Genomic DNA, 56,638 nt, shown 5'->3' with positions numbered 1-56,638 from the left:
CCGCGCCAGCTGTCGGGCGGCCAGCGCCAGCGGGTTGCCATGGGCCGCGCCATCGTGCGCGATCCGCAGGTATTCCTGTTCGATGAGCCCCTGTCCAACCTCGACGCCAAGCTGCGGGTGCAGATGCGGCTGGAAATCCGCAAGCTGCAGCAGCGGCTGGGGGTGACCTCGATCTATGTGACCCACGATCAGGTCGAGGCGATGACCTTGGGCGACCGGCTGATGGTGCTGAACGGCGGCTATGTGGAGCAGTTCGGCACCCCGATCGAGCTGTATGACCGCCCGGCCTCGGTGTTTGTGGCGGGCTTCATCGGCAGCCCGGCGATGAACTTCTTCCCGGCGGAACTCAGCGGCGGCCAGGCCGCCCTTCCCGGCGGCGGCGTGCTGCCGGTGGCCTCCGCCCATTCCGGCACCGCCACCCTTGGCCTGCGTCCCGAACACCTGATGGAAGATGCCTCAGGCCCCATCGCCATCGAGGTGGAGCTGCTGGAGCAGCTCGGCGCCAACACCCTGATCCACGGCCGCCTGCCAGGCACGGAGCACGCCATCACCGCCAGCGTGCCGGGCCACGCAAATGACGGCACCGGCAGCATCCGCCGCTTTGCGGTGGCGCCGGAGCTGACCCATCTGTTCGATGCCGCCACCGGCAAACGGCTGGAGGGCTGATGCAGTACCCCCAGATCCCCGCCTTCGCCGCCGAACCCGGCGTGATCCGCCTGATCGGCCACCGCGGCGCCCGCGGCGTGCTGCCGGAAAACACCATGGAAGGCTTTGAGTTTGCCCTGACCGCCGGGGTGGAGCTGTTGGAGCTGGACGTGACCGCCACCCGAGACGGGGTGGCGGTGATCACCCACAACCATCGTCTGACCCCGTCGATGGTGCGCGATGCCAGCGGGAACTGGCTGCACGGCACGCCGCCCAAGGTCTCCGCGCTGACCTATGCCGAGCTGCAGGCCTATGACGCGGGCGGGCTGGACGGCCGCAGCGCCTATGGCCGGCGGTTTCCGGACCAGGCGTTCCTGACAGGCGTGCGCATTCCCCGCCTGGCGGACCTGCTGGCGCTGCTGCAGCGGCCTGAACACCAGAACGTGCACCTGCTGCTGGAGATCAAGTCCGACCCGGAGCTGCTGGAGGACACTGGCGCGCGCCAGGCTCTGGTGGAGGCGGTGGTGGCAGAGGTGCGCAATGCCGCAATGCAGCCGCGCACGGTGTTGCACAGTTTCGATTGGGACCTGCTCGCCGACTGCCAGCGGCTTGCGCCTGAGATGCCCGCCTCTTTCCTGACCCAGTTGCCGGACAATGCCGATGAGGTGGGCGAGGACTCCTCCAAGGCGGTGAACCCGGTGGCAGGCTGCCGCGCCCTGGACCTGCCGGACCGCGTTGCCGCCGCCAAAGGCCAGTTCTGGTGCCCCTACTTCCTGGATATCACGCCAGAGTCGCTGGCCCGCGCCCGCGCGCTGAGGCTGGTAACGGTGGTCTGGACGGTGAATGAGCCGGAGGACATCGAACGGATGATCGCCCTTGGTGTCGATGCCATCTGCACCGACTATCCCGGGCGGGTGCAGCGGCAGCTGCTGCTGCACGGGCTGCACTGGCACACCGCCTGAAACGGGGGGCCGTTTTCCGGCACGGAAAACGGCCATGAAAAATCGGATTTTTCATGGCTGAAATCCGCGCCGGATTTCAGCCTTCTCTCAATCAGCCCAGGATGCCGGGCAGGTTCAGCCCGTGCTCGCGCGCGCAGTCCTTGGCAATGTCATAACCCGCATCCGCATGGCGCATGACGCCCGTTGCCGGGTCGTTCCACAGCACGCGGCCGATCCGGCGCTCTGCGTCCTCGCTGCCGTCGCAGCAGATCACCACGCCGGAATGCTGCGAGAAGCCCATGCCGACGCCGCCGCCGTGGTGCAGCGACACCCAGGTCGCGCCGGAGGCGGTGTTCAAGAGCGCATTCAGCAGCGGCCAGTCGGACACCGCGTCGGAGCCGTCCAGCATCGCCTCGGTCTCGCGGTTCGGAGACGCCACGGAACCGGAGTCCAGATGGTCGCGGCCGATGACCACCGGCGCCTTCAGCTCGCCGTTGCGGACCATTTCGTTGAACGCGAGGCCCGCCTTGTGGCGGTCGCCGAGGCCGATCCAGCAGATCCGCGCGGGCAGGCCCTGGAAGGCAATCCGCTCCTCCGCCATGTCCAGCCAGCGGTGCAGGTGCTCATTCTCGGGGAACAGCTCCTTCATCTTGGCGTCGGTCTTCTTGATATCCTCCGGATCGCCCGACAGCGCCGCCCAGCGGAACGGGCCGATGCCGCGGCAGAAAAGCGGGCGGATGTAGGCGGGCACGAAGCCGGGGAAGTCAAAGGCATTCTGCAGCCCCTCTTCCAGCGCCATCTGGCGGATGTTGTTGCCGTAATCGACGGTGGGGATGCCCATCGCGTGGAAGTCGCACATCGCCTTCACCTGCACGCGCATGCTGGCGCGGGCGGCCACTTCCACCGCTTTAGGCTCTGATACCCGGCGCTCCTTCCACTCGCCCATGGTCCAGCCCAGCGGCAGATAGCCGTTCACCGGATCATGCGCCGAGGTCTGGTCGGTCACGATATCAGGGCGGATGCCGCCCGCCTTGGCGCGCTCCACCAGTTCGGGGAAGATCTCTGCAGCGTTGCCCAGCAGGCCCACGGATTTCGCCTCGCCCGCCGCGGTCCAGCGCTCGATCATCTCCAGCGCTTCGTCCAAGGTTTCGGCCTTCTCGTCCAGGTATTTGGTGCGCAGGCGGAAGTCGATGCTGTCGGGGTTGCACTCCACCGCCAGGCAGCAGGCACCGGCAAATACGGCTGCCAGCGGCTGGGCGCCGCCCATGCCGCCAAGGCCGCCGGTCAGGATCCACTTGCCCTTCAGATCGCCGCCGTAATGCTGGCGGCCGGCCTCGGCAAAGGTCTCGTAAGTGCCCTGCACAATGCCTTGCGTGCCGATATAGATCCAGGAACCGGCCGTCATCTGGCCGTACATCATCAGGCCCTTCTTATCGAGCTCGTTGAAGTGGTCCCAATTGGCCCAATGCGGCACCAGGTTGGAGTTGGCGATCAGCACCCGCGGCGCATCCTTGTGGGTCTGGAACACGCCAACCGGCTTGCCCGACTGCACCATCAGGGTCTGGTCTTCCTCAAGGTTTTTCAGGGTCTCGACGATCAGGTCGAAATCCTTCCAGGTGCGCGCGGCGCGGCCGATGCCGCCGTAGACCACCAGCTCATGCGGGTTTTCCGCCACGTCCGGGTGCAGGTTGTTCATCATCATCCGCAGCGGCGCCTCGGTCATCCAGGACTTGGCGTTGAGTTCCGGGCCGGTCGGCGGGAAGATGTCGCGGGTGTTCTTGCGGGGATCGCTCATGCGGGCCTCCAGGTCTGAAGATCGGTGAGAATACGGGTGAGATGGGCGCGCAGGGCTTCCGCGCGCTCCGGCAGATAGGTCCAGGGCGGGCTTTCCTGGCAGTAGGTGGCCTGCGCCAGCTCCATCTGGATGGCGTGCAGGCCGTCCGCGGGGCGGCCATAGTGGCGGGTGGTCCAGCCGCCCTTGAAACGCCCGTTGAGGGTGGAGGTATAGCCCTCCGCCGCCTCGCAATGGGCCACGGTCAGCGCCTCGATGGCCGGATCGCAGGTTTCGCCCATGTTGGTGCCGACGTTGAAATCCGGCAGGCGGCCTTCGAACAGGAACGGAATGTCGCCGCGGATCGAGTGGCAGTCATAGAGAATGGCAAAGCCGTGGATCGCCTTCACCCGCTCCAGCTCCGCCGCCAGTGCAGCGTGATAGGGCGCGTGATAGGCGTCGCGGCGGCGGGTGATTTCCGCCTCATCCGGCTCTTGCCCCTCCTGCCAGATCGGCAGCCCGTCAAAATCCGTGAGCGGCACCAGAGTGGTGGTGTTTTGCCCCGGATAGAGACTGATTCCCGCCGGATCGCGGTTCACGTCGATCACATAGCGATGGATCGGTGTGCGGACGGTTGTGACCTCCTCCACCAGCCCGGAATACAGGTCGTGGATATGCCAGTCGGTATCGGCGAGCGCCCGGCCGGTCTCGTTCAGGCACTCCCAAATCTCCGTCGGCACATCGGTGCCGGTGTGGGGCAGCCCCAGCACCAGCGGCGAGTTGCCTTGGGTCACTTCGATCATGCTTTGACCTCCACGCCCGCAGCAGCAGCCACGCGGCCCGCGCGGACCATGGCGCTGGCGGCTTCAATGTCGGGCGCCAGGTAGCGGTCCTCCGCCAGCGAGGGGATTTCCTCGCGCAGCATCGCCAGCACGTCCTGCAAGCGGGCCGAGGTCTTGAGCGGCGCACGCGCCTCCACCCCTTGCGCGGCGCAGAGCATTTCGACGCCCAGGATCACCGAGAGGTTGGCGTTCATCTTGGTGAGCCGCAGCGCGCCGTGGGCGGCCATCGACACGTGGTCCTCCTGGTTTGCCGACGTTGGGGTTGAGTCGGTGACGCAAGGATTCGCCAAATGCTTGTTTTCGCTCATCAGCGCCGCGGTGGTCACCTCGGCAATCATGAAGCCGGAGTTCAGCCCCGGATCGGGGGTCAGGAACGGCGGCAGGTCGTGGCTCAGGGTCGGGTCCACCATCAGCGCCACGCGGCGCTGCGCGATGGCGCCGATTTCGGCCACTGCCAACGCGATCTGATCGGCGGCAAAGCCCACATATTCGGCGTGGAAGTTGCCGCCCGAGACGATGCGCCCTTCGTTCACCAGCACCAGCGGGTTGTCGGTGACGGCGTTGGCCTCGATCTCCAGCGTCTTGGCGGCCATCCGCAGCACGTCCAGCGCCGCGCCCACCACCTGCGGCTGGCAGCGGATGCAATAGGGATCCTGCACGCGGGTGTCGCCCTCGCGGTGGCTCTCGCGGATTTCGGACCCGTCCATGATGTCCCGCATCTGCTGCGCGACGTCGATCTGGCCGGCATGGCCGCGCAGGGTGTGGATGTCGGCGATCAGCGGCGCGGTGGAGCCCATGATCGCGTCGGTGCTCAGCGAGGCAATCGCCATCGAGGCTTCTGCCATGCGCCAAGCGTCAAACAGGCCTGCCAAAGCGCAGGCGGTGGAGAACTGGGTGCCGTTGATCAGCCCCAACCCTTCCTTGGGACCCAGCACAATAGGCTCTAACCCGGCCTTTTTGAGGGCTTCGGCGCTGGACATGCGGGCGCCTTCGAAGGTGGCCTCCCCTGCCCCGATCATCGCCGCCGCCATATGCGCCAGCGGCGCCAGGTCGCCAGAGGCGCCGACCGAGCCCTGCGACGGGATCACCGGCACCACGCCGCGCGCCAGCATCTGCTCGATCTGCTCGATCACCAGCCAGCGCACGCCAGAGGCGCCGCGGCCCATCGACAGCAGTTTCAGCGTCATCATCAGCCGGGTTTTGTCCTCCGGCAGCGCCTCCCCTACCCCGCAGCAATGGCTGAGGATCAGGTTGCGCTGCAGGGTGGCGGTGTCGGCGGGCGCGATCTTGGTCGAGGCCAGCTTGCCGAAACCGGTGTTGATGCCATAGACGGCTTCCTCGCCCGCCGCAGCCTCCGCCACCATCCGGGCCGCGGCCTCCACCGGTTCGCGGGCAGAGGCATCCAGCTTGGCCGGGGTCAGGTTGCGGTAGATATCTTCCAGCGTGGCCAGCGTCACCGTGCCGGGGATCATCTCGATCATCGTTTTCCCTCATAGATACGGGTATAAAGCGGGTTGAAGCCGATGCGGTAGGCCAGTTCGCCGGGCGTCTCCACGTCCCAGACCGCCAGATCGGCGCGCATACCGGCGGAAATGGTTCCACGGTCCGTCAGCCCCAGCGCGCGGGCCGCGTTGCGGGTGACGCCTGCCAGCGCCTCCTCCGGCGTCATCCGGAACAGGGTGCAGCCCATGTTCATCGTCAGCAGCAGCGAGGTCAGCGGCGAGGAACCCGGGTTGCAATCGGTCGCCAGCGCCATCGGCACGCCGTGGACGCGGAAATGCTCGATCGGCGGCATCTGCGTTTCGCGGATGGTATAGAAGGCACCGGGCAGGATCACCGCGACGGAACCGGAGGCGGCCATCGCCCGGGCGTCGTCCTCGGTGGCGTATTCCACATGATCGACTGACAACGCGCCGTACTGCGCGGCCAGCGCTGTGCCGCCCTGGTGGCTCAGCTGCTCGGCGTGCAGCTTGACCGGCAGGCCCAGTTCCTTGGCAACCTTGAACACGCGCTCGATCTGCGCAGGCGCAAAGGCGATGTTCTCGCAGAAGCCGTCCACCGCATCCACCAGCCCCTCGGCATGGGCGGCGCGCAGCGTGGGGATGCAGACCTCGCCGATGTAGGCATCATCGCGGCCCTTGTATTCGCCGGGCGTGGCATGGGCGCCTAGGAAGGTGGTCTTGACTGTCACCGGGCGCAGTTCGCCCAAGCGGCGGGCGGCGCGCAGCATGTTCAGCTCGGTTGCCAGGTCCAGCCCGTAGCCGGATTTCACCTCCACCACGGTGGCGCCCTCGGCGATCAGCGCATCGAGCCGCGGCAGCGCGCCCTGAACCAGATCCTCCAGCGACGCCTCGCGGGTGGCCGAGACGGTGGAAACGATGCCGCCCCCTGCCCGCGCCACCTCTTCATAGGACGCGCCATTGAGGCGCATCTCAAATTCCATCGCCCGGTTGCCGCCAAAGACGATATGGGTGTGGCAGTCGATCAGTCCCGGCGTCACCAGCCGCCCGTCGAGATCAACATGCTTCCATGGAAAATTGTCAGCTGACAATTTTTCCCGCGGCCCGGCCCAGACGATCCTGCCGTCCGAAACCGCAGCGGCCCCGTCCTCAATCAGCCCATAAGGCGTGTCTGCACTGGCCATCGTGGCCAGACGGGCGCCTGTCAGAACATAGTTCCCTGTCACGGAATCCCCCCGAGTCGCTTGATTGCCGGTTTGGCAATAAGCTACTCAATTAGGATATTATGTCTAGTCATAAAATGAAGGCGGCGCGCCCTGCCCGGCAGCGGTATTCGGCCTCTTATTGCGGATACCGCGGGTGCAGATCGTCGATGATGATCGGATGCGCGTGCGGTGCGGCGCCCTTCAGATGCGGATGGTCGGCTGGCAAGTCCGGATGGCTGTGCGCAACCGGGGATGCGCTGTCCCGGGGCCACAGGCGCTGCGCGGCAATCAGCCCCGCCATGGCCAAGAGCGCCAGCGCCAGCATCGCCGCGCCCCCGCCCCAGGCGGCCATCAGCCAGGCCGACAGCGGATAGAACAGCAGCCAGCAGGCGTGCGACAGGGTGAACTGCGCGGCAAAGATCGCGGGCCGGTCCGCCGCATGGGCCGAGCGCGCCAGCAACCGCCCGGACGGCGTCAGCACCGCGGAGTAACCCGCGCCGATCACCGCCCAGCCGGTTGCCAGCCGTACAAAGGTGAGCGGCTGGGCAAAGGCGGCCAGCGCCAGGCAAGCCATGGCGGCAATACCCAGCCCTGCCCCGGCCAGCATCACGGTCCGGTCCGGAACCCGCTCCAGCACCCGCGGCAGCAGCATCGCCGACAGCATCGAGCCGCCGCCAAACGCCGCCAGTGCCAAAGCCACCGCGCTTTCGGGCAGCGCCATGCCTGCGCGCACCAGCACCACCGTATTCACGATCACCATAGAGCCGATGGCGGAGACAACCCAATTCAGCGCCAGAAGCCCGCGCAGTCGCGGTGTCTTCAGGTAGTTTCGGATGCCGCGGGTGGTGCGCTCCCAGACCGGACGCGGCGCCTTGGGCGCGGGCGACGGCAGGGCGATGGACATCAGCAGCAAGGCAGATCCGGCGAACCCCGCCGCGGTGCCCCAGAACAGGGTGCCGGAGCTCACCAGCAGCAGCAGCGCCGCGGCCAGCATCGGGCTCGCCAGGCTCTCCAGCTCAAACGCCAGCCGCGACAGCGACAGCGCCCTTGTGTAGTCTTTCTCATCGGTCAGCACATCGGGGATCGAGGCCTGAAATGCAGGGGTGAACCCGGCGGAGGCGGACTGCAACACAAAGATCAGCACATAGACCTGCCAGACCTCGGACACGAACGGCAGACAAACTGCGACCGCCATCCGCACCAGGTCCAGGGCAATCAGCATCCGCCGCCGGTTCACCTGCTCCGCCCAGGCGGCGGCGATGGGGGCCACGGTGACATAAGCCACCATCTTGATCGTCAGTGCGGTGCCCAGCACCAGCCCGGCGCGCTCGCCCGCCAGATCGAAAGCCAGAAGACCCAGCGCCACGGTGGCCAGCCCGGTGCCGGTGAGCGCCACGATCTGAGCCAGGAACAAATGCCGGTAGGTGCGGTTTCGCAGGATGGAGAGCATGGATGGCGGGATCCTTGGGCTGGGAACGTTGCCGCCACTGTGGCCGTCCGAATGTGCCAAAGGCAATCGCCCTGATCACCTGGACGCGGCGGCGGGGGTGAAAATTGTCAGCTGACAATTTCCGTTTTCCCGGACCAGCGCAAGCGGACAAAAGCGGCGCCTGCTTCAGCCGGTATTGCGGTCCGCAGATGGAGGCTTGATCCGCTGGGAAACCGAACCGGTGGAAAAATTGTCAGCTGACAATTTTTCCACCGGCGAGCTCAGACAGGTTTCAACCAGGGTGCAGGGCAGGGACTCCGCAGACACCGGACGGCCACTCCAGGCCTGCTGCCCAACCGCAAACCCGCCTTCGGCAAAAAGTTGTCAGCTGACAACTTGCCTCGCCCCCGCATTCTGAAGCAGCGCATTCAGCATCGGTGCGGTGGAGAACTGACCGGCCCGCGCCTTTTGCGCCAGCCGCCGCAGATAGGCGCCGGGGCTGCGGATGGTGCTCAGCTTCTCCAGAATGCACATCACCGCGGTTGCCGCATCCTTGCGGCCCATGGCGGCGCGTGCATCGCTGAGAACGGGCATCTCGATCCCCATCATCGGCGACAGCTTCTCAGCAATCCGGTCGGCATCCTGCCAGCTGCGCAATCCGCCCGGGTAGTAGCTTTGCACTTCCGGGCAGGCGCGCAGGACGGTGGTTAGTTCATTGGCTTTCTCAGCTGTTCCATCGTCAGCGTCTGAATGCTGGGCCTGAGGGCAGGGCGCTTCGGCCTGCGGCTCTTCAGAGTCAGAATCTTTTTTTAGTGAATACTGTATGTGCCGCTCATTCCGGCTGCCGCTGGCGCTCAAAACGCGTGCTGGCAGCGTGGTCTCTTCGGGTTCCTCGCGGGGCGCACGGCTGGCAATTTCACCGCGCAGGGCCTCTGCCATCCGGGTCAGCTCCGCCTCACAGGGTTTGCGGCGCAGCAGTTTGCGGGCGGCTTCCAGCAGCGCCTCTGCTGCGGTGTCCGCCAGGTCCTGCAACTCCTGCCGCAGCACCGCGACCTTGTCGCGCAGCACCGCCAGATGCTCGGCGCGGGCCTTGGCCTCCAGCGCGGCGTCAAAGATTTGTCCGGCATGGCGGGCGAGGGGGGAAAGGTCGAAACCAAAGGCCAGCTGGCAATCGCCGCCGGCGCGGCGGGCGTAGCGTTTGCCGTTGGGGCTGTTCTTGCGGCTGACAATCCCGATCCGGGTGAGCTTGGCCAGGTGGCGGCGCAGGGTGCTTTCGGGCATCCCGTTGAGCCGCTCCATCAGCTTGCGGTTGGAGGGAAACACAATAGCGCTGTCCGGCTCGGCGCTGATCGCGCGTTCCGGCAGAAAGGTCAGCAAGGCCTTCAGCACCCCGAGGGTGCGGTGGCTCAGTTCAAATTCCGCAGCGGCATGGGTGAGCGCAGCCAGAAGGTCCCACTTGTCGTGAGTCCCCGCCAGCTGGCCGCACTGATCCATCCGCCCAAATGCGATTTGGGACGCATGTTCCATCTTTTTTTCACGAAAGACAAAAAATACCCGCCCCCATGCGGCGCATGGAGTTGACACTGATGAGTCTGAGAGGCTATTCCAAAGGTGCTAAATCTGAGAACGGCCTTCTGGGATGTAATGTCCTGGGGGGCTTTTCTTTTGCCTGCTACGTGCCTCCTGTCCTTTTTTGTTTCTGCTCTTGCTCAGTCTTCCGGCTGCTCAGGCTGGTCTTGCTGCCAGCGGCCGTGAAGCTCGGTCATGATCTCTTCTGCATTGGCGTCGAACCAGCTGTCAAAGCCGGGCGCATCCTTGGCGGAGATCGTGAGGGTGATGCCCTTGGCGGTGGTCTTGATGCCCGCCACCGCAGCGCCGTTGCTGCCCTGCAGGGCGCGCGACTTGGCCGGGGCAGGGGCCGGCTTTGGCTCCTGGGGGGCGTCCTGGGCGTGTTTCAGAACGGCCTCGAACCGCCCGTCGGAATCATAGGTCGTAAAGTCGGGCCGGTTCGTCCTGGTGATCGCACGGGACCGTGCCGCAGGATCGCCGAACAGCTTGACCAGCTGCATCCAGCGGTCGCGGCCAATGCCCGGCGCCGATCCGATCACCCGCAGGAAGGGCAGGTCGAAGGCCGTGCCGACCTTGAGCATCCGCGACACCATCGGCAGGTCGATCGACAGAGCCGCCGCAATTGTCTGCCGTCCATAGCCATCGGCCTGCAGCTGTGCCGCAAAGGCGGCCTTTTCGATAAAGCTGAGGTCCTGGCGCGAGGTGTTCTCCTGGCCTTGGGCCATCACCAGCGCGTGGTCGTCCAGCTGCCGCACCATCGCCTTGACCGGCAGTCCCAATTCCCGCAGCGCCTTGAGACGGCGGCGGCCATAGACGATTTCGAACCGCCCCTGCGTCTTGGGATGCGGGCGCAGCAGCACCGGAACCTGCTGGCCGTAGGTCTGCAGGCTGTCCTTCAGCTGGTTGAAGGCCGCCCCGTCCATGCCCAGGCGGTCCTCGTACCCTGCGTCGTCGATCAGCGCGGTGTCGATTTCCTGCACCGCGCTTTCCTGCAGCTTGCTGAGCGAGGATTGCAGCGCCCCGACCGCGCCGCGCGGCATCATCTTGGGTTTCGGCCCCGGAGCGGCTGCTGCGGGGCTGCTGAGTGCGGTGCTGAGAATGCCTTTGCGTGCCATCAACGCCTCCATGCCTGTTGAAGGAGCGACTCTATTTCATCGTTCACTTGATTGAGTGAATCCACCGCACGGTCATAGGTTGACCTGTGAAACTGGGATCTTTCGACTTCATAGACCGTCTGCTGGGTGAGGCCCGCGTCGGAAATCGCGGTAGATTTCAGCATCGGCGCCACCATAACTTCCTCACCGAACAATTGCCGCATGAATGCAACCACCTGTTGCTGCGGGCCGTCGTTTGGCTCGTACCGGTTGATCAGGAACCGCAGGAAATCAAATTCCAGCGTTGCCCCCGCGTTAAAGACTACATCGAGGAGTTCCGCGCTCATCTGCAGGAACTGCGACATCGAGGCGATGTCCAGCATGTTCGGCACCACGGTGATGATCACGCCGGTGGAGGCGCAGAGCGCCGACATGGTCAGATAGCCCAGCTGCGGCGGGCAGTCGAAGATAATCACGTCGTAATCCTTCTCGACCTCCTCCAATGCCGCGGCCATGCGCGAGAAAAACGCGGGCTGCACGTTGTTGATCAGCGCCTGCGGGGTCTCATGCTCGAATTCCTGCAGGATCAGCCCGCCCGGCGCCAGGTCCAGGCCGGTGAAATAGGTCTCTTGGATGATCTGGCGCAGGGGCAGGGGGTCGTCATAGCGGATTGCGTCATAAATCGTCCCTGTTTCGAGGAAATCGACCTCGGGACGGTAGCCGAAAAGCGTCGTCAAGGACGCCTGCGGGTCGATATCCACCGCCAGCACCCGGTAGCCCTTGAGCGCCAGCCGCTGTGCGGTGTGAATGGACGAGGTGGTTTTGCCCGATCCGCCCTTGAAGTTCAGGAAGGACAGCACCTGCACCTTGTCGCCCTCGCGGCGGCCGCGCAGGTAGGTGCCCGGCGTCTTGGCCGAGGCATCCAGGATCTTGCGCATTTCCAGCAGATCAGCGGCGGAATAATGGCGCCGCCCGCCCGGTGTGGTGTGCACCTCGGGGAATTTGCCCTCAAAATGCAGCTTGCGCAGGAAACTGGGGGAAATGCCCAGCATCTCCGCCGCTTCGCCGGCGCTGAACAGCCTCAGTTCTTTCCTTGCATCCGGCGCAAAACTGGCCAGCATGTGGCTTTCGAGGGCCGCACTGAGGTTTTCCGCGTTCTCGCGGATTCGCTGATTGATGTGGAGTGCTACTGCCAACTGCTGCCCTCTCGATAGTAACGCTGTTTTGCGTCAGCGCTTTATTTATCGTTTCTATACGCAATGCGAACAGCGTTTTGCAATAGATTCCTTCATTTACAGGTTGCAGACGGGTTTTCCGGATTTCTGCCGGATTGCGAAACCTGCGGCAAGTGTTTAGCTAAGACGCTGAAATTTAACGGTAAATACCTTCAGTGGCTGGGCGGGGCAGGGGAGGGGCAAAATTCCTGCCGCACTGTGCATGATCCGCAAGGGGTGCCGTCAGGCGAGTCGCCCCGGCCGGGAAATTCCTGCACTGAAAGCAAAAACAGGCTCTAATCAGGGTCTAAACAGGCGGTGCTGGACCTCGCGCACCGGAACCGGATGCGGTCCCCGGGCGGTATCCTTCCCGTCCAAGGCGGATCCTTCAGCTGGAATGTCGGTTTTTGCAACCGCATTTCGGAATCCTGCAGGTGAAACCGGATTCATTTGGGGAAACTGCCGGTCAAAGGAGACCCCTGCCATGACTGAGCAAGCCACTGCCCCCCGCGCCCGCTCCGGCGGCCGCAACGCCCGCCGCGCCCTGCGCACCGCACCGAAATTCGACATGCTGCCGGGCCTGACCCGCAACATCCCCCTGTGCGAGGTGATGGACGGCGCCCAGGTCGAAATGATCGACAACGCCTCGATGAACATCCTGGAAAACGTCGGCGTCCAGTTCCGCGACCCCATTGCGCTTGAGGACTGGAAGAAAGCCGGCGCCAAGGTCGAGGGCGAGCTGGTCTATCTGGACCGCGGCCTGGTGCGGGAGCTGATCAAGACCATCCCCAGCGATTTCACCTACCATGCGCGCGACCCAAAGAAGAACGTGCGCCTGGGCGGCAAGCATTCGATCTTTGTGCCGATGACCGGTGCGCCGTTCCTGCGCGACCTGGACGATGTGCGCCGCAACCCGATGCTGGAAGACCTGGCGATGTTCCACAAGCTGGCGCATATGATGCCGGCCCTGCATTCCTCGGCCCACCATATCGTCGAACCTTATGATCACCCGATCAGCCAGCGCCACCTGCGCATCACCTATTCGTCGATGAAATACTCCGACAAGACGTTCATGGGCATGACCACCAGCCCCAAGAACGCCGAAGACGTGATGGACATGTGCGCGATCCTGTTCGGGGAGGAGTTCCTGGAGGATCACCCGGTCACCACCGGCAACTGCAACGGCAACTCGCCGCTGGTCTGGGATGAGACCATGCTGGGTGCGATGCGCGCCTTCTGCAAACGCAAGCAGCCGGTGCTGTGCTCGCCCTTCGTTCTGGGCGGCGCCAACACCCCGGCTTCGGTCCCGGCCACCGTGGCGCAGCTGAACGCCGAGGCGCTGAGCGCGCTGGCCTACACCCAGGTGATCCGCAAGGGCGCGCCGGCGATCTATGGCCACTACCTGTCGACCGTCTCGATGAAATCCGGCGCGCCGATGGCCGGCACGCCCGAAATCTCGCTGATGAACTTCATGATCGGCCAGATGGCGCGCTACTACGATGTGCCGTGGCGGACCTCCAACACCCTGGGCGGCGCCAAGACGTTTGACGCGCAGGCTGGCTACGAATCCGCGACCACCCTGTCGGCAGTGATCCACGCCGGCGCCAACTACATCTGGCACTCCGCGGGCTGGAACGAGGCCGGGATGCATTGCTCGGTCGCCAAGTTCATCGTCGATGCGGAGCAATGCGCGATGGCTTACCGGATGGCGGAAGGCCCGAAATGGCACGACTTCGACCAGGCCATTGCGGCAGTTCCCGATGTCGGTCCCGGCGGCCACTACCTGGGCCACCCGCACACCCAGGAGAACTTCCAGGAAGCCTTCTTCATGCCGGAGCTGTTCGACAACAACTCGATCGAGCAATGGCAGGCTGAAGGCAGCGTCGAGATCACCGAACGCGCCCTGAAACGCGCCAAAAAGCTGCTGGCGGAGTACGAAGAGCCCAAGCTGGACGAGGCGAAGAACGAGGAACTGCTCGATTACATCGCCCGGCGCGAGCGCGAAATTCCCGCGGCGGATGAGCTGAATCAGAGCTACTGATCTCTCCTCCCCGACTGGCCCGCTCTGTACAGAGCGGGCCTTTTTTCCAACAGGGCACAGAACATGAAAATCGCGGAAATCCATATCTATCAGCATGATCTGCCGGTGAAGAACGGCCCCTATACCATGGCCAATGCCGAGGTCTGGGCGCTGGACACGACGCTGGTGAAACTGGTGGCCGACAACGGCCAGACGGGCTGGGGCGAGACCTGCCCGGTGGGTCCGACCTACGCCGAATCCCACGCCGCCGGCGCCCGCGCGGCGCTGATTGCGATGGCGGAGGGGCTGATCGGGGCCGAGGTGGCACCGGTGACCCTGCACCGGCGGATGGACGGGCTGCTGAACGGCCACAACTACGCCAAGGCCGCCATCGACATCGCGGCGCATGATCTGCTGGGCAAGCATCTGGGCGTCAGTGTCTCAACCCTCTTGGGCGGTGCGGCGACGGACCGGGTGCCGTCCTACTATGCCACCGGCGTCGGCGCGCCGGACGACATCGCCCGGCTGGCCGCCGAGAAGCTGGCGGAGGGCTATCCGCGCTTGCAGGTCAAGGTCGGCGGCCGCCCGGTGGAGCTGGACATCGAGACCATCCGCAAGGTGTGGGAGAAGATCGGCGGCTCCGGCATGCGGCTGGCGGTCGATGGCAACCGCGGCTGGACCACGCGGGACGCGCTGCGCGTGAGCCGCGAATGCCCGGAGATCCCCTTCATCATGGAACAGCCCTGCAACACGCTGGAAGACCTGCAGAAAATCCGCCCGCAGATCAGCCATGGCCTCTATATGGATGAAAACAGCACCAGCCTGAACACGGTGATCACCGCGGCCGGCACCGGGCTGGTCGATGGCTTTGGCATGAAGGTCACCCGCATTGGCGGCCTGCATCCGATGCGGGCCTTCCGCGACATCTGCGAGGCCCGCAACCTGCCGCACACCTGCGACGACAGCTGGGGCGGCGACATCATCGCCGCCGCCTGCACCCATATCGGCGCCACCGTGAAACCGGGCCTGCTGGAGGGCGTCTGGCTGGCCGCGCCGTATATCGAAGGCAATTACGACGCGGAGAACGGCATCCGCATCGAGGGCGGCCACATCAGCGTGCCGCAGGGGCCGGGTTTGGGCGTCACGCCCGATGAGAGCCTGTTCGGCGCTCCGGTGGCCTCGTTTTAAGGGAGAGATAACAACATGGAATTTCGGGGAAAATGCGCACTGGTCACCGGCGCGGCGGGCGGCATCGGTGCCGCCATTGTCCAGCGCCTGCGGGCGGCGGGCGCCAAGGTGGCTGTTGCCGACCGCGACACCAGCGCTATCGAGGCCGAGGCGCATTTGCCGGGTGATCTCTTGGAGCCGGATTACGCCAATGCGCTGCCGCAGGCGGCACAGCTGGCGCTTGGCGGCCTGGACATCGTCATCAACAACGCAGGCGTCATCACCCGCGGCCCGGTGACGGAAACCTCGGACGCCGACTGGCACCTGTCGATGGGGGTGAATGTCGAGGCGCCGTTCCGCATCTGCCGCGCCGCGATCCCGATCATGGCGCGCAACGGCGGCGGTGCCATCGTCAACACCTCGTCCTGCTGGGGCGGCAGGAACCCGGGGCCGAACCACGCGCTTTACTGCATGACCAAGGCGGCGATTGCCTCGCTGACGCAATGCATGGGGATGGACCACGCGCATCAGGGCATCCGCATCAACGCGGTCTGCCCGAATGAGGTGAACACCCCGATGCTGCGCACCGGGTTCGAAAAGCGCGGCTTTGACCCGGACAGCGCGGTGGCGGAACTGGGCAAAACCGTGCCGCTGGGCCGGATTGCCGAGCCGGAGGACATTGCCGATGTGGTGATGTTCCTGGCCTCTGACGCCTCCCGCTACATGTGCGGCGCACTGGTGGAGGTGAACGGCGGGAAACCGGTGTCATGAGCCGGTTTGACGGCAAGGTTGCGCTCGTCACCGGCGGGCGCAGCGGCATCGGCCAGGCCATCGCCCGGCGTCTGCGCGACGAGGGCGCCCGCGTCTTCACCGCACAGCGCGGTGCGGATACGGAGTTTGAGGCAATTGCCGCCGATTTCACCGACCCGGCCAGCCCGGCCCAGGTGGTGGCGGAGGCAGTCAGCAGGGCAGGGGGCCTTGATGTGCTGGTCAACAACGCCGGCATGATGCAGGAAGCGCGCGTCGAGGAGATGAGCCTCGCCGACTGGCAGCGCAACCTGACGGTCAACCTGACCGCGCCCTTCCTGATGATCCAGGCGGCGCTGTCCCATCTGCGCAAGACCAAGGGCTGCATCGTCAACACCGGCTCCATCGAGGGGCTGGGCAGCAACCCCGGCCACGCCGCCTATTGCGCCTCCAAGGCGGGGCTGCACGGGCTCACCCGCGCGGTGGCGGTGGATCACGGGGCAGAGGGCATCCGCTGCAACGCGGTGGCGCCGGGCTGGATCGACACGGATCTGAACCTGGATTTCATCGAGGCAATGCCCGACCCGGACGCCTTCCGCCGCGATATCGCCCGCATCCACCCGATGGCCCGCACCGGCAAGCCGGAGGAAGTGGCGGCGCTGGTGGCCTTCCTGGCATCAGAGGACGCAGGCTTCATCACCGGCCAGGTCTGCACCGTGGACGGCGGCCGCATGGCCAAGCTGAGCCTGCCATGAGCTGAACCGTGTCCGGGCTATTGCGGCCCGGAACCTCTTTTCCTCCCTCCTGAAAAAACCTTCGCCGGATGAGGCCCGCAGCCTCGCGCATCGGTGCCAAGGCTGGCTAAGCCCTCGCATCGTCCCGGATTCAGGACTTTGGCGGCGTGCAATTATGGAGCCGTAAAACGGCTTTTCCGCCGCTGGGAGCAGGGCCGGCCATATAATTCGAGTGCTTTCCGGCGGAGGCCAGCCCGTTTCCGCAGGAAATGCGTGCTCCACAACCAAAAATGAGGCGAGTCTTATTCACGCACCCGTCATGCGAGTGCATAATTCCATTATTCAACAGGAGAAGAACATGGAGAATAAGATCATCCTCAAACATATGCGGGCCATTGAAAAAAGGTTCAGCGCGGATGGCCTTTCCCTTCACGTGTGCACAACCCCGGAGGAGCTGCCGGCCCTCCTTGGCGACGTGGGCAAGAAGCGCGTTCATCCAATGTCCGAAGTCAGTGAAGATGACCTGCGTTCAGGGCGGGCCTTCTGGCTGTTCCTGAAACGGGAAGACAAGTGCATAACCTGCATCTCAGCCAGGAGCGTTGACCTGGGCGGCAAGGATTTCGGGAGTTACTTCCGGGACCTTGCGACCTCCCGGTACCGCGGCCGGGACGAGGTGGTGGCAAGCGTCTCGCAGCCGCTGATCGACGAACTGCGGGGCAGGCTTATCTACTTCGGCGGCATCGAGGTTGCGCCGGACGAGCGGGGAGGCATCCGGAGGCTTGGCGATTTCGCGCAATATGTGAAGCTGCTGGCCGCCACGTGGTGGGATTTTGACTGGATGTACACGATCATTGCCTACAAGCACCGCCGCCTGGCTGACGATTACGGCTTTAACGGCAAGTACCGGAATGCGATTTCCTGGGCGGATCCGGTCCCGGAAGGCCTGGCAAACGATCAGATGATCCTAGGCCTCAACGCAGTCCACTTCTCGCACATCATCAGCAGTGTCGAGCCAGGTCAGCTTTGAGAAAACCGCAGTGACCGGCTCCTCTTGGGGGCCGGTCACCCGCATCGTCACCTTGCGGTAGCCGCCCCGCACCCGCAGCCCCTTGATGATCACGTCGAGTTCTTCGTCCGTCACAATGTACGGAACCTCGCTGAGCATCCGGTGCGAGTGCATTGCGCGTTCGATAACCTTCTCTTCGAAGGATCCGACGATGCGGTAGAAATCGCGGCTTCCGGCAAGCATCAGCCGCTCTGCCGCGGTGCTGCGTTTCCCGATCTGGATCGGGTGCATGATCCGGTCCGTGGGTTCGAGAGGTTCGTAGATATCAACCTGGTCCTCGAACCACTCCCAGTTGTTCAGCTGCCCGCCCTCCTGGTGGTACCAATCCAGAATGTGGTCCGTTGTCACGTTGAACCCTGCCCTCGAGCACGCGGCATGTTCCGTATTGGCGACCTCAGCCGCCCGCCAGCGGTTGAGCCTGGTGACGGAGGCGTGGTCTTCACCGGGCAGGTCAAAGAAGAACTGGATGGGAATGCGCAGGCCGGCGGAAAGAAGCGCCAAGGAGGACGCGGGGATTTCGCGGTTATTTCTCATCTGGCTTCTGAGGGTGCCGTAATTGACTCCCGACATTGTGCAGGCCGTTTTCAATCTCACCCCAGCGATCTTGCAGGCAGCATCAATGCGGTCAGCTATCATCCTCGCCTCAAAAGTTTACACATGTGAATTATTAAACAAGTAGTTGACACCTATCAGCCTAAGCATCAACAATCAATGCGTGTGCATAGTTTATTGATAGGCGAGTTTCCATTGGAGCGGACAAACAAAGATATTTATCACGCCGGGGGCGGAGGAAGTAACCGGGACTTGTCCGAAGGCGAACGTGAGCTTCTCAGAAAGGCCTGCGAGGCTTCTGGCAGGAGCCTCGGCTTTTGGTCCGATCTGACCGAAGGAATGGACCAGAGATCGCTCGCCCTGCTGGTATCACGGGCCCACATGGTTTCGCCGGAAACTTCTGATTTTTACGATAGCCTGCGGCGGGACCAGCGCGAGGTGATTTCAATGCTTTCGCAAGTCGGCTATCGTGACCGCGGGGTCTTTTTGAGAGCGCTGCGCGGCCTCATCGAGCTCCGCAAGGGGCGGTTGAACTGACCCCGGCATCAGGCGCGCCGGACCCTTGTTCTCTACAGCGCCATCTGGCCAACTTTCATAGCGGTCTTTGTCTGTTCCAAGCTGGTCTTGGGCCAGGTGATTATGATTGTTGCGCAGCCGGTTATTGCGTGCCGGCTTATCGCATCCGGTATCGTTCCGATGTCGCAATGAACTGTCCGCGCGCCCGGCTTGGAGACATCAACAGCAATGATCACCTGAGTGAGCGGCGCCATACCGAGGCGGAGCAGCGCGCCGCGTACCCGCGATGCCTGTCCGGCGGACATGTAAAAGACAATCGTGGTTCCCGGCTTCGCATGCCGGGCGCAATCGGGCAGCGGGTCGCCCGCCTTGCATTGCGCGGTCGTCAGCACAAGCGTGTCGGAAACGCCGCGTTCGGTCAGCGGGATGCCTGTCTGGGCGGCGGCGGCACAGGCGGCGGTGATGCCGGGCACAATTTCCGCGTCTATCCCGGCGGCGCGCGCAGCTGCCAATTCCTCACCCGCACGGCCGAAAATACCCGGATCGCCCGACTTGAGGCGGACAACGCGGCGGCCCTTCAGCACTTCCGCAACCATGACCCTGTTGATCTTTTCCTGCGGCCAGGCATGCGCTCCGACGTGTTTGCCGACAAAAACACGCCTGGCCGCGGGGGAGGTGAGCTCCAGAACGTCGGGATCGACCAGCCGGTCATAAAACACCGTGTCAGCCTGCTGCAGCCTGCGAACCGCCCGCAGCGTCAGGAGGTCGCTGGCGCCGGGGCCGGCCCCGACCAGCGCGAGCGTGCCGCGGGGTGTCTGCGGCTGCGGAAGATGTGTCATGCGCAAGCTCTCTATTCTGCGGCCTGTTTAAAGCGGGGGCGGGCCAGCAGCCCGGCGATGTCGGAACGGCAGGAGCCGCAGCTGGTGCCCGCCTGCAGCGCAGCGCCGACATCAGCAACACTGACCAGGCCGCCTGTTTCGACGGCGCGCAGGATCGTGTTTGCACCGACATTGAAACAGGCGCAGACAACCGGGCCGGGATCCGGCAGGTCTTCCGGCGGCTGTCCGGTCAGCACCCCGGCCGTGCCGGTGCCAGGCAACCCGGCCAGGTAGCTTCGCCGGACAGCCACCGGCTCCGGCGCGATGAACAGCGCCGCCATCAGCCTGCCGTTTTGATGCAGGGCCAGACGGGCAATTCCCCTGCGGCTGTCGGTCATCATCTGGATTTCGGCCTCCGGCAAGGCGAACATCTTGCGCGCCGCCGCCTCCGGATCTCGGAGCGGCGCCAGGCCGGCCAGTTCCGCGCGGTACCCGGTATCTGTCCGCGCCAGGGCCCAGTAGTCCGTTTCGGGTTTCATGGGGCGGCAGGACACGGCAAAACCGTACCAGGCCGCTTGCAGCCGTTCCGCCGCCACCACCGACGCCTTGCTTTCGGGCTGGCCGGACACCGGGTCGGTCACCGCGGCAACCAAAGACCCGACGCGCGCCGAAGGCGCGGTTTCCCCGGTCCAGTGCATCGGCACGAACAGGTCGCCGGGCTGGACATCCGTTGTGATCCGCGCCCGCAGGATCGCCTGCCCGTGCAGGCTGCGCAGGCGCAGCAGATCCGCGGGCTGGACTCCCAATTTGCGGGCGTCCTCCGGGTGAATGTCGGCGAATGGCTCGGCAAGATGCCCCGACAGGCGCGGGGACTGTGCGGTGCGGGTCATGGTGTGCCATTGATCCCGGATGCGCCCCGTGTTCAGGCGGAACGGAAAATCGCCGCCGGGGGCAGCTGCAGGCGGCTGGCTGCGGATGGGCAGCATCCGGGCCTTGCCATCCTGGTGATAGAACTTTCCGTCTGCAAAGAAGCGCCCGCCCTGGCGGCTGCGGCTGACTGGCCAGCGGACCGGCTCCAGCGCGCCGTATTCTGCGCTGGACATGCGGCTGAGGCCGGAAATGTCGAAATCCAGTCCGAAACGGCCCGCGATCCCCGAAAGCTCTGCATGCTCCCGGAAGATCTGCGCCGGTGTTTGAAAGTCAAAGGCTTTGCCCCAGCCCATGCGCCTGGCCGCATCGGCCAGAATCTCCCAGTCCGGGCGGGCCTGGCCGGGCGGCGGCAAGACGGCGCGCTGGCGGCTGATGGTGCGGTCCGAATTGGTGACGGTGCCGTCTTTTTCCGCCCAGGCGGCGGCGGGCAGCAGCACATCCGCCAGCCGCGCTGTGTCGGTCGCGGCGGTAATGTCGCTCACCACGGTGAAGTCGCAGGCTTTGATCGCGGCGCGTACAGCATCGGCTTCCGGCATGGTCACGGCGGGGTTGGTGTGGATGATCCACAGCGCCTTGAGCCGCCCGTCGCCCGCGGCGCGGAACAGATCGACCGCTTTCAGGCCCGCGCGTTCGGGCATCGCGGGGGCGCCCCAGAAGTCCTGCACCGCAGCCCTGTGTCCGGGGTTTTCCAGATCCATATGGCAGGCCAGCATATTGGCCAGCCCGCCAACCTCGCGCCCGCCCATGGCGTTAGGCTGGCCGGTCACCGAAAACGGCCCGCAGCCGGGCTTGCCGATCCGGCCGGCGGCCAGATGGCAATTCAGGATGGCGTTCACCTTGTCCGCGCCGGAGGTGGACTGGTTCACGCCCTGGCTGAAGACGGTCACCACCTTTTCGGTGCGCATCCACAGATCACAGAAAGCTGCTATTTCGCTTTCAGACAACCCGGTCACCGCGGCATCAGAGGCAAAAGCGGCTTCCAGCGCCGCGCCCAGTCCCTCCACATGCCGCAAATACTCCGCATCCAGCGCGCCGCCCTCGTAGAGCGTTGCCAGCAGGCGGTTGAACAGCGCCACATCGCTGCCCGCCCGCAGTTTCAGATGCATGTCCGCCTGATCGCAGCTGGCGGTGCGGCGGGGGTCGATCACCACCAGCCTTGTGCCGCGCGCCTCGCGCGCTGCCAGGATGCGCTGGTACAGAACCGGGTGGCACCAGGCGAGGTTGGAGCCCACGAGAACGATCAGATCGGCGTCGTCGAGATCCTCATAGGTGCCGGGCACCGTGTCGGTGCCGAAGGCGCGCTTGTGACCGGCCACGGTGGAGGCCATGCAGAGGCGCGAGTTGGTGTCGATATTGGCGGAGCCGAGAAAGCCCTTCATCAGCTTGTTGGCGACGTAATAGTCCTCGGTCAGCATCTGCCCCGACAGGTAGAACCCCACGCTGTCCGGGCCGTGCTGGTCCACGGCCTGCCGGAACTTGGCTGCCACCAGGTCCAGCGCGCTGTCCCAATCACTTTCGCGGCCCTGCACCTGCGGCGCCAGCAGGCGGCCCTCCAGGCCCACGGTCTCCCCCAGCGCCAGCCCCTTGGAGCACAGCCTTCCGCGGTTGGCCGGATGCTCCGGGTCGCCGCGCACCTCCAGCCCGCCCGCGCCATCCCGGCGCAGCAGCACGCCGCAGCCGGTGCCGCAATAGGGGCAGGTGGAGCGCACCTCCGCCGGAGTTCCGCCCGCCATCACGCCGCGCTCCGCTTGCCGACGGCGGCGCCGTCGATCAGCAGGCGGCCTGCCTCCACGCGCAGCGGATAGGTCTCGATCCGGCCCGCGTCGGCGCCCTGCGCTTCGCCGGTGTTCAGATCGAACACCCAGTTGTGCAGCGGGCAGGTGACGCTTTGCCCGTGCACGATGCCTTCGGAGAGCGGCCCGCCCTTGTGAGGGCAGCGGTCGGAGGCGGCAAAGACCTCCGCCGGGCCGGTGCGGAACAGTCCGACGCAGCCCACGGGCGTTTTCACCACCCGCGCGCCATGCAGCGGGATGTCGTCGATATGGCCAATGTCGATCCAGCTCATTCGGCAGCCTCCAGTGTGAGATTGGCAAGCGGCGCGTATTGCGCCCGCGTGGTGCTGTCCTGCGCGTGTTCGGCCCAGGGGTCCTTGCGGTAGACGGATTGCGAGAGCTCGAACCGGGCGGCGAGCGCCTTGCGGTTGTCCGCGTCGTCGACGATTTGTTCCTTGACCCAGTCGAGCCCCACCTTGGCCAGCCACTTGTAGATCCGGTCCAGGTACTTGGCGTTCTCGCGGTAGATCTGGGTCATGGCGGAGATCACCTCGATCGCCTCTTCTTCGGTTGCCACCTTGCACAGCAGCTCGGTGCCCTTGATCTCCATGCCCGCGGCGCCGCCGACGTGGATCTCGTAGCCGCTGTCGACGCAGACCACGCCGATGTCCTTGCAGGTCGCCTCGGCGCAGTTGCGCGGGCAGCCGGAGACCGCCAGCTTCAGCTTGTGCGGCGTCCAGGACCCCCACAGGTGTTTCTCCAGCTTGATGCCCAGCCCGGTCGAGTCCTGGGTGCCGAAACGGCAGTGATCGGTGCCAACGCAGGTCTTCACCGTGCGCAGCCCTTTGGAATAGGCATGGCCCGACACCAGCCCGGCCCGGTTCAAATCCGCCCACATCGCAGGCAGGTCTTCGCCCCGAACGCCCAAAAGGTCGATGCGCTGGCCGCCGGTCACCTTGACCGTGGGCACATCGTATTTGTCGGCGGCATCGGCGATGGCGCGCAACTCGTCGGGTGTGGTGATGCCGCCCCACATCCGCGGAACTACGGAGAAGGTGCCGTCCTTCTGGATGTTGGCGTGCTTGCGCTCGTTCACGAAACGGCTTTGCGGGTCGTCCCGGTATTCCAGCGGCCAGTCCGCCAGGAGGTAGTAGTTCACCGCCGGGCGGCAGACATGGCAGCCGTTGGGGGTGGTCCAGCCCAGTTCCTGCCAGACCGCGGCCTGGCTTTTCAGCTCCTGCGACTTGATCAGGCGGCGGACGTCCTCGTGGGTGTGGGAGGTGCAGCCGCAGATGGGCTGGGCCTGCGGGGCGGCGTAGCCGTCGCCCAGTGTCACCGACAGGAGCTGTTCGACCAGCCCGGTGCAGGTGCCGCAGGAGGCGCTGGCCTTGGTCGTGGCGCGGATCGCGCCGAGGTCCGTTGCGCCGCCTTCGATGGCGCGGGTGATCTGTCCCTTGCAAACGCCGTTGCAGCCGCAAATCTCCGCCTCAGGCGGCAAGGCTGCAACGGCTGACAGAGGGTCCGCGGAGGCGCCCCCCTGGAAGGCCGGTCCGAAGATCAGCGTATCGCGCATGTCCTCGATATCCGTGCCGTCCTTGATCAGGCCGAAGAACCAGCTGCCATCGGCAGTATCGCCATACATGACGGCACCGATCAGCCGGTCGTCCTCGATCACCAGCCGCTTGTAGATGCCGCGGGCCGGGTCGCGGAACACGATATCCTCGCGGGTCTCGCCCTCGGCAAAATCCCCGGCGCTGAACAGGTCGCAGCCGGTGACCTTGAGCTTGGTGGCCAGCTCCTTGACCACAAAGGCATTCGGCTGGCCCAGCAGGCTGTCCGCCAGCACCTTGGCCTGGTCATAGAGCGGCGCGACGAGGCCGAAGAGATGGCCGTCGAACTCCACGCATTCGCCCACCGCGTAGATATCCGGGTCCGAGGTCTGCATCTGCGCGTTCACTTCGATCCCGCGGGCCACGTCCAGATGCGCGTCGGTGGCAAGGCGGGTTTCCGGGCGGATGCCCACCGCCATCACCACCAGATCGGCCCCCAGCGTCTCGCCGCTTTCCAACAGCACCGCCCGGGCGCGGTCCTCGCCCAGGATCGCCTTGGTCGAGGCCTGGGTTTTCACGGTGATGCCGCGCGCCTCCAGATCCTTGCGCAAGAGATACCCCGCGGCCTCATCCAGCTGGCGTTCCATCAGATGGCCCATCAGGTGCAGCACGGTCACGTCCATGCCGCGTTCCTTGAGGCCCGCGGCCGCTTCCAGCCCCAGCAGCCCGCCGCCGATCACCACCGCCTTGCCGCCCTTTACGGCGGCGTCGATCATCGCATTGGTGTCGTCGAGGTCGCGGTAGGAAATCACGCCGGGCAGATCGTGGCCCGGCACCGGGATGATAAAGGGGGCGGAGCCGGTGGCGATCACCAGCTTGTCATAAGGCACATGGCCGTTCTCACCCTCGACCACCTTCATTTCGGGGTCGATCCTCACCACATGCTCGCCGAACCGGCATGTGATGCCGTGCTCTGCGTACCAGTCATCCGAATGGGTGACGATTTCCTCGTAAGACTTCTCGCCCGACAGCACCGGGCTCAGCATGATGCGGTTGTAATTGCCGCGCGGCTCGGCGTTGAAAAGGGTGATGTCGTAGGCGCTTGGGTCCGCGTCGAGCAGATGCTCGATCACCCGGCCAGAGGCCATGCCGGCCCCGATGATGACGAGTTTCTGGGTCATGGTCTTACTCCGCTGCAATCTGGTTTGCGGCTGCTTTCGCCTTCGGCTTGGCCCCGTGTTCGTATTCCTCGAGGAAATCGAGCACCTCCTGCCGGTAGGTGTAGTAATCCGGGTGCTCCAAGAGCGCCTTGCGGGTGCGGGGGCGGGGCAGGTCTACTTCGGTGATCTTGCCAATGGTGGCCTGGGGCCCGTTGGTCATCATCACCACCCGGTCGGCCAGCAGGATCGCCTCGTCCACATCATGCGTGACGCAGATCGCGGTCACCTTAGTGCGGCTCCAGACCTCCATCAGAACCTCCTGCAGTTCCCAGCGGGTCAGGCTGTCGAGCATGCCGAAGGGTTCATCCAAGAGCAGGAGCTTGGGCGACAGGGCAAAGGCGCGGGCAATGCCGACCCGCTGCTGCATGCCGTTCGACATGGCGTTTGCGGGCTTGTCCATCGCGTCCGCCAGGCCGACGCGTTCGAGGTAGTATTCCACCACGTCCTGCCGCTCCGCCTGGGACGCCTTGGGATAAACCTTGTCGACCCCGATGGCACAGTTCTCCCGCGCGGTCAGCCAGGGGAACAGGTTGGGCGACTGAAACACCACGGCGCGTTCCGGGTCGGCGCCCTCCACATGGCGGCGGTCCAGCTTGATTGCCCCCTTGGAGATCGGATTGAGCCCAGCGGCCATGGTTAGCACCGTGGACTTGCCGCAGCCCGAATGGCCGATCAGCGAGATGAACTCGCCCTTGTTGATCTTGAGGCTGAAATCCTCGACCACGGTCAGCGGCCCCTTGGGCGTCGGGTAGATCTTGTGAAGCTGGGAAAAGTCCAGGTAGCGTTCGTCGACCATCGACTTGCCGGCCTCGGCGACGGCGGCCGGCAGTTTGTGGATCGGGGTCACATCCGGCAGCACCCTGTCACCGCCGGTCTTGCCCTTGATGCCCGCGTCCATCAGGTAGCCGGTGATCCCGGCGCGCAGCGCCTTGAAGGTTCCGTCGTGGTTCATGGCACTGCGGTCGCGCGGGCGGGGCAGGGTGACCTTGAACTCCTCTCCCAAGGTGCCGTCCGGGTTCAGCGCAATGATGCGGTCGGCCAGCAGGATCGCCTCGTCCACGTCGTTGGTGATCAGCACGCAGGTCTTCTTGTCCGCCTCCCAGATCGCTTCGATCTCATCGGCCAGATTGGCGCGGGTCAGCGCATCCAGCGCCGACAGCGGCTCATCCAGCAGCAGGACCTCCGGGTCCATCGCCAGCGCACGCGCCACATTGACCCGCTGGCGCATGCCCCCCGACAGCTCGGCCGGGCGGCGGCTGGCGGCGTGGGAAAGGCCGACCATCCGGATGTAATGCTCTGCCTTGGCCTGCTTTTCGCCAGCCGCCAGGCCGGGAAAGAGCGACTCCACCGCCAGCCCCACGTTGCCCGCCACCGTCAGCCAGGGCATCAGGGAATAGTTCTGGAAGATCACACCGCGTTCGGGGCCGGGGCCGGTGATCTGGCGGCCCTTGAAGGTGACGCTGCCGGATGAGGGCGTCTCCAGCCCGGCCATCAGGTTGATCAGCGTTGTCTTGCCGGTACCGGAGAAGCCCAGCAGCACCAGGAACTCGCCCTCCTGAACGCTGAGGCTGATGTTCTTCAGCACGCCGGTGCGGTTTGCGCCTTCGCCGAAGCTTTTGCAGACATTGGTGAATTCAAGAATGCTCATGACGGGTCACCGGTTGTTCGAGAAGGTAAACAGCGACTGCAGCGCGTACATCACCCGGTCCAGCAGGAAGCCGATGATGCCGATGGTCAGCACCGCGACGATGATGCGGGCCAGCGACTGGCTGGAGCCGTTCTGGAACTCGTCCCAGACGAATTTGCCAAGGCCGGGGTTCTGGGCCAGCATTTCGGCGGCGATCAGCACCATCCAGCCGACCCCCAGCGACAGCCGCAGCCCGGTGAAGATCAGCGGCAGCGCCGAGGGCAGCACCAGCTTGGTGATCTTGGCGCGGGTGCTCATCTTCAGGACCTTGGAGACATTCACCAGGTCCTTGTCGATGGAGGCGACCCCAAGCGCCGTGTTGATCAGCGTCGGCCACAGCGAGCACAGGGTCACGGTGATGGCCGACACCAGGAAGGATTTCGCGAACAGCCCGTCATTGCTGGCATAAAGCGCCGAGACCACCATGGTCACGATCGGCAGCCACGCCAGCGGCGACACCGGCTTGAAGATCTGCACCAGCGGGTTGATTGCCGCATTGGCGAGCGGTGACAGCCCGCCGAGAATGCCCAGCGGGATGGCCACAATCGCTGCGATCAAAAAGCCGAAGAACACGGTCTGGATCGAGGTCCAGATCTGATCGTAATAGCTGGGCGCGCCGGTGTAGGGGATGTCCTTGACCTGATCCGCCTTGCCCTGGGCAATCAGCCGCTCGTTGCGCTGCTCCACCCGCTTGTAAAAGGCGGCTTCCTTGACCGCCTTCTGCCGCGCGTCCTGGTGCAGATTGACGGCTTCCGCCCAGACCTGGGCGGGGCCGGGGATGGCGCCGAGCGAGGTCTGCACCCGCGGGGCCAGCGTGCCCCACAGCAGCAGGAACCCGAGGATGGCCAGCAGCGGCACGGCCAGCAGGCGCCAGATTTCCTTCAGCTGGGCGCGCGGGTTGTCGCCCGCCGCGGCTTTCAGGATGGGGGTGATCCAGGCGAGGCCGAGAACCTGGAACCAGGCGTCGGCCTTGCTGATGCGGTTGAAAAGCCGGGCCCGGCGGGCCTCGGTGCTGAGCGATGCGGGGTCAACGGTTGTCATGGGGAAACTTTCACCTTGGCGTTTTGCTGGATCGGCTGATGCGGGGGAGGGGAACGGCGCTCGCTCCTGCCGGAGCCTCGCCCCGCCCGCCCTCCCGTCCGGGCTCAGCCCTGGACGGCATTGCCGACGACGGTCTGGCTGCCCTTGAGGCCGATCGGCAGGCTGTCGAGGTAGGCGTTCGGCTGGCGGCCGTCATAGGGGATGCCGTCAATCACATCCTCCGGCGGGGTCGGGGCCTTGTAGCCGTCGCTGTCCCAGGGGAAATCCGCCTCATCGGCGAGGCCGTCCGCGACCAGCAGCCGGGCCGCTTCCAGGTAGATCTCCGGCTTGTAGACAGAGCGGGCGACCTCATCGAACCAGCTGTCGGGCTTGGGTTCGGCGATCTGGCCCCAGCGGCGCATCTGGGTCAGGTACCAGACCGCGTCGGAATAGAACGGATAGGTTGCGTTGTAACGGAAGAACACGTTGAAGTCCGGCACCGCGCGGGTGTCGCCCTTTTCATATTCGAAGGTGCCGGTCATCGAATTGGCGATCACGTCATAATCGGCGCCGACATATTCGGGGCGGCTGAGGATCTCCACCGCTGCGGGTCGGTTGGCGTTCTCGTTTTCATCCAGCCACATGGCGGCGCGGATCAGCGCTTTGACCACCGCCAGCGTGGTGTTCGGATTCTCCTCGGCAAATTCCGCGGTGATGCCAAAGACCTTTTCCGGGTTGTTCTTCCACAGCTCGTAGTCGGTGATCACCGGCACGCCGATGCCCTTGAACACCGCCTGCTGGTTCCAGGGCTCGCCCACGCAGTAGCCGGAGATCGTGCCGGCCTCCAGCGTGGCGGGCATCTGCGGCGGCGGGGTTACCGACAGGAAGGCTTCGGCGGCGATCTGGCCGGTCACGTTCTCGGGGCTGTAGTAGCCGGGGTTGATGCCGCCGGCGGCCAGCCAGTAGCGCAGCTCGTAATTGTGGGTGGAGACCGGGAACACCATGCCCATGTTGAACGGCTTGCCCCTGGCGTTGAAGTCCTCGATCACCGGTTTCAGGTAAGAGGCCGAAATCGGGTGCGAAACCTTGCCATCCGCGTCCGTGGGCAGGCTCGGCTTCATCATCTCCCAGACCTCGTTGGAGACGGTGATGCCGTTGCCGTTCAGGTCCATTGAGAAGGGGGTGACGATATGCGCCTCGGTGCCATAGCCGATGGTGGCGGCCAGCGGCTGTCCCGCCAGCATATGGGCGCCGTCCAGGGTGCCGTCGATCACCCCGTCCAGCAGCACCTTCCAATTGGCCTGCGCTTCCAGCGTGACAAACAGCCCTTCGTCATCGAAGAACCCCTGCTCATAGGCGACCGCCAGCGGCGCCATGTCAGTCAGCTTGATGAAGCCGAAGGTCAGCACGTCCTTTTCCAGGTCCAGCATGTCAGCCAGTGCGGGGGCAGTCAGGGCGGTGGAGCCTGCGAGGGCAAGGATCAGGGTCTTCATCGGGTCGGTTTCCTTTGGTTTGCTGCGTCCAGGGCAGACGCCCGGACAGAAAAAAAGCCGCTGACACGCACCGCCGGGAGGAGTGGCGGTGGGTCGAGCGGCTTTGCTCAGTGAAACCCGGTCTTCGGGATAAACTTTTGTCAGGCGCCATTGCCTGTCTGGGTTCAGTGTGCGGGATGATCGGCCCGGCGCCAAAGGTTTCTTTGCTGGTGCAGCGAGAAATTCTGCATTGCAGCATTTCTATTCAGCAGATTGCCTGATTTTTCATCAGCCGGCGGCCAGGGGATCAAAAACGCGGCCATCGAAAAACCGGTTCGGCAGCAAGGCAACCGGCTCCGATTCTCCGGCGGCCAGCGTTCCGGCGTCCAGCGCACCTTCCAGTTTGGACGATGCACCCGGCAGCTCCGCGCCGGTTCCGCTCAGAGCTTTGCGGTACAGATCGCTTCTGAAGACATGCTCTGCCTTTTCCAGAGCTGCCTGCGGATCGAGGCCGTTCCGTTTTGCCAGCTGCAGGGCGATCCACTGGGCCTGACTGCGCCAGGGGAAGCCGGCGGCGCCGTCATGAAAGCCGACAAACCCCGGCGCTTCGCGCTGCAGCCCCTGAGCGGTGACAGTGAACTTGCCCAGCAAACCGCGCTCGATGATCTCGGCGGGCAGGTCGAGGTACTCGCGGGAAGACAGGATTTCGGCCGCCAGACTGCGGGAGGAGGGGTCGGCCAGCCAGCGCCCCGCGCGCCACAGCGCCCGGATCAGTCGGCCGGACAGGCTGGGTTCCGTTTCGGCCCAGTTGCTGCGGACGGCCAGCACCTTTTCCGGCGCAAAGGACCAGATGGCCCGGCCAGGCAGCAGCAGTGCGCCTGCGCCCTGTTCGACAGCGATGGACCCCCAAGGCTCACCGACGCAGAAGGCATCGATACCGCCGCGCCGGATTGCGTCAGCCATCAGCGGCGGCGGCACCGTGCGGATGCCGATGTCCTGCGATGGGTCCAGCCCCAGCCCATCCAGCCAATAGGCCAGCAGCTCGGCATGCATGGAGAAGGGAAACGGCACGCCGATCCGCAGCTCCCCGCCGGAGGCGGCAGCCAAAGCCCGCCCGGCGGCAACTGCATCGCCGAAGGAGAAGCTGTAGCCCGCAGCGGCCATTTTGCTGGCCAGCCTGCTGCTGACGCCGATAACGGTGCCATTGACGGACAGCACGGAGAGGACGGAAAACTGCGCGCTGGCCCCGCCCAGGCCCAGGGCCGCCGCCACCGGTACCGGCGCCAGCATCTGGGCGGCATCCACCTGGCCAAAGGCCAGCATGTCCCGCAGCGACGACCAGGACGGTGCGCGGTGCAGATCCAGCGTCAGCCGCTCTTCCGCGGCAAACCCCATCTCTTGTGCGGCAATCAGCGGCGCGGCATCCGTCAGCGGGACATAGCCGGCAGGGATCCTGGCCAAGCTCATGCCAGCAACCCCGCCGCCGTTACCAGCGCCTGCGCCACCTCTGCGACGCGTTTGTTCTGGTCCATCGCGGCCTTGCGCAACAGCGCATAGGCCGCATCCTCTTCGATGCCCCGGGCCTTCATGATCATGCCCTTGGCGCGATCGATCACCTTGCGCTCCTCCAGCGCCCGCTTGGCCTCGGCCAGCTCTGTGCGCATCCTCTGGAACAGCCGGAACCGCGCGATGGCGGCGTCCAGAACCGGTTTCAGCCGGGCCGGCTGCAGCCCGTCGACCACATAGGCGGAGACGCCGGCTTCCACGGCAGCTGCAGACAGCCCTTCGGCGCTGCGGTCGACAAACATTGCCACGGGGCGTTCCTTGGGGCCGGAGGCCAGCGTAAGCTCTTCCAGCACATCGCGCGAAGGGTCTGCGATGTCGATGAGGACAACGTCCGGGTCCCGCATCTGGATCTGGCGGGCAAGGCCGGATGGCTCTGAAATCACCTGAATATCGAACTCCCCGGCCTCACGCAGGCCGTCCACAATCATGAACGCGCGGTCGCGGTCGCTTTCGACGACGATGATGGACAGGGGATCGGACATGCGCCAAAACATCGGCTTGGGGTGGGCAATCTGTAAAGGCCTGCCAAGTCGTGCGGCCGGCCCATCGCCCGGTTGTGCCCAATTATTGGGCGGGCTGCCGATACTTCCGGCGGCGGACGAAAAGCTGCATACGGGCACTGAGCGCATTATTCGCACCCGGATTCCCACCAGCTGGCCCATACTGGCCGGAACGCACGAATCTGCAAGGAGAAGCCTATGGCACAAGACTATCCCATTTACGGCCGGATCGACGGCCCCATCGTCATCATAGGCTTCGGGTCGATCGGCAAGGGCACGCTGCCCCTGATCGAACGCCATTTTGAATTCGACGCGTCAAAGCTCACGGTCATCGAGCCCGATGCCGCCAAGGCGAATTTTCTGCGCCAGCACAAGATCAACCACCTTCAGGTCTCGCTGACGCCGGAAAACTACAAGGATGTCCTGGGCGGGCTTTTCAGTGAGGGCAAGGGGTTCTGCGTCAACCTGTCGGTGGACACGTCCTCACTTGAAATCATGACCTATCTGCGTGAGCTCGGCGTGCTCTACATCGATACGGTGGTTGAGCCTTGGGCGGGATACTACTTCGGCACCACGGACAACGCCGCCCGCACCAATTACGCGCTGCGGCAGGCCGTCAGGGATGAAAAGGCGCGCAATCCCGGCGGCACGACGGCTGTCAGCTGCTGCGGTGCCAATCCCGGCATGGTCAGCTGGTTCGTTAAGGAAGCGCTGCTGACGCTTGCCCGCGATACGGGCCGCGACGTTGAGACACCTGCCAGCCGCGAGGAATGGGCGCGGCTGATGCAGTCGCTTGGCGTCAAGGGCGTTCATATCGCCGAACGGGATACCCAGGCCCGCCGGGTGCCGCGCGCCCGCGGCACCTTCGTCAACACCTGGTCGGTCGAGGGCTTCATCGCCGAAGGGTTCCAGCCCGCCGAGCTGGGGTGGGGCACGCACGAGACCTGGTTCCCCGAGAACGGCCACCGGCAGGACACCGGCTGCCAGGCCGCGATCTGGCTGGAGCGGCCGGGCGCGATCACCCGGGTGCATACCTGGTGCCCGACGCCAGGGCCGCAGTTCGGCTTCCTGGTCACCCATAACGAGGCGATCTCGATCGCCGACTACTACACCGTGGGCGCTGGCGCCGATCCCGAGTACCGACCGACCTGCCACTATGCCTATCACCCCTGCGACGACGCGGTGCTGAGCCTGCATGAGCTGTTCGGCTCGGGCCAGCAGCAGGAGCGGCACCATATCCTGACCGAGGATGAGATCATCGAAGGCATCGATGAGCTGGGCGTGCTGCTCTATGGCCATGAAAAGAATGCGCTGTGGTTTGGTTCCCGCCTGTCGAACGAGGAGGCCCGCGACCTTGCGCCGTATCAGAATGCGACCGGGCTGCAGGTCACCTCGGCGGTGCTGGCCGGCATGGTCTGGGCCTTGGAAAATCCCGAGGCCGGGATCGTAGAGACGGACGAGATGGACCATGCCCGCTGTCTTGAGGTGCAGCGGCCCTATCTTGGCCCGGTCGAGGCGCATTATACCGATTGGACGCCGCTGCAGGACCGCTGGGTGCAGTTCCCCGAGGACATCGACGAAAGCGATCCCTGGCTTTTCCGGAACGTGCTGGCGAGCTGATCCCGCCGGGGGCATCCGGCAGGATGCCCCCCCCGCTACTCCTTGCCAGACCGCCATTCCTTCCACGCCAGGTAGGTATTGGCGCCAATCGAGGCAAAGGGTTCCGGCGGCAGCTTTGGCGGCATCGGCTGGGCCAGGAAGTGGCTGGCTATGTTGGACCCGCCTTGCACCAGCAACTCGGCGATGCCCATGCCTTGCAAGGTGCCGCGCGCAATCCCCAGGCCGTTCTGGCAGCACGCGGAATAGACGCCCTGGTCCAGCTCTCCAAAGGCCGCCGAGCCATTACGGCTGAGGCAGAGCATACCGGCCCAGCGGTGCTCCATCCGCACGTCTTCCAGATGCGGGAACCGCTCCTTGAACTTGCGGTCATGCACCCAGCCCGCGTTGCGCAGGCGCATGTCGCTGGTCTCGATGGTGGGGTGGAAGCTGGAACAGGTGCGGATCAGGATCCGGTCGCCGTAAGACCCGGAAATCCGCCGCACCGAGGTGCCCATCGGATCCGCCGGCGTGACCGACCAGCGGGGTTCACCGCCCAGCCGCCCGATCTGTTCCGGCGTCAGCCGTTCGGTCATCGAGGCATAGAGGCAGATGTGCATCAGGCGCCGCTGGTAGAAGCCGAAGCTTTCCAGGTGGCCGTTGTTGGCCAGGATGACCGCGCCGGTGGAGATACGCCCTTTCGGGGTTTTGACCAGCCAGCCGTTGCCCTGTTTCTCAAACCCGGTGGCGGGGGAGTTTTCGAACACGCTGACCTGCCCGGCCAGATGGCTGGACAATGCCCTGACATAGGCCGCGGGCTGGATCATCACCGTGCCCGGCGCGTAAAGACCGGAAGTGTAATGCGGGCTGCCGGTTCGTTCCCGCATCTCCTGCTGGCTCAGCAGCTGATGCGGCTCGCCCAGCCGTTCCAGATGGGCGGCGAAGTCGCGGTTGTGCTTGTCGCCGGCCTTGGTGGCGGCGGCGTTGATCTTGCCGGCGGGATCAAACATCTCCTGCGGCAGGGCGCAGTCTTCGGCCACGTCTTTGGCAAACGCGATGGCCTTGCGGTTCATGGCGATGGCAGCCTTGTCCGCGTCCAGCCCCGTTCCCGCGTAATTGTCAGATGACAAATCATGCGGCAGGTCGATCATGAAACCGGAATTGCGCCCGGCGGAGCTTTCGGCAAAGCGGCCGGCTTCCAGCACCGCCACCTTCAGCGAGGGGTCCAGCTGGTGCAGGCGGCGGGCGGCGGAGAGGCCCGCAAACCCGCCGCCGATGATGGTTACATCGGCACTCAGGTCCTGCTCCAGCACCGGCAGGGGTGCCTGCGGCGGCAGGATGGCATTCCATCCCGCCGCGCCGGTCTGCCTGGGCAGACGTTTGGCGGTGTAGGCGGTCAATCCACGGCCTCGTCTGCGTCGTCGGCCAGATCTATCCAGATGGTTTTCAGCTGGGTGTACTGGTCATGGGCATGGACAGAGTTGTCGCGGCCGCCAAAGCCCGACTGCTTGAAGCCGCCAAACGGCGTGGTGATGTCGCCCTCGCCAAAGCTGTTGACCGTCACCGTGCCTGCGCGGATGGCGCGGGCACCACGGATCGCGCGCTTGGCGTTGGCGGTGAAGATCGAGGCGCAGAGGCCGTATTGCGTGTCATTGGCGATCCGGATGGCCTCGTCAAAGCCGGAAACCTCGATCACCGACAGCACCGGGCCAAAAATCTCCTCGCGCGCCAGCACCGCGTCATTGCCCGGCACCTCGACGACCGTGGCCTCGACAAATGCGCCGTCATGCGCCTTGCCGCCCAGCACCACGTTGTCGGCCTGCTCCAGATAGCCGCAAACCTTGTCGAAATGCGCCCGGGACACCAGCGCGCCCATCCGGGTTTCCGGGTCCAGCGGATCGCCCACGTTCCACGCCTTGGCGTGATGGGCGATGCGCTCCAGCAGCTCTGCCTTGATGTCCTTGTGCACGATCAGGCGGGAGGAGGCAGAGCAGTTCTCGCCCATGTTCCAGAAGGCGCCGTTCACCACGTGGGCGGCCACTCGGTCCAGGTTCTCGGCGTCGTCCATCACGATGGCGGGGTTCTTGCCGCCCATCTCCAGCACCACTTCCTTGGCATTGCTTTCCGCCGAATAGGTGAGGAAGCGCTTGCCGGTCACGGTGGAGCCGGTGAAGGAGACCATGTCGATATCCATGTGGCGGCCGATCGGCTCGCCCACCTCAGCACCGCCGCCGGGCACGATGTTCAGCACACCGCGGGGCAGGCCGGCTTCCATCGCCAGTTCCGCAACGCGCAGCGCGGTCAGGGTGGTTTCCGCCGCCGGCTTCACCACCACGGAGCAGCCTGCCGCCAGCGCCGGGCCGATCTTCCACGCCAGCATCAGCAGCGGGAAGTTCCACGGCAGCACCAGGCCGACCACGCCGATCGGCTCACGCACCACCATGGCGATGTGATTGTCGGAGGCAGGCGACACCTGGTCATAGATCTTGTCGATGGCTTCCGCGTGCCATTTCAGGCAGTGGATGGTCTCCGGCACGTCGACGGTTTCGCAGTCATAGATGGTCTTGCCGCTGTCGAGGCTTTCCATCACCGCCAGTTCATGGGCGTTGCGGGTCATCAGCTTGCACAGCCGGATCAGCACGTCCTTGCGCTCCGACGGGTGCAGTTTCGACCAGCGGCCATCGTCGAAGGCCTCGCGGGCTTTTTCGACCGCGACATCAACGTCCGCGGCACCGCAGGCCGCGATATCGGCCAGCTTCTCCCCAGTGGCCGGGTTCACGGTCTCGAAGGTCTTGCCGGACGCGGCCGGGCAGAACTTGCCGTCGATGAACGCGCCCGTGGGCAGGTCCAGATTGGCGGCGATGGATTTGTATTCGTCCTGAGTAAGCAGCGACATGGATCAGCCCTCCGCCTCGATATCTGCGATTTTCTGTTTCAGCACCCGCACGACCTGTTCCAGCGCGCGTTTGTCATCCTTGTTCAGCCCCTTCAGCGGCGCGCGCATGGCGCCGGCCTCGATGCCGTTCATGGTGACACCGTGCTTGATGGTCTGGATGAACTTGCCGCCCTGCTCCAGCACGCGCATCAAGGGCATCATGGCCGACATGATGCGGCGGCCCTTGGCAAAGTTGCCCTCGATCACGCAGGCATTGTACAGCGCCACGTGTTCCTTCGGCAGGAAGTTCGAGCCGCCGCAAACCCAGAACGGCGCGCCCCAGGCAAAGAATTCCAGCGCCTGGTCGTCCATGCCGCAGCCCAGCTGGATATGTGGATAGTCGCGGGCCAGAAGGTGCACGCGGTTGATATCGCCGGAGCTTTCCTTGATGCCGCAGAAATTGCGGGAACGGCCGACCCGGTCGAGGAACTCCTCGCCCATCATGGTGCCGGTGCGGTGCGGGTAGTTGTAGAGCATCACCGGAAGGTCAGCGGCCTTGTCGATGGCCAGCGCATTCAGCGCGTTTTCACGGTCGGTCGGGACCGAGTAGGGGGGCGAGGCCAGCAGGATCGAATCCGCGCCGATCTCCTTGGCGCCTTCGGCCAGCGCGATGGAGTCGCTGGTCAGCATGGCGCCGGTGCCCACCACCAGCGGCAGGCGGCCCTTCAGCCGTTCATGGGTGAAACGGGCCAGAGCAATGCGCTCCTCCACGGTCTGGGCATAGTTCTCGCCGGTGGAGCCGCCGGAGATCAGGCCATGCACGCCGGCGTCAATCAGGTATTCGATGACATCGGCCAGCGCGTCCCAATTGACGCTGCCGTCCTCGAAATGGGGCGTCACGACGGGGGTATATATCCCCTCAAACCGGAATATTGGGGTCATCTGGGTCCTCATGCAGGGGTTTTGCGCGCCACCGTTCCCAGCGGCACATCAAGCCCGGCGGGCATGACGAACAGCTCGATCTGGTCGCGCGACAGGTTCCAATGGTCGATCGCCAGCTGCCCCGCCGCCGCCTCGTCACCCGCCTCGATGGCGGCGATGATGGCGTCGTGCTGGGCGCTGGCTTCACCCAGGTTTTCCGCCATCTGGCGGTCCTGGGGGCGGTAGAAGGTCATGCCGATGCGGGCATGATCGATCAGCAGCCGCTGAAAGGACGGGGCGAGATAGATGTTGTCGGCCATCTCGCCGGTGATCTCGTGAAAGCGGTTGTTGGCCATCGCCCGGTCAGCGCCGGAGCCGGAGCGCAGCGCCGCCTTGAAGTCTTCCTGCGCTGCCTTCAGTTCTGCGATCTGCGCCTCGGTGGCGTTCTTGGCCGCCAGCTGCAGCACCGCGCCATAGATCATCGGCGCCGCCAGGAAGAAGTCGCGCAGGGTCATGTGCGACATCTCGCTGACCCGCGCGCCGCGGTTTTCCCGCAGGTCGACATAGCCTTCGCCGGCCAGCTGGCGCAGCACCTCGCGCAGCGGGGTGCGGGACAGCTCGAACTCTTCCGACAGCTTCGATTCGTCGAGATCCGCGCCCGGCCGCAGGCCAAGCGTCATGATGGCCGTTTTCAAGTGGCCATAAAGCGCTGCTTTCCTGCTTTTGGACGCGTCCTTCATTCCAGTCTCCATCGTTGCATTTGAACCAGTACGGGCAGGATGGCCCGGCGGAACCGGTTCGGCAACCTGATTGCTCATTTTGTGTTAGAAGAAAATACAATTTGTGTACAGAGAAAAAATATGCAGTATGCAGGAAATGTTTTCGGAGGAGGGGAACAGGTGACGACGCAACCTGACGAAGCCGTGATCGACTGCCGCAATCTGTGGAAGATCTTTGGCCGCCGCGCGGATGAGGCGATGAAAGCCGTTCAGGAACAGGGGCTTGGCAAGCTTGAGGTGCGCGACCGCTTTGACTGTGTGGTGGGCGTGCAGGACGCCACCTTTACCGTCGGGCGGGGCGAAATCTTCTGCATCATGGGGCTGTCGGGCTCTGGCAAATCGACCTTGATTCGCCATGTGAACCGGCTGATCGAACCCACATCAGGCCAGCTGTTCATCGAAGGGCAGGACGTCAATCAGCTGTCCGCGAAGGAGCTGCGCGAGGTGCGGGCCGAGAAGATCGGCATGGTGTTCCAGAACATGGCGCTGATGCCGCACCGCACCGTGCTGGAGAATGTCTCCTTCAGCCAGGAAGTGCGCGGCCACGATGCGCGTGAACGCCGCGAGAATGCGATGCGCGCGATTGACGCCGTGGATCTCAATGGCTGGGACCAGAAATACCCGGATGAGCTGTCGGGCGGCATGCAGCAGCGCGTCGGCCTCGCCCGTGCGATTGCCGCTGATCCCTCGATCCTTCTGATGGACGAGCCCTTCTCGGCGCTCGACCCGCTGATCCGCCGCCAGCTGCAGGACAAGTTCATGTCGCTGTCGGCAGAGATGAAGAAGACCACCCTGTTCATCACCCACGACCTGGACGAGGCGATCCGCATCGGCGACCGCATCGCCATCATGAAGGACGGCGCCCTGGTGCAGGTCGGCACGCCGGAGGACATCGTGACCAACCCCGCCGACGATTACGTTGCCGACTTCGTTGCTGGCATCTCCAAGCTGGAGCTGATCTCGGCCGCCAAGATCATGACCCCGGTCGAGCAGTACGAGCAGATGAACGGCCCCGCCAACAAGGACGGCTGGCCCGAGGCCCATCCCGGCCAGTCGCTCGACGATCTGGTGAACCTGTCGGTCCAGACCCAGCACCCGGTGCTGGTCAAGGCCGATGGCCGCACCGTCGGGGTGGTGACCAAGAACGCCCTGCTGCGCGGCATCCAGGGCGATGTCGCAGACGCCGCCGGCCTGAAGCACTGAGGAGGCAAGATCATGGCAGACACAGAATTCAGCATCCTCGACCCGTTTTCCTCGGTCGATCTGGGGCTTGCGGAGTCCGCGGACGGGGTCAAGCAGTGGGCGATCGCCAACCGCGCCTTGATCCAGCCCGTCAAAAACTTCTTCAACGAGATGATCGTCGGCATCGACACCGCGCTCAATGCGGTGCCGCCGGTGATCATGCTGGTGATCCTGGTCCTGATCGCCTGGCAGGCCGCGGGCCGGCGGGTGGCGATCCTGGTGGGCGTCAGCATGGTGGCGCTCGGCTTCCTGTCGCCGGGGGCCTGGGGGCTGGCGATGACCACCCTGGCGATTGTGGTCTCTGCAGTGATCCTCTGCTTCCTGATCGGCCTGCCGCTGGGGATCCTGGCGGGCAAGAACGACCGGTTCGAGGCGGCGATGCGGCCGGTGCTCGACACCATGCAGACCATTCCGGCCTTTGTGTATCTGGTGCCGGTGGTGATGCTGATTGGCATCGGCAACGTGTCGGGTGTGATCGTGACAATCATCTTTGCGCTGCCGCCGCTGATCCGTCTCACCAGCTTGGGCATCCGCGGCGTCAATGCCTCGGTGGTGGAGGCCGCGCGCGCCTTTGGCGCCAGCCCGCGCCAGATCCTGTTCAAGGTGGAGCTGCCGCTGGCAACGCCCACCATCCTGGCCGGCGTCAACCAGACCATCATGCTGTCGCTGTCGATGGTGGTGATCGCTTCGATGATCTCGGTCAAGGGCTTGGGCAACGAGGTGCTGCGCGCCATGGGCCGGCTCGATGCGGGCAAGGCGCTGGTCGGCGGCCTTGGCATCGTGATCCTGGCCATCGTGCTGGACCGCATCACCCAGGGCATGGGCCAGTCTGGCCGTGACCGCGGCCACCGCCACTGGTGGCAGGGCGGCCCCGTCGGCGCGGTGCTGCGCCTGGCCGGCAAAAACTGACTTTCTCTTTCATCTGAACACCCAAGGGAGGACTTACATATGTTCAGGAAAACCGCTCTGGCTGCGCTGGCAGCCTCCACCATGCTGGCAGGCACCGCTTTTGCCAGCGAACAGCCCGGCGAAGGCGTCACCGTGCGCCCGGTGATCCAGTCTTATCTGGAAGAGTTCTTCCAGCACCGCATCCTGTTCCGCGCGCTGGAGGATCTGGGCTATGAGGTGGCCGAGCCGCAGGAGGTCGAAGCGCAGACCGTGCACCTGGCGCTGGGAACCGGCGATGCCGATTTCACCGCGGTGCATTGGAACACCCTGCATCACACCTTTTTCGAGGAATCCGGCGGCGACGCGGTTCTGGAAAAGGTCGGCACCCTGATCGAGGGCGCGTTGCAGGGCTATCTGGTCAACAAATCCGCCTATGACGCGGGCATCCAGAACCTCGGCGACCTGACCGACCCGGAAAACGCCAAGCTGTTCGACGCCGATGGCGACGGCAAGGCGGATCTGGCCGGCTGCGTGCCGGGCTGGGGCTGCGAGCGGGTGATCGAGCATCAGCTGACCGAATTCGGCCTGCGCGACACCGTGAACCACAACCAGGGCGCCTATAACGCCATTATCGCCGACACCATCGCCCGCAACCAGGCCGGCGAAAACGTGCTCTATTACACCTGGACGCCTTACTGGGTGTCGGGCGCGCTGGTGCCGGGCAAGGATGTGGAATTCCTGGCGGTGCCCTATTCCTCGCTGCCCGATGGGGCGACCGGTGACACCACCTTCAACGGCAAGGACCTCGGCTTCGCGGTGGACAGCATCCGCGTTGTCGCCACCGACGAGTTCCTGGCCGCCAACCCGGCTGCGGCCAAGCTGTTTGAGCTTGCCAAGATCGACATCAACGACATCTCGGCCCAGAATAAGCTGATCGCCGACGGCGAGGACAGCTCGGACGATATCGACCGCCATGTCGATGCCTGGATCGAAGCCAACCGCGAAACCTATGACGGATGGCTGGACGCGGCGCGCGCGGCAGCCAAGTAATACTGGGCAGACCCGCAATCCAGGACTGCGCGGGGCGACCCTTCGCGCAGTCCGTTTTCCTTTGAGGCAAGCCATGAAAAAGACGCAGCATTTTGCCTTTCTGCTGGTGGAGGAATTCTCCCACCTCGCCTTTTCCTGCGCGGTGGAGCCGCTGCGCATCGCCAACCTGGTCAGCGGTCAGGATCTCTACGACTGGTCCTTCGGCTCCGAGAACGGCGAAACCGCGGTGTGTTCAAACGGCTCGGTGACGCTGGTGCACTATGGCTTCGATGCGATCCCGAAATGCGACCAGCTGTTTGCCCTGTCGGGCATCCACATGCGCAACCACGTGACCAAACCCCTGCTGGCGGCGCTGCGCCGGGAGAAGGCGCGGGGGATTTCCATCGGTGCGCTGTGCTCGGGCGCCTGGGTGCTGGCGGAGGCGGGGTTCCTCAATGGCATGCAGGCGGCGATCCACTGGGAATACCACGACAGCTTCATGGAGGCCTTCCCGGAGGTGAACCTGGTGCGCAGCGTGTTTGTGGCGGATGAAAAGCACATGACCGCCTCCGGCGGCACCGCCACGGCAGACCTGATGCTGCACCTGATCGAGCGCACCCATGGCTATGACCTGGCGGTCGCGGTGGCCGACCAGATGGTCTATAACGCGGTGCGCAATGCCACCGCGGAGCAGAAAGTCTCGCTGCAATCGCGCAACGGCATGCGCAACGCGCATCTGGCCCGGGCGATCCAGATCATGCATGACCACATCAGCGATCCGGTGTCGCCGACGGTGATTGCCGATGACATCGGCATCTCCACCCGCCAGCTGGAACGGCTGTTCGGCAAGTATCTGAACACCTCGCCCAAGAAATACTTCATGGAGATGCGGCTGGAGCGCGCCCGCAACCTGCTGATCCAGACCGAGGCCTCGGTCACCGAAGTGGCGCTGGCCTGCGGCTTTGACAGCCCCGGCCATTTTTCGCGGGTGTACAAGGCCGCCTTCAACGTGACGCCGATGCTGCAGCGCGGCCGGATCGGCTAGGGGTGCCGGAAACCGGCGCGGTTTCCGGCCATGAAAAATCGATTTTTCATGGCCGTTTTCATCGAATGAAAACGGCGGGCGCGGGGCGAAATCTTTGCTGGCCTTCAAAGCTGCATTTCCCCTATTGAAATGAAGCCCTTTCATCCGAGCCTTATGCCAGGAGCCGCAGATGTCCCGCCGCCACTACAACCTGCCGCCGCTCACCACCCTGGCTGCGTTTGAGGCCGCCGCCCGGCACCTCAGCTTCAAGAATGCCGCGCAGGAACTCTCCGTCACCCCCGGCGCCGTCAGCCATCAGGTGAAGGCATTGGAGGCGGAGCTGCAGGTGCCGCTTTTCCAGCGCAAGCACCGCGGCGTGGAGCTGACGGAGGAGGGCGAGGCACTGTTCGAAACCCTGGCCTCTTCATTCTCGAAAATCTCCCTCAGCCTGAAAACCATCCGCGACCGCCATACCGGCGACACCGTGACCATCGGCTCCACCTCCGCCGTCGCCTCGCTGTGGCTGTCGCCCTCGGTGGTGCGGTTCTGGCGGCGGCACCCGGATGTGAATGTCAACCAGATCGTCAACGACCGGCCGCTGCGCAGCATGCCGGATGTGGATTTCTATATCCGCTACGGCCGGGAACGGGACACGCGGCTGGAACAGACAGAGCTTTACCGCGACCATCTGGTGCCGGTCGGCAACGCGGAGCTGGCAGAGCGCCTGACCGGCTGTGCGCTGGAGGAACTGGCGCAGCAGCGGCTCTTGCATCTGGACTCCGACGACCGGAGCTGGACCACCTGGGCCGACTGGTTCCAGCAGCTGGGCTACAGCGGCCCGATCGCGCCGGGTGTGCGGGTCAACAACTACGCGGTGGCGCTGCAGGCGGCGCAGGACGGGGTGGGGCTGGTGCTTGGCTGGCAGCGGCTCTTGAACCCGCTGCTGGCGGCGGGCCAGCTGGTGCCGATCGGCCCGCATGTGCTGGCCGCCCCGCACGGGTTCCACCTGGTGGGCCGCCCGGACGCGGAACTGTCGGAATCCGCCCGATTGCTTCGCAATTGGGTGATTGACGAGGTCAATCGCAGCTCAGGTGAATCCAGCTAACCCCAGCGCGAAAATTCCTGATATTGAGTGAATCTGCTCTCTCCCTTCAATGGCGCAAAACGCGCACATCTTTTTCCAGCTTGGAGAGACCCCAGATGAACAAGCACGACACGCTTGCCCCGGTGATGGCTCCGGTCAACGTTGCCAACGGCCTGCCGAACGCCCATTACATCGACCCCGCCGTCTTTGCCGAGGAGAAACGCTCGGTCCTGTTCAACAACTGGTCCGGCATCGGCTTTGGCAAGGACGTGCCGGAGCCGGGCTATGCCAAGCCGGTGGATTTCCTGGGCATGCCGCTGCTGATCGTGCGCGACAAAGACGGCGAAGTCGGCGTCTTTCAGAACACCTGCCGCCACCGCGGCATGATCCTGGTCGAGAAGGCCGGCAAGATCCGCGGCGCCATCCGCTGCGCCTATCACAGCTGGTGCTATGGGCTGGACGGCCGCCTGGTCTCCACTCCGCACGTCGGCGGCCCCGGCAACAACAAGCATGAAGACATCAAGCTGGACGAGCTGGGCCTGGTGCGCATCCGATCCTACGTCTGGCGCGACGTGGTGTTCGTGAACGTCGACGGCACCGCGCCGGAGTTCGAGGAGGCCCACGCCGACCTGCTGGAACGCTGGAAGGAGTTCGAGACCCCGGTGCATCACGGCGGCGAAGGCTCCGGCTTCAAGCTGGAAGTGAAGACCAACTGGAAGCTGGCGGTCGAGAACTATTGCGAAAGCTACCACCTGCCGTGGGTGCATCCGGGCCTCAACAGCTATTCCCGGCTGGAAGACCATTACAACATCGAAGTGCCGGGCAAGTATTCCGGCCAGGGCACTCTGGTCTACCGCCAGCTGAAGGGCGAGAACGGCGAGCTGTTCCCGGATTTCGAGGGCCTCAGCAGCAAGTGGGACGAGGGCGGCGAATACACCGCGGTTTATCCCAACGTCCTGCTGGGTGTGCAGCGCGACCACGCCTTTGCGATCATCCTGGAGCCGGTCAACACCGAGAACACCGTCGAGCATATCGAGCTCTACTACTCCAAATCCCCGGAAGAGACCCCGGAACTGGAAGACCTGCGCACCGAGAACGCCAAGCTGTGGAAGACCGTGTTCGAGGAGGACGTCTTTGTCGTCGAGGGCATGCAGAAGGGCCGCCACGGCGAGCTGTTTGACGGTGGCCGTTTCTCGCCGGCAATGGACGGGCCGACCCACAACTTCCACGCCTGGGTGGCGGATCAGGTGACCAAAGGCCGCGAGGCATGAGTTCTTTCCTGAAAGACGGGCTGGCCAGGAATTTCCTGGCCGGTGCCTGGGTCGAAGGCGACGGCGGTGCGCGCATGGCCGTCGAGGATCCGGGCAACGGCAGCCACGTGGGCGACTGTGCGCTGGCGGGCGAGGAAACCCTCGCCAAGGCGCTGGACGCGGCGCGGGCGAGTTTCGAGCGCGGCGACTTGGCCGCCATGAAGCCCGCCAAACGCGGCCAGCTGATGCAGCGCATCGCGGCGGAGATCCGCGGCATCGCGGACGAAGGTGCTGAACTTCTGTGCCGGGAAAGCGGCAAGAGCCTCAGCGCCGCGCATGACGAATTCGAAGAGGCCGCGCAGTATTTCGAATATTACGGCGGCATGGCCGACAAGATCGAAGGCAAGTCGATCCCGCTCGGCCTCGATTACGCTGATTTTACGGTCTACGAGCCTTACGGCATCTCCGCGCAGATCGTGCCGTGGAACTTCCCGGTGTCGATCGCTGCGCGCTCCTTGGCGCCTGCGATGGCGGCGGGCAATTCGGTGATCATCAAATCGCCGGAACTGGACCCGATGGCGCTGGCGATGCTGGGGGTGGCGCTGGAACGCGCCGAGGTCCCCGCGGGGACGGTCTCGATCCTGAATGGCATCGGCTCTGAACTTGGCGCGCGGCTGGTGGAAAGCCCGGCGGTGGATCAGATCGTGTTCACCGGCTCGGTGCCGACCGGCCAAGCCATCCTGCGCGCCGCCGCCAACCCGGTGACGCCCGCGCTGATGGAGCTGGGCGGAAAATCCGCTGCGGTGGCCTTTGAAGACGCCAATCTGGACACGCTGATGTCCTCCCTGCAAAGCGGCATCTTCTACAACGCCGGCCAGGTCTGCTCCGCCATGTCGCGGGTGCTGGTGCACCGCTCGATCTATGAGGAAGCCGTCGAGCGCGCCGCAGCGCTGGCGGGTGGCCTCAGCGTCGGTCACGGGCTGGAAAACCCCGGCCTGACCCCGGTGATCTCGGCGCGTCAGCTGGACGGCATCGAGACCATCACCGCCACCGCCCGCCAAAGCGGCGCGCGCGCGGCATCCGGCGGTGCCCGGCTGGAGCGGGAGGGCTATTTCATGGCGCCGACCATCCTGGCGGATGTGGACCCCGCGTCCCGCGTCGCGCAGGAAGAGATCTTTGGCCCCGTCACCTGCTTCACGCCGTTTGATACCGAGGCGGAGGCGATTGCCATGGCGAACGGCACCGAGTTCGGGCTGGTGGCCGGCGTCTTCACCCGCGACCTGGCGCGCGCGCATCGCGTCGCGAACCGTCTGCGGGCGGGTCAGGTGTTTGTGAACGAATGGTTCGCGGGCGGCATCTCCACCCCCTTCGGCGGCGTCGGCAAATCCGGCTTCGGCCGCGAGAAGGGCTTGGAGGCGCTTTATAATTATGTGCGCACCAAGAACATCGCGATTTCGCTGAAGGGCTGAGAGATGGAGCGCGCAGACCTCGACCGGGCGCTTCTGCAGGCGCATGAAGACAAGGACAGCGCAGAGCTGGTCCGGCTTTACACGCTGGCCGGTGACATGGCTGAGGAGGCGGGCAATATCGACGCCGCCTGCTTCTACCTGACCCACGCCTTTGTCTTTGCGCTGGAGGCCGGGCTGCCGGAAGCGAAAGAGCTGAACCGCCGCCTGGCGGACCGCGGCCGGGCGCATCCGCTGGAGCTGTGACACAAGTTTCAGGCTGTTGTCCCCGCGGGGACAGCAGCCTGTTTTGGCCGGCAGGGGAGGGCCGGCCAATCTAATTTCCAAAGGGAGGTACGGGCATGATCCCCAATAAGATGGCGGCCGTTCTGCTGACCGGCCACGGCGGCATCGAGAAACTGGACTACCGCACCGACGTGCCGGTGCCGCAGCCCGGCCCGGGCGAGGTGCTGATCCGTGTGGCGGCGGCGGGCATCAACAATACCGACATCAACACCCGCATCGGCTGGTATTCCAAGGCGGTGGATGCCGACACCAACGCGGGCGGCGCCACCGGCTTTGACAGCGTCAACGACGACGACGCCAGCTGGTCCGGCAAGCCGCTGGAATTCCCCCGCATTCAAGGCGCAGATGCCTGCGGCCACATCGCCGCGGTGGGGGAGGGGGTTGACGCCTCCCGTATCGGCGAGCGGGTTCTGGTGCGCAACATGCTGCGTTCTTACGTCGATTACCGCCCTTATGAATGCTGGACCTTCGGCAGCGAATGCGATGGCGGCTTTGCCCAGTTCGCGGTGGCGCCTGCGCGGGAAACTCACGCGGTGAACTGCGACTGGTCCGATGCCGAGCTGGCCTCGATCCCCTGCGCCTATTCCACGGCAGAGAACATGCTGCACCGGGTGGGCCTCGGCGCCGAAACCGTGCTGATCTCCGGCGCCTCGGGCGGCGTTGGCTCCGCTGCTGTGCAACTGGCAAAACGCCGCGGCGCCACAGTGATAGCGCTGTCCTCCGCCGCCAAGGCGGATGAGGTTCTGGCACTTGGCGCCGACCGGGTTGTCGACCGCAACGCAGATCTGGTGAAGGAGCTGGGCGAAGGCTCCATCGACGTGGTGGTCGATCTGGTCGCCGGTCCGCAATGGCCATCTTTTCTGGACGTTTTACGGCGCGGCGGCCGTTACACCACCGCCGGCGCCATCGCCGGGCCGATCAGCGAGATCGACGTGCGCACGCTCTACCTCAAGGACCTGACCCTGATGGGCTGCACCTTCCAGGAGGATGAGGTGTTCGCCAATCTGATCTCCTACATCGAAGCCGGGGAAATCCGCCCGCTGGTGGCCAAGACCTATCCGCTGAGCGAGATTGCAACGGCGCAGGAGGACTTCCTGAGCAAGAAGCACACCGGCAAGCTGGTGCTGATGATCCCGGAGGCCGCCGAATGAAGATCAAGAAAATCGAGCTGTATCAACTGGATCTGCCCTATTCCGGCGGCGTCTACATGCTGTCGGGCGGGCGGGAGTACCGCAGCTTTGATGCGTCTTTCGTGCGCATCACCACCGATACCGGGCTGGAGGGCTGGGGCGAAAGCACCCCGTTCGGCTCCACCTACATCGCCTCGCACGCCCTGGGCGCGCGGGCCGGGATCACTGAGATTGCGCCCTATCTCCTGGGCCGCGACCCGCGGCAGATGGACCGCATCAACGAGGCGATGGATGAGGCTCTGCTCGGCCATAACCATGCCAAGTCTGCAATTGATCTGGCCTGCTGGGACCTGTTCGGCAAATCGGTGAACTTGCCGGTCTGCGAGCTGCTGGGCGGCTCTACCGGGAAACGCCTGCCGGTGATTTCCTCGATCTATGCAGGCTCCCCCGAGGACATGCGCGCCCGCGTCGCGCAGCACCGGGAGATGGGATACCTGGGCCATTCGGTGAAAATCGGCGCGCTGGACAGCGAGGGCGGTCCGGCGCTGGACGCCGAACGCATCCGCGCGTCGCTGGCCGACCGGCAGCCGGGCGAGTTCTTCCTGGTCGATGCCAATGGCGGGCTGACGCCGGAAACCGCGCTGCGGATGCTTCGGATGCTGCCCGAGGGATTGGATTTCGTGCTGGAGGCGCCCTGCAAGACCTGGCGCGAGACCATGTCGCTGCGCAAGCGCTGCACTGTGCCGATCATCCTGGATGAGCTGGTGCAGCAGGATGAGGACATCGCGCTGATGCTGGCGGAGGATGTGGCCGACGGTATCGGCCTCAAGATCTCCAAGGCCGGCGGGCTGACCCATGGGCGGCGGCACCGCGACATGTGCCTGGCCGCGGGCGCGACCGTGAGCGTGCAGGATACCGTCGGCTCGGTGGTGGCGTTCTCTGCCATTGCCCATCTGGGCGCCACGGTGCCGGAGCGGTCCTTGCGCTGCATTCTGGATTGCCGGGACATGGTGACGCTGAAAACGGCGGAGTTCGACGCAGCCGTAAAGGACGGCGGCGTGCTGGTGCCGGATGCGCCGGGGCTGGGGATCACCGTCGACCGCGATCTGATGGGCGAACCGCAGGCGGTCTGGGACGCCTGACTAAGCAGTATTTGGTAGAATCAGTTTCTACAGCCTGTTGAGACTGACAGGCACACTGGCCCGCTTTGGCGGCGCCTGCCGGAACGGCGTTGCCGTTTCCGGCAGTCCGCTTTGACGGTTTCCCGAGGACCGTGAGCGCCAACAGACTGGTAAAAGCGCGGCATGCACAGGAAATTGGGGAACAGGCCGGGGGACAGCCTTGCCAATCGGTGCCGAATTTGATTCGAGTGCGCCGGAAATCAGGACAGGCTGTGCGGATGTGCGGAAAACGGCGTTTTGTGCGTTTTCTTTGCCGCCGCTGCCGGAACGGGGTAAGAACCGCCTCGGGATTCGGCCTTGGAGGGACGTAGCGCAAATATGAAAACATTTAACTTGAGGAAAGGGCTCGATCTGCCGGTGACAGGCGCACCGGAGCAGGTCATCCACCCGGGCCCCGCAATCACGTCGGTGGCGGTGCTTGGCCCCGACTATCTGGGCCTGAAACCCCGCATGCTGGTGCAGGAAGGCGACGAGGTCCAGCGCGGCACCCCGCTGTTCTGCCACAAGGATGCCGAAGACGCGGTGATGGTTGCGCCGATGACCGGCAAGGTCGTGGCGATCAACCGCGGTGCGCGCCGGGTGCTGCAAAGCGTGGTGATCGAGGTTTCGGATGCCGAAGACAAGGGCATGGATTTCTCCGCCGTTGGCGATGCCGGCACGGCCGAGGGCCTGACCGCCAAGCTGTGCGCGGCCGGCCTGTGGGGTGCGTTCCGCACCCGTCCCTATTCCAAGATGCCGCAGCCGGGGTCCAAGCCCGAAGCGATTTTCGTCACCGCGACGGACAGCGAGCCGCTGGCCGCTGATGCCGCGGTGATCATCAACGACGCTGCCGAGGCATTCGAGACCGGCCTGAAGGCGATTACCCTGCTGACCGACGGCACCACCTTCCTGTGCCAGAAGGCAGGCGACAGCATCCCCGGTGCCAATCTTGCCGGTGTGGAGGCTGCAGCCTTTGACGGGCCGCACCCGTCGGGCCTGGCTGGCACCCACATCCACTTCCTGCACCCGGTCCGCGCCGACGATCAGGTCTGGACCGTGTCCTATCAGGACGTGATCGCCATCGGCCGCCTGCTGATGACCGGTCATCTGGACCCTTCCACCGTGGTTGCGCTGGCCGGTCCCGCTGCGCGCCAGCCGCGTCTGGTCCGCACCGTGACGGGCGCCTCCACCGAGGAGCTGACCCGCGGCGAGATCGCCCTGGACGGCCCGGTGCGGGTGATCTCCGGTTCGATCCTGTCGGGCCGCCAGGCGGCAGGCCCGCTGGCCTACCTCGGCCGTTTCGCCCGCCAGGTCGCCATCATCGAGGAAGACCGCGAGCAGATCCCGATGGGCTGGATCCGCCCGATGCCCGGCAAATACGCCGTGCAGCCGGTGCTGGGCTCTGCTCTGTCCCGCAAGCTGTTTAACCTGACCAGCAACCTCAATGGCGGCCGCCGGGCGATGGTGCCCACCGGCACCTTCGAGCGGCTGATGCCGCAGGACTACCTGCCGACGCAGCTGCTGCGCGCGCTGCTGGTCATGGACACCGACACCGCACAGGAGCTGGGCGCGCTGGAGCTCGACGAAGAGGACATGGGCCTCGTCGGCTTTGCCTGCCCGGCCAAGTACGAATACGGGCTGGCGCTGCGCGACTGCCTGACCAAGATTGAAAAGGAGGGCTGAGCCGGATGGGATTGCGCAGCTTCTTTGACAGGATCGAGCCGCATTTCGAGAAGGGTGGCAAGTACGAGAAGTACTTCCCCGTCTACGAAATGGTGGAGTCCTTCCTTTACACCCCGAAAACCGTCACCACCGTGGCGCCGCATGCCCGCTCCTACATCGATATGAAGCGGATCATGACCTATGTGGTGATCGCCACCATCCCCTGCATCCTGTGGGGCATGTGGAACACCGGCTATCAGGCGAACTCGGCAATTGCCGCGCTTGGCGCTGATGCGGCGACCGGCTGGCGGATTGCCCTGCTGCAGGTGTTCGGCATTTCGCTGGATGCAGCCAACCCGATGGCCAATATCGCCCACGGCTTCCTGTATTTCCTGCCGATCTACATCGTGACGCTGGTTGCGGGCGGCATCTTCGAAGTCATCTTTGCCACCGTCCGCGGCCATGAGGTGAACGAGGGCTTCCTGGTCACCTCGATGCTTTATGCCCTTATCATGCCGGCCTCAGCGCCGCTGTGGCAGGTTGCGCTTGGCATCATCTTTGGCGTGGTGATCGGCAAGGAAGTCTTTGGCGGCACCGGCAAGAACTTCCTGAACCCGGCGCTGACCGGCCGTGCGTTCCTGTATTTCGCCTACCCGGCCAACATGTCGGGCGACTCCGTCTGGACCCCGGTTGACGGCTTCTCCGGCGCCACCGCGCTGGGGGTTTCCGCCGCCGACGGCGTGCAGGCGCTGGCCGCCAAGGGCATTGAATGGTCGGATGCCTTCTATGGCACCATTCAGGGCAGCTTTGGCGAGACCTCGACACTGGCCTGCGCCATCGGCCTGGTGTTCCTGCTGGCCACCAGGATTGCCAACTGGCGCCTGATCGTGGGCTGCCTGGGCGGCATGATTGCCTTCTCGATGCTGCTGAACCTCATCGGCTCCGACACCAACCCGATGTTTGCGATGCCCTGGTACTGGCACCTGGTGCTGGGCGGCTATGCCTTTGGCCTGGTGTTCATGGTGACCGAGCCGGTTTCGGCCAGCCACACCAACATGGGCCGCCTGATCTATGGCGCGCTGATCGGGGTGATGGTGGTGCTGATCCGGGTGCTGAACCCGGCCTTCCCCGAAGGCATGATGCTGGCGATCCTGTTCGGCAACGTCTTTGCACCGCTGATCGACTACTTCGTCGTGCAGGCAAACATCAAACGGAGGGCGCGCCGCCATGGCTGATCCCCAAAGCAAGGGCCTGATTGGCCGCTTCCTCGCCGCATCGCCGGACTCGGTTGGCAAGACCGTGTTCATCGCCGTCGCCGTCTGCCTGGTGGCCTCGATGATCGTGTCCACCGCCGCCGTGTCGCTGCGCCCGGTGCAGGAAACCAACAAGAAGCGCGACAAGCAGCTGAACGTTCTGCAGGTGGCCGGCCTCTATGAGCCGGGCCAGAATGTCGCCGAAGCCTTTGCCGCGTTCGAACCGCAGGTGCTGGATCTGGAAACCGGCGAGTTCACCGAGCAGTTCGAGGCCGCCAGCTTTGACGATCTGGCCGCCGCGCAGGATCCGGAGCTGAGCCGCGAGCTGGAGAACGATCCGGCCGGCATCGGCCGCCAGTCGCGCTACAAGACCGTGTACCTGCTGCGCGAGGAAAACGGCGACCTGGACAAGGTGATCCTGCCGATCCACGGCTACGGCCTGTGGTCCACCCTCTATGGCTTCATCGCGGTGGAGGAGAACGGCAACGACATCTATGGCTTGCAGTTCTATCAGCACGGCGAAACCCCGGGCCTGGGCGCCGAGGTGGACAACCCGCGCTGGAAAGCGCTGTGGAGCGGCAAGAAGCTGCATGACGAAAGCGGCGCGCTGCAGATCAGCGTTGCCAAGACCCAAGGCCCGGCCGGGCCGGAGCACCATATCGATGCGCTGGCCGGCGCGACGCTGACTTCGGTCGGCGTGGACAACCTGGTGAAATTCTGGATGGGCGAAGAAGGCTACGGGCCTTTCCTTGACGCCCTGCAAGCGGGAGACATCTGATGGCGCAGACCAGAAAGGAAATGCTGGTCGACCCGCTGGTCGACAACAACCCGATCACCCTGCAGGTGCTGGGCATCTGCTCGGCGCTGGCCGTGACCTCCTCGCTGCAGGTGGCGTTCGTGATGACCCTGGCGGTGACCTTTGTGACCGCGTTCTCGTCGATGTTCATCTCGATCCTGCGCAACCAGATCCCGGGCTCGATCCGGATCATCGTGCAGATGGTGATCATCGCCTCGCTGGTGATCCTGGTGGACCAGGTGCTCAAAGCCTATGCCTTTGAGATTTCCAAGACCCTGTCGGTCTTCGTCGGCCTGATCATCACCAACTGCATCGTGATGGGCCGCGCCGAAGCGTTCGCGATGAAGAACCCGCCGGTCGAGTCCTTCATCGACGGCCTGGGCAACGGCATGGGCTATGGCCTGATCCTGATGCTGGTCGGCATCATCCGCGAGCTGTTCGGCTCCGGCTCGCTGTTCGGCATCACCATCCTGGAGACCGTGAACAACGGCGGCTGGTATGTCCCGAACGGCCTGCTGCTGCTGCCGCCCTCGGCGTTCTTCGTGATCGGCCTGCTGATCTGGGGGTTCCGCACCTGGAAGCCGAACCAGGTGGAAGAGCGTGAATACAAAATCCAAACCGTGGAGGCGCACTGATGGAAGGGCTGATTTCACTCGCCGTTAAGGCCATCTTTGTCGAGAACCTTGCGCTCTCCTTCTTCCTGGGCATGTGCACCTTCATCGCGGTGTCCAAGAAGATCTCCACCGCGCTGGGTCTGGGGATTTCGGTGATGCTGGTGCAGGCGATCACCGTGCCTGCCAACAACCTGCTGCTGACCTACCTCCTGAAGCCGGGCGCGCTGGCCTGGGCGGGCTTCCCGGATGTGGACCTGACCTTCCTCGGCCTGATCTCCTATATCGGGGTGATCGCGGCGATGGTGCAGATCCTGGAGATGATCCTCGATAAGTATTTCCCGCCGCTCTACAACGCGCTGGGGATCTTCCTGCCGCTGATCACGGTGAACTGCGCGATCCTCGGCGGCTCGCTGTTCATGGTGGAACGCGACTACAACTTTGCGGAAGCAACAACTTACGGCCTCTCCTCCGGCTTCGGCTGGGCGCTGGCGATCACCGCGATGGCGGGCGTGCGCGAGAAGCTGAAATATTCCGACGTGCCGGATGGCCTGCAGGGCCTGGGCATCACCTTTATCACCGCGGGTCTGATGGCGCTGGCCTTCATGTCCTTCAGCGGCGTCAAACTGTAAGGGAGAGCGCGGAAACATGGAAACTTTCACGCTCGGCGTTGTCCTGTTCACGGTGATCGTGCTGGCGCTGGTGGCCGTCATTCTGGCCGCCCGCTCCCGCCTGGTCTCCACCGGCAACGTCAACATCACCATCAACGGTGAAAAAACCATCTCGGTGCCTGCGGGCGGCAAGCTGCTGCAGACGCTGGCGGCTGAGAAGCTGTTCGTCCCCTCCGCCTGCGGCGGCGGCGGCACCTGTGCCCAGTGCCGGGTGCGGGTGCACTCCGGCGGCGGCTCGATCCTGCCGACCGAGGAAAGCCACATCACCAAGCGCGAAGCCGCCTGCGGCGACCGCCTGTCCTGTCAGGTTTCGGTCAAGCAGGACATGGAAGTCGAAGTCCCCGAAGAGGTCTTTGGCGTCAAGAAATGGCGCTGCAAGGTGCGGTCGAACGATAACGTCGCGACCTTCATCAAGGCGCTGGTGCTGGAACTGCCCGAAGGCGAGGATGTGAACTTCCGCGCTGGCGGCTACATCCAGATCGAGGCGCCTGCCCACCAGCTGTCCTACACCGACTTCGACATCCAGGAGGAGTACCGCGAGGATTGGGACCGCTTCAATCTGTGGCAGTACAAATCCGTCGTGGACGAGCCGGTCGAGCGCGCCTATTCGATGGCGAACTACCCGGACGAAAAGGGCATCATCATGCTGAACGTCCGCGTCGCCTCGCCGCCGCCGGGCTCCACCGATATTCCGGCAGGCAAGATGTCGTCCTACATCTTCAACCTGAAGCCGGGTGATGAAGTCACCATCTCGGGCCCGTTCGGCGAGTTCTTCGCCCGCGACACCCAGAAGGAAATGGTCTTCATCGGCGGCGGTGCCGGCATGGCGCCGATGCGCTCCCATATCTTCGATCAGCTGAAGCGCCTGCAGAACCGCGACCGCAAGATCAGCTTCTGGTACGGCGCGCGCTCGAAGAAGGAGATGTTCTTTGTCGAGGACTTCGACCAGCTGGCCGAGGAGTTCGACAACTTCGAATGGCACGTCGCCCTGTCCGACGCGCAGCCGGAGGATGACTGGAAAGGCTACACCGGCTTCATCCACAACGTTCTCTATGAGGAATACCTCAAGAACCACCCGGCGCCGGAAGACTGCGAATTCTACATGTGCGGCCCGCCAATCATGAACCAGTCGGTGATCAACATGCTGCTGGATCTGGGCGTGGACCGCGAGGACATCATGCTCGACGACTTCGGCGGCTGAGCCGGAGCGCAAAGCGGAAAATCAAAAGTCCCGGATGGAAACATCCGGGGCTTTTTCGTGCCTTCAGGAGAGGGCCGGGCAGGGGGGTGGCATCCGTGCACCCCCTGTACACCCCCCGTGCACCGGCCATGCACCCTTTGGCGGGCAGGCGGCACATGCGGTTTGGCAGAATTTCCCCGGCCGTTGTAAGCTGGGGGCACTGCCGGGGATTTGAGTGCGTGTTTCTAGTTGAACAGTGGAGGCAGCGATGAAGCGTATGTCCGTCAATCCCAGCCAATGGGGTCTGGCCTATCTGATGGATCAGGGCGAGGTGGTGGAGGGTGCCACGCGGCTTCTGCGGTGTTCGGGGCAGGTGGACCTGCAGGAAGATGCGGATGCGCCGCTGGGGGTGACGGTTTCCGCACCCGGCGACATGCGCAGGCAGATCGGGATTGCGCTTGGCAACGTGGACACGATTCTGAGGGACGCTGGCATGGGGCGGCGGAACCTGGTGTTTCTGCGGTTTTTCACCACGGATGTTGACGCCTTTCTGGAGCATTATGATGTCTATGCCGAGTGGATAAGGCCGGCCGGGATCCGGCCGCCGCAGAGCCTGCTCGGCATCCGGCAGCTGGCGCTGCCGGACCTGATGGTCGAGATCGAGGCCGAGGCTGCGGCCTGAAGAAGAAGGGCTGAAATGCAGGTGCTTGCGTGACGCAGGCAATGACCTGTCAGAGCCCGCACTGGACCTTGGTCCAGATACGGTGTTTCGCAATCGCGGCATGTTTCGTGTGTCCGAAAGCGGAAGCGGCGCTGATGGCAGCGCTTGGCCACTGCCGAGCGGGATGAGACCGCCAGCCAGTTAGGTGCGGCCGAAGCTGCGGTTCCGCTTTCGCTACTTGTTCCCAAGCCGGTCTCAAGCAACCTTTCTCCCTGCACAGGACTACCCGATACGCTTGGAAATTATTCTGCAACGCTGTCGCCTTCTGATTTGGGAGACGAAATCATGGTAGATGCAACTGATCGTGCCTTTACGGGAAATCATCAATCCGGAATGGGCTATGAGCCCACCTACAGCGGTGCAACCAGCCTGTTCCGGCGGCTGTATTCCCGTGACCTGGAGGGCGCCGATATCGTCGCCTGGGGTGTGCCCTACGACCTGAGCGTCACCAACCGGCCCGGCTGCCGGTTTGGTCCAAGAAGCATCCGGGCAGCGTCTACCAATGTCGCGTGGGACGGTGGCCCCTGGCACTGGGATTTCGACCCCTTCGAGAAGCTGCGCATGGTGGACTACGGCGATTGTTCGTTTGACCCTGGCTTCCCGATGGAAATCCCGGAGACGATCTTCAGAGAGGCAAAGCAAATTCTGAGCTCCGGGGCCTTCCTTCTGACCATGGGCGGAGATCATTCGGTCACTGAACCGATCCTGCGTGCGCAGGCAGAGCGGCATGGGCCGATCTCGCTGATCCAGATCGATGCGCATTCGGATACATGGGAAGAGCAGCACAGGAGGTTCGACCACGGGTCGATGTTCTACCACGCTGCAAAAGAAGGCATTCTGGATGCTGAACATTCCATCCAGGCAGGCTTGAGGACCTATAATGCCAGCTCGCATGGCTTCAACACGCTGACTGCCGAATTCGTGCATGAGCAAGGCGTCGAGGCGACCGTGAAGCGGATCAAGGAAGTGGTTGGCGGCCGCCCGGCATACCTGACCTTTGACATTGACGCGCTCGACCCGGCCTACGCGCCAGGAACCGGCACGCCGGTCTGCGGCGGGCTGAGCACATGGCAGGCGATCTCATTGATCCGCAAGCTTGGCGGCGTGAATCTGGTAGGCGCGGATGTCGTTGAGGTGTCTCCGCCCTTTGACCACGCCGAGATAACCGCGCTCGCGGGCGCGACGCTGCTGCTGGAAATGACCTGCCTCGCGGCGTCTCAGATGTAAGCCGGAAAGGGCGGGGGCTTCCCCGCCTTTTTTCGTGCGGCAACCAGCTTGCGATTCTCCACTGCGTGTTTGCCGCGTCTATGGCGGCCAAGGTTTGAGCCTGGCAGAAGCGTCACTTTCGCGCCGCGCATGCACACAGCGCCGGGTATTGCTGCGGCAGCGCTGAAGTCTCTGGCAGGCTGCCCTCGGTCAAAGCCAGGCCGGCAATCCAAACTTGAGCCGAAGAACAACCGGGGCCGCCAAGCGGCCCGCGCGGGCCTCGCTTCGCTGCGCGAAAGCTC

At 64.6% G+C, this 56,638-nt stretch carries 49 protein-coding genes (1 of these 49 running past the window's edge); 27 read left to right on the top strand and 22 right to left on the bottom strand.

Features of this window, described 5'->3' with window-relative positions:
• A protein-coding gene (locus ACFMBG_RS12070) for a sn-glycerol-3-phosphate import ATP-binding protein UgpC (RefSeq protein WP_421054950.1) crosses the window boundary here: on the top strand, positions 1–666 show its 3' portion. Its footprint begins 390 nt before the window's first position; only the last 666 of its 1,056 coding nucleotides appear in the window; the start codon falls outside the window, past its left edge; it ends in the stop codon at positions 664–666.
• A complete protein-coding gene (locus ACFMBG_RS12065) occupies positions 666–1,607 on the top strand; it encodes a glycerophosphodiester phosphodiesterase (protein WP_421054949.1) in 942 nt (313 codons plus the stop codon). Before ACFMBG_RS12070 ends, ACFMBG_RS12065 begins: the two co-directional genes overlap by 1 nt.
• A gap of 91 nt (positions 1,608–1,698) precedes the next feature.
• Here ACFMBG_RS12065 and hutU read toward each other — a convergent pair whose 3' ends face one another.
• The 8 genes from hutU to repA form a co-directional block, all read right to left on the bottom strand.
• Positions 1,699–3,381, bottom strand: coding sequence for a urocanate hydratase (gene hutU / locus ACFMBG_RS12060; RefSeq protein WP_421054948.1), 1,683 nt, complete (start codon positions 3,379–3,381; stop codon positions 1,699–1,701).
• On the bottom strand, positions 3,378–4,160 hold the full coding sequence (hutG, locus tag ACFMBG_RS12055; protein WP_421054947.1) for an N-formylglutamate deformylase: 783 nt from the start codon (positions 4,158–4,160) through the stop codon (positions 3,378–3,380). Before hutG ends, hutU begins: the two co-directional genes overlap by 4 nt.
• Positions 4,157–5,680, bottom strand: a complete 1,524-nt coding sequence (gene hutH, locus ACFMBG_RS12050) for a histidine ammonia-lyase (RefSeq protein WP_421054946.1) — start codon at positions 5,678–5,680, stop codon at positions 4,157–4,159. The genes hutG and hutH overlap by 4 nt, the downstream gene beginning before the upstream one ends.
• Positions 5,677–6,885, bottom strand: a complete 1,209-nt coding sequence (gene hutI, locus ACFMBG_RS12045; RefSeq protein WP_421054945.1) for an imidazolonepropionase — start codon at positions 6,883–6,885, stop codon at positions 5,677–5,679. Before hutI ends, hutH begins: the two co-directional genes overlap by 4 nt.
• A 115-nt stretch (positions 6,886–7,000) precedes the next feature.
• The gene (locus ACFMBG_RS12040) at positions 7,001–8,314 is read right to left on the bottom strand and encodes an MFS transporter (RefSeq protein WP_421054944.1); all 1,314 of its coding nucleotides are present in this window, start codon (positions 8,312–8,314) and stop codon (positions 7,001–7,003) included.
• A 363-nt stretch (positions 8,315–8,677) separates the two neighbouring features.
• Positions 8,678–9,787 carry a plasmid replication protein RepC gene (gene repC / locus ACFMBG_RS12035; protein ID WP_421054943.1) on the bottom strand — a complete coding sequence of 370 codons (1,110 nt, stop codon included), beginning with the start codon at positions 9,785–9,787 and terminating at the stop codon, positions 8,678–8,680.
• A gap of 215 nt (positions 9,788–10,002) precedes the next feature.
• On the bottom strand, positions 10,003–10,977 hold the full coding sequence (repB, locus tag ACFMBG_RS12030; RefSeq protein WP_421054942.1) for a plasmid partitioning protein RepB: 975 nt from the start codon (positions 10,975–10,977) through the stop codon (positions 10,003–10,005).
• Positions 10,977–12,152, bottom strand: a complete 1,176-nt coding sequence (gene repA / locus ACFMBG_RS12025; RefSeq protein WP_421054941.1) for a plasmid partitioning protein RepA — start codon at positions 12,150–12,152, stop codon at positions 10,977–10,979. The genes repB and repA overlap by 1 nt, the downstream gene beginning before the upstream one ends.
• A gap of 502 nt (positions 12,153–12,654) precedes the next feature.
• Between repA and ACFMBG_RS12020 the strand changes: the two genes are divergently transcribed.
• From ACFMBG_RS12020 to ACFMBG_RS12000, 5 genes are all read left to right on the top strand, one after another.
• Positions 12,655–14,211, top strand: coding sequence for a trimethylamine methyltransferase family protein (locus tag ACFMBG_RS12020; RefSeq protein ID WP_421054940.1), 1,557 nt, complete (start codon positions 12,655–12,657; stop codon positions 14,209–14,211).
• A 63-nt stretch (positions 14,212–14,274) separates the two neighbouring features.
• Positions 14,275–15,378, top strand: coding sequence for a mandelate racemase/muconate lactonizing enzyme family protein (locus tag ACFMBG_RS12015; protein WP_421054939.1), 1,104 nt, complete (start codon positions 14,275–14,277; stop codon positions 15,376–15,378).
• A gap of 15 nt (positions 15,379–15,393) precedes the next feature.
• A complete protein-coding gene (locus ACFMBG_RS12010) occupies positions 15,394–16,128 on the top strand; it encodes an SDR family NAD(P)-dependent oxidoreductase (RefSeq protein ID WP_421054938.1) in 735 nt (244 codons plus the stop codon).
• The gene (locus tag ACFMBG_RS12005) at positions 16,125–16,859 is read left to right on the top strand and encodes an SDR family NAD(P)-dependent oxidoreductase (RefSeq protein ID WP_421054937.1); all 735 of its coding nucleotides are present in this window, start codon (positions 16,125–16,127) and stop codon (positions 16,857–16,859) included. Before ACFMBG_RS12010 ends, ACFMBG_RS12005 begins: the two co-directional genes overlap by 4 nt.
• A 337-nt stretch (positions 16,860–17,196) precedes the next feature.
• Positions 17,197–17,865 carry a hypothetical protein gene (locus tag ACFMBG_RS12000; protein WP_421054936.1) on the top strand — a complete coding sequence of 223 codons (669 nt, stop codon included), beginning with the start codon at positions 17,197–17,199 and terminating at the stop codon, positions 17,863–17,865.
• On the opposite strand, the gene ACFMBG_RS11995 is transcribed toward ACFMBG_RS12000, so the two are convergent.
• Entirely contained in the window at positions 17,803–18,438 is a 636-nt protein-coding gene (locus ACFMBG_RS11995) for a hypothetical protein (protein WP_421054935.1), read from the bottom strand. The two genes, ACFMBG_RS12000 and ACFMBG_RS11995, sit on opposite strands and share 63 nt — an antisense overlap.
• 270 nt (positions 18,439–18,708) lie before the next feature.
• Here ACFMBG_RS11995 and ACFMBG_RS11990 point away from each other — a divergent pair, with 270 nt between their 5' ends.
• On the top strand, positions 18,709–18,993 hold the full coding sequence (locus ACFMBG_RS11990; protein ID WP_421054934.1) for a hypothetical protein: 285 nt from the start codon (positions 18,709–18,711) through the stop codon (positions 18,991–18,993).
• Between the two features lie 32 nt (positions 18,994–19,025).
• Here the strand turns inward: ACFMBG_RS11990 and cobA are convergent, their stop codons facing one another.
• The 9 genes from cobA to ACFMBG_RS11945 form a co-directional block, all read right to left on the bottom strand.
• On the bottom strand, positions 19,026–19,811 hold the full coding sequence (gene cobA, locus ACFMBG_RS11985) for a uroporphyrinogen-III C-methyltransferase (protein WP_421054933.1): 786 nt from the start codon (positions 19,809–19,811) through the stop codon (positions 19,026–19,028).
• An 11-nt stretch (positions 19,812–19,822) separates the two neighbouring features.
• Positions 19,823–22,453 carry a molybdopterin-dependent oxidoreductase gene (locus ACFMBG_RS11980; protein ID WP_421054932.1) on the bottom strand — a complete coding sequence of 877 codons (2,631 nt, stop codon included), beginning with the start codon at positions 22,451–22,453 and terminating at the stop codon, positions 19,823–19,825.
• Positions 22,453–22,785, bottom strand: coding sequence for a nitrite reductase small subunit NirD (gene nirD, locus ACFMBG_RS11975; RefSeq protein ID WP_421054931.1), 333 nt, complete (start codon positions 22,783–22,785; stop codon positions 22,453–22,455). The genes ACFMBG_RS11980 and nirD overlap by 1 nt, the downstream gene beginning before the upstream one ends.
• Positions 22,782–25,223 (bottom strand): nitrite reductase large subunit NirB, encoded by a 2,442-nt coding sequence (gene nirB / locus ACFMBG_RS11970; protein ID WP_421054930.1) that lies wholly within the window; start codon positions 25,221–25,223, stop codon positions 22,782–22,784. The genes nirD and nirB overlap by 4 nt, the downstream gene beginning before the upstream one ends.
• Before the next feature lie 4 nt (positions 25,224–25,227).
• Complete coding sequence (locus tag ACFMBG_RS11965; protein ID WP_421054929.1) at positions 25,228–26,910, bottom strand: ABC transporter ATP-binding protein; 1,683 nt, start codon at positions 26,908–26,910, stop codon at positions 25,228–25,230.
• Positions 26,911–26,916: 6 nt separating this feature from the next.
• On the bottom strand, positions 26,917–27,990 hold the full coding sequence (locus ACFMBG_RS11960) for an ABC transporter permease (RefSeq protein WP_421054928.1): 1,074 nt from the start codon (positions 27,988–27,990) through the stop codon (positions 26,917–26,919).
• Between the two features lie 104 nt (positions 27,991–28,094).
• Positions 28,095–29,462 carry a CmpA/NrtA family ABC transporter substrate-binding protein gene (locus ACFMBG_RS11955; RefSeq protein WP_421054927.1) on the bottom strand — a complete coding sequence of 456 codons (1,368 nt, stop codon included), beginning with the start codon at positions 29,460–29,462 and terminating at the stop codon, positions 28,095–28,097.
• Between the two features lie 267 nt (positions 29,463–29,729).
• The gene (locus ACFMBG_RS11950; protein ID WP_421054926.1) at positions 29,730–30,908 is read right to left on the bottom strand and encodes a CmpA/NrtA family ABC transporter substrate-binding protein; all 1,179 of its coding nucleotides are present in this window, start codon (positions 30,906–30,908) and stop codon (positions 29,730–29,732) included.
• Entirely contained in the window at positions 30,905–31,489 is a 585-nt protein-coding gene (locus ACFMBG_RS11945; RefSeq protein ID WP_421054925.1) for an ANTAR domain-containing response regulator, read from the bottom strand. Before ACFMBG_RS11945 ends, ACFMBG_RS11950 begins: the two co-directional genes overlap by 4 nt.
• A 216-nt stretch (positions 31,490–31,705) precedes the next feature.
• Here ACFMBG_RS11945 and ACFMBG_RS11940 point away from each other — a divergent pair, with 216 nt between their 5' ends.
• Positions 31,706–33,127 carry a homospermidine synthase gene (locus ACFMBG_RS11940; protein WP_421054924.1) on the top strand — a complete coding sequence of 474 codons (1,422 nt, stop codon included), beginning with the start codon at positions 31,706–31,708 and terminating at the stop codon, positions 33,125–33,127.
• Between the two features lie 35 nt (positions 33,128–33,162).
• Here ACFMBG_RS11940 and ACFMBG_RS11935 read toward each other — a convergent pair whose 3' ends face one another.
• Genes ACFMBG_RS11935 through ACFMBG_RS11920 form a run of 4 tightly spaced genes read right to left on the bottom strand, consistent with a single transcriptional unit; the run spans position 33,163 to position 37,639 of the window.
• Entirely contained in the window at positions 33,163–34,503 is a 1,341-nt protein-coding gene (locus ACFMBG_RS11935) for an NAD(P)/FAD-dependent oxidoreductase (RefSeq protein WP_421054923.1), read from the bottom strand.
• Positions 34,500–35,999 (bottom strand): aldehyde dehydrogenase, encoded by a 1,500-nt coding sequence (locus tag ACFMBG_RS11930; RefSeq protein WP_421054922.1) that lies wholly within the window; start codon positions 35,997–35,999, stop codon positions 34,500–34,502. The genes ACFMBG_RS11935 and ACFMBG_RS11930 overlap by 4 nt, the downstream gene beginning before the upstream one ends.
• Positions 36,000–36,002: 3 nt before the next feature.
• Positions 36,003–36,920, bottom strand: a complete 918-nt coding sequence (locus ACFMBG_RS11925; RefSeq protein WP_421054921.1) for a dihydrodipicolinate synthase family protein — start codon at positions 36,918–36,920, stop codon at positions 36,003–36,005.
• Between the two features lie 8 nt (positions 36,921–36,928).
• Entirely contained in the window at positions 36,929–37,639 is a 711-nt protein-coding gene (locus ACFMBG_RS11920) for a GntR family transcriptional regulator (RefSeq protein WP_421054920.1), read from the bottom strand.
• 159 nt (positions 37,640–37,798) lie between these two features.
• Between ACFMBG_RS11920 and ACFMBG_RS11915 the strand changes: the two genes are divergently transcribed.
• The 18 genes from ACFMBG_RS11915 to speB all read left to right on the top strand — a co-directional run bounded on the left by ACFMBG_RS11915 (position 37,799) and on the right by speB (position 56,357).
• Positions 37,799–38,881, top strand: a complete 1,083-nt coding sequence (locus ACFMBG_RS11915; RefSeq protein ID WP_421054919.1) for a quaternary amine ABC transporter ATP-binding protein — start codon at positions 37,799–37,801, stop codon at positions 38,879–38,881.
• Positions 38,882–38,893: 12 nt separating this feature from the next.
• On the top strand, positions 38,894–39,829 hold the full coding sequence (locus ACFMBG_RS11910) for an ABC transporter permease (protein WP_421054918.1): 936 nt from the start codon (positions 38,894–38,896) through the stop codon (positions 39,827–39,829).
• A gap of 39 nt (positions 39,830–39,868) precedes the next feature.
• The gene (gene proX, locus ACFMBG_RS11905) at positions 39,869–40,858 is read left to right on the top strand and encodes a glycine betaine/L-proline ABC transporter substrate-binding protein ProX (RefSeq protein ID WP_421054917.1); all 990 of its coding nucleotides are present in this window, start codon (positions 39,869–39,871) and stop codon (positions 40,856–40,858) included.
• 73 nt (positions 40,859–40,931) lie between these two features.
• Entirely contained in the window at positions 40,932–41,882 is a 951-nt protein-coding gene (locus tag ACFMBG_RS11900) for a GlxA family transcriptional regulator (protein ID WP_421054916.1), read from the top strand.
• Positions 41,883–42,051: 169 nt separating this feature from the next.
• Positions 42,052–42,966 (top strand): LysR substrate-binding domain-containing protein, encoded by a 915-nt coding sequence (locus ACFMBG_RS11895; protein ID WP_421054915.1) that lies wholly within the window; start codon positions 42,052–42,054, stop codon positions 42,964–42,966.
• Positions 42,967–43,061: 95 nt separating this feature from the next.
• Entirely contained in the window at positions 43,062–44,216 is a 1,155-nt protein-coding gene (locus ACFMBG_RS11890; RefSeq protein ID WP_421054914.1) for an aromatic ring-hydroxylating oxygenase subunit alpha, read from the top strand.
• Entirely contained in the window at positions 44,213–45,664 is a 1,452-nt protein-coding gene (locus ACFMBG_RS11885) for an aldehyde dehydrogenase family protein (protein ID WP_421054913.1), read from the top strand. Before ACFMBG_RS11890 ends, ACFMBG_RS11885 begins: the two co-directional genes overlap by 4 nt.
• Positions 45,665–45,667: 3 nt before the next feature.
• Complete coding sequence (locus tag ACFMBG_RS11880) at positions 45,668–45,907, top strand: hypothetical protein (RefSeq protein WP_421054912.1); 240 nt, start codon at positions 45,668–45,670, stop codon at positions 45,905–45,907.
• 95 nt (positions 45,908–46,002) lie between these two features.
• Positions 46,003–47,097: an alcohol dehydrogenase family protein gene (locus tag ACFMBG_RS11875; protein WP_421054911.1), complete on the top strand. Its 1,095-nt coding sequence runs from the start codon at positions 46,003–46,005 to the stop codon at positions 47,095–47,097.
• Positions 47,094–48,218, top strand: coding sequence for a mandelate racemase/muconate lactonizing enzyme family protein (locus ACFMBG_RS11870; RefSeq protein WP_421054910.1), 1,125 nt, complete (start codon positions 47,094–47,096; stop codon positions 48,216–48,218). Before ACFMBG_RS11875 ends, ACFMBG_RS11870 begins: the two co-directional genes overlap by 4 nt.
• Positions 48,219–48,575: 357 nt before the next feature.
• Positions 48,576–49,919: a Na(+)-translocating NADH-quinone reductase subunit A gene (locus ACFMBG_RS11865; RefSeq protein WP_421054909.1), complete on the top strand. Its 1,344-nt coding sequence runs from the start codon at positions 48,576–48,578 to the stop codon at positions 49,917–49,919.
• Positions 49,920–49,924: 5 nt separating this feature from the next.
• On the top strand, positions 49,925–51,133 hold the full coding sequence (locus tag ACFMBG_RS11860; RefSeq protein ID WP_421054908.1) for an NADH:ubiquinone reductase (Na(+)-transporting) subunit B: 1,209 nt from the start codon (positions 49,925–49,927) through the stop codon (positions 51,131–51,133).
• The gene (locus ACFMBG_RS11855; RefSeq protein ID WP_421054907.1) at positions 51,126–51,929 is read left to right on the top strand and encodes a Na(+)-translocating NADH-quinone reductase subunit C; all 804 of its coding nucleotides are present in this window, start codon (positions 51,126–51,128) and stop codon (positions 51,927–51,929) included. The genes ACFMBG_RS11860 and ACFMBG_RS11855 overlap by 8 nt, the downstream gene beginning before the upstream one ends.
• Positions 51,929–52,582 (top strand): NADH:ubiquinone reductase (Na(+)-transporting) subunit D, encoded by a 654-nt coding sequence (locus tag ACFMBG_RS11850; protein ID WP_421054906.1) that lies wholly within the window; start codon positions 51,929–51,931, stop codon positions 52,580–52,582. Before ACFMBG_RS11855 ends, ACFMBG_RS11850 begins: the two co-directional genes overlap by 1 nt.
• On the top strand, positions 52,582–53,190 hold the full coding sequence (nqrE, locus tag ACFMBG_RS11845; RefSeq protein WP_421054905.1) for an NADH:ubiquinone reductase (Na(+)-transporting) subunit E: 609 nt from the start codon (positions 52,582–52,584) through the stop codon (positions 53,188–53,190). Before ACFMBG_RS11850 ends, nqrE begins: the two co-directional genes overlap by 1 nt.
• Positions 53,191–53,206: 16 nt before the next feature.
• Positions 53,207–54,430 carry an NADH:ubiquinone reductase (Na(+)-transporting) subunit F gene (nqrF, locus tag ACFMBG_RS11840; RefSeq protein WP_421054904.1) on the top strand — a complete coding sequence of 408 codons (1,224 nt, stop codon included), beginning with the start codon at positions 53,207–53,209 and terminating at the stop codon, positions 54,428–54,430.
• A gap of 247 nt (positions 54,431–54,677) precedes the next feature.
• Positions 54,678–55,091: a RidA family protein gene (locus ACFMBG_RS11835; protein ID WP_421054903.1), complete on the top strand. Its 414-nt coding sequence runs from the start codon at positions 54,678–54,680 to the stop codon at positions 55,089–55,091.
• Positions 55,092–55,415: 324 nt separating this feature from the next.
• Complete coding sequence (gene speB / locus ACFMBG_RS11830) at positions 55,416–56,357, top strand: agmatinase (RefSeq protein WP_421054902.1); 942 nt, start codon at positions 55,416–55,418, stop codon at positions 56,355–56,357.
• Positions 56,358–56,638 lie beyond the last annotated feature (281 nt).

The sequence above is a fragment of the Leisingera coralii genome (assembly GCF_049056525.1).
Taxonomy (GTDB): Bacteria; Pseudomonadota; Alphaproteobacteria; order Rhodobacterales; family Rhodobacteraceae; genus Leisingera; species Leisingera coralii.
The sequence above is the reverse complement of the archived record's forward strand: the minus strand, read 5'-3'. Positions and strand labels throughout refer to the sequence as shown.

What these genes read in the sequence shown, in the direction of transcription:
- hutG (WP_421054947.1), bottom strand. Translation starts at nt 4,160, where the DNA reads ATGATCGAAGTGACCCAAGGCAACTCGCCGCTGGTGCTGGGGCTGCCC.
- ACFMBG_RS11850 (WP_421054906.1), top strand. Translation starts at nt 51,929, where the DNA reads ATGGCGCAGACCAGAAAGGAAATGCTGGTCGACCCGCTGGTCGACAAC.
- ACFMBG_RS11995 (WP_421054935.1), bottom strand. Translation starts at nt 18,438, where the DNA reads ATGAGAAATAACCGCGAAATCCCCGCGTCCTCCTTGGCGCTTCTTTCC.
- ACFMBG_RS11925 (WP_421054921.1), bottom strand. Translation starts at nt 36,920, where the DNA reads ATGACCCCAATATTCCGGTTTGAGGGGATATATACCCCCGTCGTGACG.
- ACFMBG_RS11855 (WP_421054907.1), top strand. Translation starts at nt 51,126, where the DNA reads ATGGCTGATCCCCAAAGCAAGGGCCTGATTGGCCGCTTCCTCGCCGCA.
- ACFMBG_RS12000 (WP_421054936.1), top strand. Translation starts at nt 17,197, where the DNA reads ATGGAGAATAAGATCATCCTCAAACATATGCGGGCCATTGAAAAAAGG.
- nqrE (WP_421054905.1), top strand. Translation starts at nt 52,582, where the DNA reads ATGGAAGGGCTGATTTCACTCGCCGTTAAGGCCATCTTTGTCGAGAAC.
- ACFMBG_RS11950 (WP_421054926.1), bottom strand. Translation starts at nt 30,908, where the DNA reads ATGAGCTTGGCCAGGATCCCTGCCGGCTATGTCCCGCTGACGGATGCC.
- ACFMBG_RS11960 (WP_421054928.1), bottom strand. Translation starts at nt 27,990, where the DNA reads ATGACAACCGTTGACCCCGCATCGCTCAGCACCGAGGCCCGCCGGGCC.
- cobA (WP_421054933.1), bottom strand. Translation starts at nt 19,811, where the DNA reads ATGACACATCTTCCGCAGCCGCAGACACCCCGCGGCACGCTCGCGCTG.
- ACFMBG_RS11920 (WP_421054920.1), bottom strand. Translation starts at nt 37,639, where the DNA reads ATGAAGGACGCGTCCAAAAGCAGGAAAGCAGCGCTTTATGGCCACTTG.
- ACFMBG_RS12020 (WP_421054940.1), top strand. Translation starts at nt 12,655, where the DNA reads ATGACTGAGCAAGCCACTGCCCCCCGCGCCCGCTCCGGCGGCCGCAAC.
- ACFMBG_RS11885 (WP_421054913.1), top strand. Translation starts at nt 44,213, where the DNA reads ATGAGTTCTTTCCTGAAAGACGGGCTGGCCAGGAATTTCCTGGCCGGT.
- speB (WP_421054902.1), top strand. Translation starts at nt 55,416, where the DNA reads ATGGTAGATGCAACTGATCGTGCCTTTACGGGAAATCATCAATCCGGA.
- hutU (WP_421054948.1), bottom strand. Translation starts at nt 3,381, where the DNA reads ATGAGCGATCCCCGCAAGAACACCCGCGACATCTTCCCGCCGACCGGC.
- nirD (WP_421054931.1), bottom strand. Translation starts at nt 22,785, where the DNA reads ATGAGCTGGATCGACATTGGCCATATCGACGACATCCCGCTGCATGGC.
- ACFMBG_RS11880 (WP_421054912.1), top strand. Translation starts at nt 45,668, where the DNA reads ATGGAGCGCGCAGACCTCGACCGGGCGCTTCTGCAGGCGCATGAAGAC.
- ACFMBG_RS11955 (WP_421054927.1), bottom strand. Translation starts at nt 29,462, where the DNA reads ATGAAGACCCTGATCCTTGCCCTCGCAGGCTCCACCGCCCTGACTGCC.
- ACFMBG_RS12005 (WP_421054937.1), top strand. Translation starts at nt 16,125, where the DNA reads ATGAGCCGGTTTGACGGCAAGGTTGCGCTCGTCACCGGCGGGCGCAGC.
- nirB (WP_421054930.1), bottom strand. Translation starts at nt 25,223, where the DNA reads ATGACCCAGAAACTCGTCATCATCGGGGCCGGCATGGCCTCTGGCCGG.
- hutH (WP_421054946.1), bottom strand. Translation starts at nt 5,680, where the DNA reads ATGATCGAGATGATCCCCGGCACGGTGACGCTGGCCACGCTGGAAGAT.
- ACFMBG_RS12010 (WP_421054938.1), top strand. Translation starts at nt 15,394, where the DNA reads ATGGAATTTCGGGGAAAATGCGCACTGGTCACCGGCGCGGCGGGCGGC.
- repB (WP_421054942.1), bottom strand. Translation starts at nt 10,977, where the DNA reads ATGGCACGCAAAGGCATTCTCAGCACCGCACTCAGCAGCCCCGCAGCA.
- ACFMBG_RS12065 (WP_421054949.1), top strand. Translation starts at nt 666, where the DNA reads ATGCAGTACCCCCAGATCCCCGCCTTCGCCGCCGAACCCGGCGTGATC.
- ACFMBG_RS11980 (WP_421054932.1), bottom strand. Translation starts at nt 22,453, where the DNA reads ATGGCGGGCGGAACTCCGGCGGAGGTGCGCTCCACCTGCCCCTATTGC.
- ACFMBG_RS11910 (WP_421054918.1), top strand. Translation starts at nt 38,894, where the DNA reads ATGGCAGACACAGAATTCAGCATCCTCGACCCGTTTTCCTCGGTCGAT.
- ACFMBG_RS11870 (WP_421054910.1), top strand. Translation starts at nt 47,094, where the DNA reads ATGAAGATCAAGAAAATCGAGCTGTATCAACTGGATCTGCCCTATTCC.
- ACFMBG_RS11835 (WP_421054903.1), top strand. Translation starts at nt 54,678, where the DNA reads ATGAAGCGTATGTCCGTCAATCCCAGCCAATGGGGTCTGGCCTATCTG.
- ACFMBG_RS11900 (WP_421054916.1), top strand. Translation starts at nt 40,932, where the DNA reads ATGAAAAAGACGCAGCATTTTGCCTTTCTGCTGGTGGAGGAATTCTCC.
- repC (WP_421054943.1), bottom strand. Translation starts at nt 9,787, where the DNA reads ATGGATCAGTGCGGCCAGCTGGCGGGGACTCACGACAAGTGGGACCTT.
- ACFMBG_RS11965 (WP_421054929.1), bottom strand. Translation starts at nt 26,910, where the DNA reads ATGAGCATTCTTGAATTCACCAATGTCTGCAAAAGCTTCGGCGAAGGC.
- ACFMBG_RS11930 (WP_421054922.1), bottom strand. Translation starts at nt 35,999, where the DNA reads ATGTCGCTGCTTACTCAGGACGAATACAAATCCATCGCCGCCAATCTG.
- ACFMBG_RS11860 (WP_421054908.1), top strand. Translation starts at nt 49,925, where the DNA reads ATGGGATTGCGCAGCTTCTTTGACAGGATCGAGCCGCATTTCGAGAAG.
- nqrF (WP_421054904.1), top strand. Translation starts at nt 53,207, where the DNA reads ATGGAAACTTTCACGCTCGGCGTTGTCCTGTTCACGGTGATCGTGCTG.
- ACFMBG_RS11865 (WP_421054909.1), top strand. Translation starts at nt 48,576, where the DNA reads ATGAAAACATTTAACTTGAGGAAAGGGCTCGATCTGCCGGTGACAGGC.
- proX (WP_421054917.1), top strand. Translation starts at nt 39,869, where the DNA reads ATGTTCAGGAAAACCGCTCTGGCTGCGCTGGCAGCCTCCACCATGCTG.
- ACFMBG_RS11890 (WP_421054914.1), top strand. Translation starts at nt 43,062, where the DNA reads ATGAACAAGCACGACACGCTTGCCCCGGTGATGGCTCCGGTCAACGTT.
- ACFMBG_RS11895 (WP_421054915.1), top strand. Translation starts at nt 42,052, where the DNA reads ATGTCCCGCCGCCACTACAACCTGCCGCCGCTCACCACCCTGGCTGCG.
- ACFMBG_RS11940 (WP_421054924.1), top strand. Translation starts at nt 31,706, where the DNA reads ATGGCACAAGACTATCCCATTTACGGCCGGATCGACGGCCCCATCGTC.
- ACFMBG_RS12040 (WP_421054944.1), bottom strand. Translation starts at nt 8,314, where the DNA reads ATGCTCTCCATCCTGCGAAACCGCACCTACCGGCATTTGTTCCTGGCT.
- ACFMBG_RS11875 (WP_421054911.1), top strand. Translation starts at nt 46,003, where the DNA reads ATGATCCCCAATAAGATGGCGGCCGTTCTGCTGACCGGCCACGGCGGC.
- ACFMBG_RS12015 (WP_421054939.1), top strand. Translation starts at nt 14,275, where the DNA reads ATGAAAATCGCGGAAATCCATATCTATCAGCATGATCTGCCGGTGAAG.
- ACFMBG_RS11945 (WP_421054925.1), bottom strand. Translation starts at nt 31,489, where the DNA reads ATGTCCGATCCCCTGTCCATCATCGTCGTCGAAAGCGACCGCGACCGC.